Genomic DNA, 57,671 nt, shown 5'->3' with positions numbered 1-57,671 from the left:
TTGGACTAGATGAGAAGATAACGGTATCACCCGGTTGCAATTGCACTTGGCGGTGGGTTCCATTAGCGATACGAGACAGTGCCGCCATTGGCTCCCCTTGGCTTCCTGTACACATAATGAGGATTTCGTTTGCCGGGTAGTCTTTGATCTCACTTGGTTCAATAATTGTTCCAGGTGGTACCTTGATATAGCCCAGCTCAATCCCGTTGACAATGGCTTTTTCCATCGAGCGTCCAAAGACAACAATCTTACGGCCCGTTTTAACAGCGGCATCTGCAGCCTGTTGGAGACGGAAGATGTTTGAGGCAAAGGAAGCAAAGATGATGCGTCCATGAATGCCTTCAATAATCTTCATAATGGATTGGCCAACGACTTTTTCAGAGTTGGTAAAGGTTGGGACTTCCGCGTTGGTTGAGTCAGAAAGCAGACAGAGGACGCCTTCCTCTCCTAGTGCAGCCATCCGGTGAAGGTCGGCCGGCTCCCCAACAGGTGTGAAGTCAAATTTAAAGTCTCCCGTGCAGACGATTTTTCCTTGAGGCGTATGAAGAACAATCCCCAAAGGTTCTGGAATGGAGTGGGTCGTCCGGAAGAAGGTCGCTTTAATATGCTTAAAGGTCAGCTCCGTATTTTGGTTGATTTCATAGAGTTTGGCACCACGAAGGAGGCCATGCTCTTCCAATTTTCCACGAATAAGGGCTAGAGCCAAAGGTCCAGCATAGATTGGTACATTAGCTTGTTTCAAGAGGAAGGGAATTCCTCCGATATGGTCTTCGTGTCCGTGGGTAATCAAGACACCTTTGACACGGTCGATATTTTCAACGATATAGGAATAGTCAGGAATCACGTAATCAATCCCTAACAAATCATCTTCAGGGAACTTAATCCCAGCATCCACAATGATGATTTCGTCTTGGTATTCAATCCCATAGGTATTTTTACCGATTTCCCCGAGACCTCCAATGGCGAAAACACCAACTTCTTCAGGTTTTAAGGTATATGCCATGGATTAGAACTCCGTAATTTCAAATGCGCCAGACTCTTTTTCATATTCTAGGTGTTGGTCTGACAAGAGAGTGATAAATTCGATGTTGTAAGATGTATTTTCTTCAACAAGGCGACGAGCTTCAATGCGTCCTTCTAACTCATTCTTCGCATCAATATCGAGATAGAGGGCATGAGTCGTTTGACGACGAGGGTTGCGTTCTTTTGTTTCTTGGTAGAAAACTTTGTAAATCATTTCGTTTCGGTTCCTTTCACTTGTTCGGACTGTAGCAGAAAAGAAACAGCTAGTAGCTAGCTGAGACACCTATTCTTGCTTTCTTTTGTCCTGATTCGATACAATTATTATCCATTATACCATAAATAGGCTCTAAGGAAAAGATGCAAGCGGGTTCTGAGAGCAGAAGGAAGCGCTTTTTTAGAAGGGATAGAGAGCAGGTGATTTCACAGTCTGGGGGTGCTTCCTCTACCGTTTGGCGTCTATTTGTAGTATAATATGAAGCAGACAACGAGGAGAAAACATGAAAGTATTAGCATTTGACACCTCCAGTAAGGCCCTATCCGTTGCCCTTTTGGAGGAAGAAAACCGATTAGCAGAGTTAACGCTGACGATCAAGAAAAACCACAGCATTACCTTGATGCCGACCATTGAATTTTTGATGGCCAGCATTGATTGGAAACCGACGGATTTGGACCGTATCGTAGTAGCAGAAGGGCCTGGATCCTATACTGGCTTACGAATTGCGGTAGCAACGGCTAAAACCCTAGCTCAAACGCTAAAGATTGACTTAGTAGGGGTGTCGAGCTTACTAGCCTTGGTACCAGAAGAGATAGAAGGTCTGGCCATTCCAGTCATGGATGCGCGGCGCAACCATGTCTATGCGGGCTTTTACCAAGAGGATCAGTTGGTCTACCCGGAGGGGCACCTTTCTTTTGAAGCCGTATTAGAAAGAGTAAAGGGAGCTGAAAAGGTGACCTTCCTTGGGGAAGTGGAAGCCTTTCGCGAGCAGATACAAGAGGCCTTACCGAGTGCTCAGATGGTAGAAACCCTACCGGATGCGGTACGGATCGGTCGACTAGGACTTACAAAAGAAGCTGTCTCCGTTCATGGTTTTGTGCCCAACTACCTCAAGCGGGTAGAAGCTGAGGAAAACTGGCTCAAGGACCATCAAGAGTCCGGTCAGTCCTACATCAAACGCCTATGATCCGTATCGAGAAGGAAGCGGGGCGATTCGATTTAGCCCCTCAGTTGGTAGAAATCTTAGACGATGTCTATGGACAAAGTCCTTGGACCTTGGAGCAAGTCCTAGCGGATCTCGGTCAACCTCAAAATTGGTATGCCTTGGCCTACAGTGGGGAAGCATTGGTGGGCTTCTTGGCCATGCAAGAAAATCTCTATGAGCTAGAGGTCGTCCAAATTGCTGTTCGAAAAGAGTGGCAAGGGCGCGGGATTGCTCGTCAGCTACTAGAAACTGTTCCTCAGGAGAAAGAGGTCTTTTTAGAGGTGAGAGAAGGAAACACTCCGGCTCGGACTCTCTATCAGAAACAAGGATTTAAAGAAATTGGTTGCCGGAAAGGGTATTATCATGCACCTACCGAAGACGCCATTATGATGAAAAGGGAAGCAAATGAAGGATAGATATATTTTGGCATTTGAAACATCTTGTGATGAGACCAGTGTTGCCGTTTTAAAGAATGACACAGAACTCTTGTCCAATGTTATTGCCAGCCAAATTGAAAGCCATAAACGCTTCGGGGGAGTGGTTCCAGAAGTTGCCAGTCGGCACCATGTCGAAGTCATTACGGCCTGTATTGAGGAAGCCCTAGAAGAAGCGGGAATTACAGAAGAAGAAGTCACAGCGGTTGCGGTAACTTACGGACCAGGTCTGGTTGGAGCTCTTTTGGTCGGTCTTGCTGCAGCCAAGGCCTTTGCATGGGCCCATGGGATTCCTTTGATTCCTGTCAATCATATGGCTGGCCACTTGATGGCTGCTCAAAGCGTTGAGCCTTTAGAATTTCCGCTCTTGGCCTTGCTGGTCAGCGGAGGACACACCGAGTTGGTCTATGTCTCGGAGGCGGGTGATTATAAGATCGTTGGGGAAACGCGTGATGATGCAGTGGGTGAGGCCTATGATAAGGTCGGCCGCGTCATGGGCTTGACCTATCCAGCCGGTCGCGAGATTGACGAGTTGGCGCATAAGGGTCAGGATATCTACGATTTCCCACGTGCCATGATCAAGGAAGACAATCTGGAGTTCTCATTCTCAGGGCTCAAATCAGCCTTTATCAATCTCCACCACAATGCCGAGCAAAAAGGCGAGAGTCTGTCCAAGGAAGACCTATCGGCTTCCTTCCAAGCAGCGGTGATGGATATCTTGATGGCCAAGACCAAAAAAGCCCTAGAAAGATACCCTGTTAAGACCCTGGTGGTGGCGGGAGGAGTCGCGGCCAACCAAGGATTACGTGAACGCCTGGCTTCTGAGATCACAGATGTTAAGGTCATCATTCCTCCTCTGCGCCTCTGCGGGGACAATGCGGGGATGATTGCCTATGCCAGTGTCAGCGAATGGAATAAGGGAAATTTTGCTAGCTTAGACCTCAATGCTAAGCCTAGCCTTGCTTTTGCTCCGATAGAAGAGAACTTAGATTAGTTAAAAAACGAACATAAACGACGGGAGGACGATTCCCGTCCCTTTTTTTGTTATAATAGATAGCATCAAAAAAGAAAGGAAGAAGGAGTGGAAAAGAATTTTCAGCAGGGGGTCAGGGATGCCCTTCCGACGGCCTTGGGTTATATCAGTATTGGCTTAGCCTGTGGTGTGGTGGCGTCGCCCTATCTCTCCCCTTTAGAAATGGGATTGATGAGTCTCTTGGTTTACGCAGGGGCTTCTCAGTTTGCGATGATCTCTTTGATTGCCGTCCATTCGTCCCTCATGAATATTGCCTTAACCGTCTTTTTCATCAATTTGCGCAATATGCTTATGAGTCTGCATACCTCCCCTGATTTTAAGGAGGCTAGCCTGGTCCATAATATTGGAATTGGTAGTTTGTTGACAGATGAAAGTTACGGAGTCTATTTAAGTGAGAAATTAAAAAGTGACCGGATCACTGTTCCCTGGATGCATGGCAATAATGTGGTCGGTTATCTGGCCTGGGGCTCATCAACTATTTTGGGGACAGCCCTGGGGTCCCTCTTGCCCAATCCTAGTGCCTTCGGCCTGGACTTCGCCTTAGTTGCCATGTTTATTGGGATTTTTGCAGGTCAGTTTCAAGGCATGCGTTTGACGGAGAAGATGGCTACCATGCTCCTTGTTTTAGGTGCAGTAGCTCTTAGCTTTTTCCTCTTGACCTTCTTTTTGACCCAATCCTTGGCCGTTTTAGTGGCTACTTTAACAGGTTGTTTCGTGGGGGTGATGTGCGATGCGCGTGAATAGTTGGATTTTCTTGGTTATTTTGATGTCCGCAGTGGTCACCTGGATTCCGCGCATTCTTCCCTTCGTTTTGGTCAAATACCGGGGGCTGCCAGATCCAGTTCTGCGTTTTCTAAAATACCTTCCCATTGCCATTATTTTTGCCCTGATCCTTTCCAGTCTAGTAGAGGGGAAACCGGGCCAGCTCCCTCAGGTTCGGTGGGTAGATCTGGTCGCAACCATTCCGACCACGATAGTGGCCTTTCGCTACAAAAACCTAATGGGTACGGTTCTATTCGGGATTGTCTTGGTTGCCCTCTTACGTTTGCTTATCGCCTGAATCTCCTGAATTTTTAGATAGATTACTGTTTGTTACGAATGTTGCAAAAATATTTCAATAATACTTGACATTGAGTAATATTGTAATATAATAGTTTTTATCAAATGAAGTGAGGGATCATCATGATGAAAAAATGGACAAGTTTAGCACTTTTAGGATTAACTTCTGCAAGCCTACTCGTAGCCTGTGGTTCAAAAAAAGAAGAGAACAAATCTTCTACCAAAGAAGCACAAACGACGGTGAAGTCTAGTCAGAAAAAAGCAAAGGCAGCTTCTGGTAAGAAAGAGACAAAAGCTACTGAAACGGATGCGCAAGAAGGGGCACAAGCTGCTTCTCAAGATGCAGGAAACTCAGGTCAAACCGATTCAGGATCTGCTGCAGCAAGCACTAACAAGGCCACAGATTCGTCTCAAATGGTGCCGGAAGAACTGGTAGGGACTTGGACAGGAACAACTGAAATTGCCAAAGATGTCCAAATGACCGTGGCCGCGGATGGAACAGTCACTACGACAGCAAACTTTTATCAAGCTGACTTGAATCCTGTTCGTACTGCAACAACGAAAGCCAAGGCAGTTCAAGCATCTGGTAATGTCTATTACTGGGAAACAGACGAACCTGGCGCTTTTGATGCCCTTCTTCCAGGGATTGCTGGACTTGGGGGAGCCAATATGAAGGTAAAACCCGGCTTCATCTTAGAAGAGGGCCATTATACACCGATTGTATTTGTAACAGGGCTTAATGAAGACTTTGATTATAGCAAATACAATGATTTCCGTGTTTCCCTTACAAAATAAAGAAAAATCCACGAATCCCTAAAGAGTCGTGGATTTCAGATTGAAGATAAAGTAATTTTAGAAACTTTCCTTAGGTGAGTACGGACGTCAGCGAACTTCTACGAAGTTCCATGACTTAATTTTGAGCCTAAGGTCTCAAAATTCCCGAGTGCCTGAAACACAGTTGTTTCAGGCACTTTTCTCACGCCGTAAAGTTTTTCATCTTCTTAAATGATTAAAAAATGAAAGTCATTTTTTAAAAATTATCCAGCTGTTTTATAAAAAAATAATAGTTTGTCTGCATTCAAAAATCCACGAATCCTTAAGGAGTCGTGGATTTTGTTTTAGATAAATTGTGTAATAAAGACAATGAGGATGACGATTGGAATCACAAAGCGAAGTAAGAAAATCCAGAGCTTGAAGAAGAAACGCTTGGTTTTCTCTTCTCCCACCTTGAGTTCTTCCTGGGCTAAGACTTGATCAAAGATATAGCCTGTAAATAGGGAGAGGCAGAGAGCTCCAAAAGGCATGAGGAGGTTGGAAACCAAAAAGTCCATGCAATCAAAGAAGGATTTTCCAAAGAGGGTCCACTTGGAGAGCACTCCATAGGAAAGGGCAGATGGAATCCCAAAGACAAAGGTCAGAAGGCCGATGATTTGGCTCCATTTAGCCCGCTGTTTGTTGTTTTGGTTGGTGACGTTCCCGACATTAATCTCTAACATGACGACGGATGAGGTAATGGTCGCAAAGAGGAAGAGAAGAAGGAAAAGCAGGTAGAAGAGGGTACCAAAAGGCATCTTGTCAAAGACTTGTGGCAGGACTACAAAGAGGAGGCCTGGTCCACTAGTAGAAGGGATTTGAAAGGCTGACATGGCTGGGAAGATCGCCAAACCCGCCATGATAGAAACGGCGATATTCATGAAGACGACGGAAATCCCGGATTGGACCAGGTCAGTATCCTTGTCCAAATAGGAAGCATAGGTTAACATGGCTGTCACTCCTAGCGAGAGGGCGAAAAATGATTGGCCCAAAGCGTAGAGCAGACCTTGGCTAGTCATCTTGGAGAAGTCTGGCTTGAGGAAATAGCTAACTCCCTCCCAAGCGCCAGGTAAGGTCAAGGAACGACCAATCATGACTAAGAAGATAATGAAGAGAAGTGGCATCATGAATTTTGAGGCCTTTTCAATCCCTTGTTCCACCCCCTTGGAAACGATCAAGACATTGAGGAGGATGAAGATGGCCTGGGCCCCAAGAGCCAACCAGGGATTTGAAATAATCTCTCCAAAGAGCTGGGTATAGTCACTAACTGAGAGAAGTTGGAATAACTCTCCCAAGGCGACTCCCAAATAAATCAGGATCCAGCCACCGATGACACTGTAGAAGGAGAGGAGGATAAACAGGGCAAAGGCACCGATCCAACCGATCCCATCATAGAGGCGACAGCCACCGAGTTTTCCAAAGGTTTTAATGGCAGAGACACCAGCTGCACGTCCTAGAGTAAATTCAGCCAGTAAGAGGGGAAAGCCGATGAGTAAAGTTGCTATCAAAAAAACGAGAAGAAAACTTCCGCCCCCGTTAGCAGCGGTCATATAGGGGAATTTCCAAACTGCTCCAAGCCCAATTGCAGAACCTGCAGAGGCTAGGATGAAGCCAATTTTGGAACCCCATTGAGATTTTTCAGACATCTTTAAAACTCCGATCTATTTTTAAATAAGAAAAGGCTACTTGAGTTATCAAATAGCCTTCTCTCAACGGCTCTTTAGGAACCTTCTGTGTGATTGATAGACTTGATTATCCTATCATGATTTTTAAAGACTGTCAAGAAAGCGGTTTTCATGTTTTTATAGTTTTCTCAAAAAGTTAAAAAATTTTCGCAAAAACACTTGACTCTGACCTAAGGGGAGGGGGTATACTATCATTGTAAGGAGAAAATCATGTACCAAATAAAAGAAGCTGCGCAGCTTTCAGGTGTCTCTGTCAAGACCCTGCACCACTATGACAAGATAGGACTCTTGGTCCCCTTAAAGTCGGAAAACGGCTATCGAACTTACAGTCAAGAGGATTTGGAACGCCTTCAGGTCATTCTTTACTACAAATATCTAGGCTTTTCTTTAGAAACAATAGCAGAGCTGTTAAAGGAAGAAAGGAAAGATTTATTGCCCCATTTGACTAGGCAGTTGGAGTATCTAACTCGAGAAAGGCAACATCTGGATACCTTGATTTCCACCTTGCAAAAAACCATTCAAGAACAAAAAGGAGAAAGAAAAATGACCATTGAGGAAAAATTCACTGGATTTAGCTATCAAGATCATCAAAAATACCAGCAAGAAGCGGTAGAGAAGTATGGACAAGAAGTCATGGATCAAGCCCTCGAACGCCAAAAAGGTCGCGAAGATGAGTCTACGGCTGCCTTTAACCAAGTCTTTCAAACTTTGGCACAAAATCTTCAAGCTGGTTTACCTGCAACAGCAACTGAAAACCAAGAGCAAGCAGCCAAGCTCTTGCAAGCCATTCGTACTTATGGATTTGACTGCTCTATTGAAGTCTTCGGATATATCGGTAAAGGATACGTCTATAACCCTGAGTTCAAGGAAAATATTGATAAATTTGGACCTGGAACAGCCCAGTACACATCAGATGTGATTGCCCACTATGTTGAAAAACAGAGCAAATAAAATAATCGGCGGAGGACTCTCCGCCGATTATTTGCTATTTTAAATCATAAAGCCAGTCGTCACCGTCTTTATAGTAGAAGAATTCACTGAGATCATCTTCCAAAAAAACACGAAGCATATCAGACATATCATTGGTTGCAAGTTTTAGACGAGATAGATTTTCAAACTCTTCCCACCAGACCTTTCCTTCGTCTGAAGACTGGAGCTCACCAGTAAAGTGTTCGGTCTTGTAAAAAAGGACGACATAACGGTAATCCTCATCGTACCAGTCCTTGATGCCACAGAGTTGGGGTTTAGAAATGCTTAGACCCGTTTCTTCTCTCACTTCACGAATGACAGCATCGACAAAGGATTCGCCACGTTCAACATGTCCGCCAGGAAAAGTAATGCCAGGCCAGTCAGGACTAACTCGATCTTGAACCAGAACCTTGTCCCCATTTTTAATCATGCACATGTTGACAAATTCAACTGACTCTCTTCTATTCATTTTTTACAACCTTTGATATTTAATCATAATGTAGACTTCCTGCCACCCAGCCGGTACAGAGGGCAGAGGTGATGTTAAAGCCACCGGTATGGGCGTTGATGTCCAGGACTTCACCCGCAAAGTGAAGGCCAGGAACCAGTTTGCTTTCCAGTGTTTTAGGATTGATTTCCTTGAGACTGACACCTCCTTTGGTAACAAAGGATTTAGCCAAGGACATCTTCCCTGTTACAGGAATAGGAAGCTCCTTGACCTTAGTTAGTACCGCATCCACCTCTTTGGGGGAGAGTTGTTTCACCTTTTCGGGAAGATCCTGAGCAAAGAATTCCGCCAGGCGTTCTGGCAGGTAGGCCTTCAGAACATTCTTTAAGGATTTCTCACGATTTTCTTCTAGGATTTCTGTGAGTTGCTCCTTAGAATAGAGAGGAAGACTATCCAGCGTAAGGATCTCTCCACCCTTGACAAAGCTTGACATGCGAAGGGCGGCGGGGCCAGACAGTCCAAAGTGGGTAAAGAGGAGGTCGTGGGTGATATGGTGCTTGCCATAGTGGAGGGTCACATCGTCCAAGGAAATCCCTTGAAGGGCCTTGTGGGGGAAATCTGTCAATAAAGGACTCTCGGCAGCTTCAAGCTCGGTAATAGTGTGTTTGAAGTGACGAGCAATCTCATGGCCAAAGCCAGTAGAACCCGTCGAAGGGTAGGACTTTCCACCAGTTGTCACAATCAAGCGGTTTGCCGTCCAGGTCTCGTCTTTGGATTTGATGACGAATTGTCCATCGATTTTCTTCACAGAGGTTACCTCTACTTGGCAGCGGACTTGACCGCCGAGCTCGGCAATCTTATCTGTCAGAGCTTGAATAATCGTTTGGGAACGATCTGAAGCTGGAAAGACACGACCATGGTCTTCGATCTTGAGCTTGACCCCGTTTTCTGTGAAGAAGCGGATGATATCATGGTTGTCAAATTGAGAGAAGACACTGTAGAGGAAACGTCCGTTTCCTGGAATACCTGCTAGGAGATCGTCCAGGCTTCCATTGTTGGTCACATTGCACCGACCTCCACCAGTCCCAGCTAGTTTTTTCCCTAGTTTGCGGTTTTTTTCCAAGAGGAGGGTTGCTTGCCCGTAGAAGGAACTGGAGATGGTGGCCATCATGCCAGCAGGGCCTCCTCCGATGACAATGGTATCGTAGTGGTTCATAAGGTCTCCTTTTTCTCGTCTCGTTTTATTTCCAGTTCATTGTAACATAAAAAATGGACCCTGTCCCCAGGCTCCACTTGTTATGAGTTAATTGTCTTCGTCTGGATTTTGACGGAGATGGATGGAATAACGCTTAGGTGGGTAAATGCCGATTTCAGGACCCCAGCGTGGGAAGAGCTGATTGGTTTTCTTCCCAGCAGCGTACTTGGCTTCTGCCGCCATTTCCCAGAGTTCTTCGTAGAGATCGCCCAGCAAGAAGTCGAGCTCTTGATAATAGAGGTCTGGCTTTCCGTAGTCACTGAGGCTTAGTTCCATCAAACCATAGACTTGTAGCTTATGGTCCATGAGTCTACGTCCGTCCACCTTGTTAGAGTGAACGATAATGCGTCCGAAGGGATCATTTCTTCGGATGCGTTCGAGCTCTTTGTAGGCGTTGATTCCAGAATTTCCTTGACAGGAGAAGAAGTAAATGTTTTTCAAGTCATAGTCAATATAGGAGATATTTCCATTATAGACCAGCTTGACTGGTAGATTACGAACCCGTTTTTTCTCTAGATAGTTGTTAATATGTTCGACCAACATCTTAGAGGGATAATTGTATTCAATGACATAGATCATAGTTTCTTTCCTTTGCTATTGAGTAAATAACTGAGCTATCTTTCAGTTACGAATAGTATACAAGCTTTTGAAGTCAGATAGGGGGAAAAATCTATTTGGTTCATTTTTGAAGCTATTCGGTTCATTTTAGAGGATCAAAGGAGAAAAAATCGCTAAAGGAATACGAAGAAAATGGGGATGTGGGGACGAAGAAGGGCATATTATTTTGAAAATAAAAAGAAAATTTACCGAAACATTTCATTTGTGCTATAATCAAGGGGAAGTGACATCATGGAAAGAAGGATATCATGAGTTTAGAACAGTTAGAGCGGAAATCGCTCCAAGAAATCAATCAATCCGTCAAGGTTCCCAAGGGAACTTCTTTTTGGAGGACCTTGTTATTATTTTCAGGTCCAGGGAGCCTAGTAGCAGTGGGCTACATGGATCCTGGGAACTGGATCACCAGCGTTGTTGGAGGGGCTCACTATCGTTACTTGCTCTTGTCGGTGGTTCTCTTGTCTTCCTTGATTGCCATGCAATTGCAACAGATGGCTGGGAAACTAGGGATTGTCCATCGGAAAGATTTGGCCCAAACAACAGCGACGCATTTGCCCAAGTGGCTCCGCTATATTCTCTGGATAGTGATTGAATTAGCCTTGATGGCGACAGATTTAGCAGAAGTCATTGGTTCAGGGATTGCACTCCATTTGCTATTCGGATGGCCCTTGCTCTTTTCTATTTTGGTCACCATCCTGGATGTCTTCCTCCTCCTTGGACTTATGCACTTAGGTTTTCGTAAGATTGAGGCTATTGTCTCCACCTTGATTTTGACCATTCTGGGGATTTTTATCTATCTTGTGGTCTTATCAAAACCAGATATAGGTGGAATTTTTGCGGGGTTTATTCCCCAAAAGGAAATCGTAGGCATTGGTCTTCCTAAAGGATCACAAGCCTTGACGCTAGCTCTGGGGATTATTGGTGCAACCGTCATGCCTCATAATCTCTATTTACATTCTTCCATTTCACAAACACGCAAGGTCGATTATGAGGATCCTGCAGATGTTCGTCGGGCTGTGCGTTTCATGACCTGGGACTCTAATATTGAATTGACCCTGGCTTTTGTTGTCAACTCACTCTTGCTGATTCTCGGAGCGGCCCTCTTTTTTGGACACGCAGAAGAAATTGGAGCCTTCTCTAGTATGTATGATGCCTTGCAAAACAATGCCATTGCAGGAGCTATTGCAAGTCCTTTTCTGTCCACCTTGTTTGCTGTTGCTTTGTTAGCAAGTGGTCAGAATTCAACAATTACAGGAACTCTAACAGGTCAAATTGTCATGGAAGGTTTTCTTAAATTCCGCCTTCCTCAATGGCTTGTCCGCCTCTTTACACGGATGTTGGCCCTCACTCCTGTCCTGATTGTCGCCTTTCTCTTTGGAGACCAGGAAAGTGTTCTAGATGATTTGTTGGTCTATTCTCAAGTCTTCTTGTCTCTGGCTCTACCATTTTCAATTTTCCCCTTGGTTTACTTTACCTCCAATAAAAAAATCATGGGAGAATTTGTCAATGCAAAATGGAATACTTATTTAGCTTATGGAGTAGCTACTCTTCTGACTCTTTTAAACGTCCAACTCATTGTGACGACGCTCTTTAAATAAAAAATCAGCTTTGTCGGACGGGGAAAACATGCTATAATAGAAGGGAAGTTCCCATCTAGCTAGAAAATGGGCAGAAGTGGGCAGTAAAAACTAAACAAGAGGGCCTAACCCCTTGATACGAAAGGAATCTCGAAAATCTTATGATGAATATGCAAAATATGATGAAGCAAGCACAAAAGCTTCAGAAACAAATGGAACAAAGTCAGGCAGAATTGGCGGCTTCTCAATTTGTTGGCAAGTCTGCTCAGGACTTGGTCGTCGCTACCTTGACAGGTGATAAAAAGGTGGTATCCATCGAATTTAACCCGGCAGTAGTAGACCCAGAAGATACAGAAACTCTTTCTGATATGACCGTTCAAGCTATCAATGCGGCAATCGAAGAGATTGATGCGGCAACCAAGAAAAAATTGGGAGCTTTTGCTGGTAAATTACCATTCTAAGCATACAGAGAAAACCTCTATCGATGATAGAGGTTTTTTAGTCGTTAAAAAAATTGGAGAGGTCCAATCCACTAAAAGGAGAGGTAGAAAAGGATTCTTGTTCGGTTAGGAGTTGCCGGGCCCGGTCTGATTCGAGAAAGGCTTCATAAACAAGAGCAGTCATCCGGGCATCTTCTAGACTATCATGCGATTTTCCAGCTACTCCTAAAAACTGAGCAACTGTATGGAGCTGCAAGTTTTTAATCCCATGGAGGTCAGAAGGGCGGCGTTTAGAAGCTTCCTCAAAGACATCAACAGCATATTGGTCTGTGAACTCTAGCCCATTTTCCGCTAGGATAGGGAGGTCACTCTTGATGGCATTGTATCCAATGAGGGGACTATCTGCAACAAAATCTCGGAACTCCGCTAGGACTTGCTCGAGTGGGGGAGCTTGGAGGATTTTATCAGATGTGATCCCGGTGAGGCCATTGATAAAGCTCTTTAGTGGTTTATCCGTATAGGCATAGGAATCATAGTGGGCAACTTCTTGGCCATCTGCAAAGCGGACAGCAGAAACTTGGATAATGTGGTACTTTCCTTCAAATTGATTAAATTCTAAATCAAAGGAGACATAGTGGCTTAATTCTTTCAAGGGAACTCCTTCATCTATTGGGTGTTTTTGGATTTTCTAATTATTGAGGGGAGGCAAAGGCATAGAAAAAACTGACCGAAGTCAGTTTTTAGCGACCAAAGACGCGTCTCCAGAAGCCTTTACTCTCTTGTTCTTGAACCTTTTCATTGGCTTGATCTAATTCTAATTTCAATGTTTCACGGTCATTCATAGCCTGAAGGGTTAGCTGTTGTTGTTGGTCGAGCTGTTTGTCTTTTTCAGCGATCTGAACATCTTTGACACGCAACTGCTCATCCTTTTTAGCTAATTGCTCATCTTTAGATTTTAGCTGGTCGTCTTTTGATTTTAGTTGTTCGTAGAGACGAACGATTTCAGCATTCTTCTCGTCGACTAGAATCTCCATTAGTTCCCGTTGCTTGACATCATCACTGACAGGCTCGTCTTCAAAGATGGTCTTTTTGTAGATTTCTTCTAGTTTGATTAAGCCACTACGGGTTACGACGGTAACTCCCTTATCATTTTTTTCTGTATCTTCAGGATCTAGGGCCTTGACACGGTTATTGACCGCTTGGCGACTAACTCCTAGAATTTCAGCAATTTCGCTGACTGTTTTTTCGATAGCCATAATATCCTCTAAACTCTTTTTCTATGAAATACTCTCTTAGATATTATCATAAGTAGGCAAGGCTGTCAAATCAAGCAGGCGAATGAACGACTGGAGAAAAGGCTGTAATCTCTCAATCCATTTCAGGAAGGGTTAGGCTGGAGTTGGCCAGATCAATGGTGAGTTGGTAGTCCGTTTGGTCGCGGACAGTGATCTCGAAATCGGTTGTATAAAGGACAAGGCGAAGAGTAGTCCCTTTTTCCAGCTTGTAGATGGTTGGTTGGAGCTCAAAGTCGAATTCCATCCATTCCCCTGGGGTTACAGGTTCGACTTGTAAAAGATCATGACGGTTTTGAAGGTTGAGATACCCCTTTGTAATTACTCGTTGGCCGGCTTCCTTGAAGGGCAACTCGGTCAAGTTGTCTAGCATATGGTAACGACCGTTATCAAGGGTACGGACGGATAGGACGGCTGGATAAGGCTGGAGGTACTTCTTGCTTCCTAGCTCCATCAGTTGGGCTGAGAGCAAGCCCTTGTCAGTGCTAGATTGGAGCCGTAGGTGAAGGCGAGCTTTTCCGTTGAGGTGTAGGTCTTTTTCTATCGGAAGATCAATGGTCACTTGCTGGGCCTTATCTTGGTAAAGATCGGTTAAGAAGGTTGGATAGGCCTTGCCATAGCGCTCATAGTCTTCTGTAGCATAGCGGTTTTGGATAACTTTTTCACTGTCACCAAGAGAGAAGGTCCGCCGAGCTGTTTGGCTGCCAAAATCTTCTAAGCTAGTCCAGCTTTGCTCTCCTGTATTGTCCTGCCAGATGACAGTTGGCAATTCATAGCTTGAATCGTAGCCCAGTAATTTTTTAGAAAGTAGGGCATTCATGCTTTCACGGAAGTCAATGGACTGCCAGTTGTTGAGGTAAACATGGGCACCATTGTGGTAGAAGAGGTGTTTCCTGATGTTTGCTGGAAGAGCCTGGAACATATTATAGACATGAAGGGGTTTGACGTTCCAGTCTTGCGAACCATGGGTGAAGACGACTTCAGCCTTGACTTTGTCTGCCTGGAGGAGGTAGTTACGGTCGTGCCAGAACTGGTTGTAGTCCCCTGTTTTGCGATCTATTTGTTCCTTGAGCCGTCCCAAATCAGCGACATGGGCTGCATGGTGGCGGAGATAGTCTCCAGCCCGAAGGGCACGTGAATAGGTCAACTCAGCGAGCGAATCAAAATCCTCTCCAGGATAGCCACCAGGACTTGTGACAAGGCCATTTTCGCGGTAGTAGTTGTACCAAGAAGAGATACCGGCTTCTGCGATGATGACTTCTAGGCCATCAACCCCTGTGGTAGCCAGTCCATTGGACATGGTCCCTAGGTAGGATAAGCCCGTCGTAGCAACCTTGCCGTTAGACCAATCAGCCTTGATTTGGCGTTGGCGACTATGGTCTGTGAATGCACGACAGCGTCCATTGAGCCAGTCGATGACATTCTTGTAGGCCTCGATTTGGCGGTAATCCCCGTTGGTCATCAAGCCTTGGGAGTCCTTGGTCCCTAGACCAGAGACGTAGAGATTGGCAAAGCCACGGGCGAGAAGGTAGTCATTGAGAGTATAACTGCTGTTGATATGAGTGAGGGTTTCTTCAGCCTCAGAGACCAGTTGAGCTTCTCCAACTGGGTCAACGATTTCGAGCGTGGGTTGACTGACTTGGATGCTTCTTGCTTCTTTTTTCTCCAGGTCCACATTCATATTATAGAGCGCCTTGTCACTGGCCTTGTCATTGGTTCCTTGGTGATAAGGGCTGGCAGTCATAACAGCTGGAATCTGACCTTGATAGCGAGGGCGAATAATATTGACTTTGACCAGATCCGGAAGACCATCTTGATCGCTATCAATCCGACTTTCCACATAGACCACCTCACGGATCACATCATGGCAGTTAAAAGTGGCTAGACTTTTTCCGTTGAAAAAGTGGTAGCGATTGTCTTCAGGGATCAAGCTATCACTGACCAACTGCTCGATTAGTAAATTCCCTTTGACTGTTCGAGTGTTGAGGAGGTGATAGAGATTCTCTACCAAGTTTCCATATTTAATCGGAAATTGGACTTCTTTCAAAAAGCTGTCCGTATCTTCAAAGTCAATAAAATAGTGGAAACCGAGCAACTGGAGAGCTACTGTGTAAAAAATCTCCGGCGACCATTCGCGGTCAGATTGGAAATAGCTCAGGAGATCTGTTTCAGCATCCGCCACTAGGTTAGAGAGAGGATAATCTGTATTTTTGTAGGTGAAATAAACCTTGCGAACAAACCATTCAAACAGTTCTTTCTCTGTAAGATGAAGGGGAAGGTCAAACCCGATTTCTTTCAGTTCCTTTAGAATGTCTGCTTGGTCGACTGGTAGATAGCTATATTGATTGAATTTCATAGGATGCTCCTTTTATCAGCTTCACTGTTTCTTTACTTCTTATATTATACGTGATAAAATAGTATTTGTCTAAAGACCTTTGATCTCTGAAGGAGGGTGTCATGGTGAGAAAATTATCTGTTGAAGAAGTTGCAAGAAGACGGACTTTATTGTTTGGGGTTCTTGCCGTCATTTTTGGGATCCTCATTTTTCGAAACGGTGTTGGTTTCACAAAATTTTCCTTGGATCTATTAGCCATTTACTTTTTAGTTGATGGACTAGGAAGCTTTCTTCTTCGCTTTTTGTTACGTAGCAAGTCTATTTCCTATAGCCACTCTATTTGGTTTATTTTTCTTTCACTTGCGTTGATCTGGTTGAATCGACTGAGTAGTCTGCCCGTAAACTTAGTTGTGATTTGTTTAGGGGCATATCAGTTGGGGAGTGCCATTGTCTATGGGATCACATTTTGGCTTTATAAGGCCAATCGGGTAAAAGGAGGCTGGCTCTATTTATGGGATGCGCTTTTAAACGGTGGGATTGGTCTAGCAACTGTCTTGGAACCTGGTTCAGATGGGCACTTCCAATTTATCCTCTTGGGGGCTTATCTGGTCTTGTTGGGGATTTCTAATATTCGAGATGGTATTTTATTTGACAAAGACCAACAAGGCCAAGAGTTAAAACGTCGCTTTCGTATTAGCCTACCGGTTATCTTTGCAGCCTTTATCCCTGCTAAGGAGTTAAAACGGTTTAACCAGTTTCTTCAAAAAGGGAGCTCGGCGGGACACACAGGCCCTTATCGATTGGTGAAAAAAGAAGAAGAGGCAAGGGAATTAGAAATTTTGGTTCATACTTCTGACAGCAACTTATTTGGAGCGATTGGGCATGTAGATATTTGTTATCAGGGGAAGGTCATTTCTTACGGAAGTTACGATCCCTTTTCAGAGCGTCTATTTGGGACGATTGGGGATGGCGTACTGTTTAAAGTGGATAAGGAACCATACATCGAACTATGTAAAAAAGAGAGTCAAAAGACGCTGTTTGGCTACAGCCTATCCCTTACCGAAGAAGAGAATCAGGCAGTAGAGAAGCGTCTAGCTGAAATTGATCAGTTGTTAGAACCTTGGGATCCACCTAGTAGGTTACTGGAAGACGGTCAGCCGACCTACGCTTACAAATTGAAATATGATTTAGGGGCTGAGCTATATAAATTTACTTCTTCGCGTTTTAAATCTTACTTTGTTCTGTCTACGAATTGCTGCCTGTTAGCAGATTCCATTGTGGGACAGGCGGGAACGGCTGTATTAGATGTGCGTGGAGTGATTGCACCAGGGACCTATCAGGATTACTTAGAATACGAATTTGAAGCTCCAAACGGGCGGGTCCATACACGAACAGTATATTAAGTAAAGAAAGACAGATTCAAAATTTTGAGAAATCTGTCTTTTTTGCACAAGATTTCTTGTAAAAAAAAAGAAAATCTTTTAAAATATAAAAGACTTGGAGGAATTATGTGCATAAATAAGATTAGTAGTATTTCACCCGTATTAAAAACAAACAATCGAAATGTCAATCAAGAATTTTTTGAAAAGGTCTTAGGAATGAAAACCCTGTTGGAAGATGGGGCTTTATTATCCCTTGGAGATCAATCGAAGACAGACCGCCTCTATTTAGAGGAATCCCCTAGTATGAGAACCCGTAAGGTTGAGGGACCAAAACGCTTGGCTTGCTTAAAGATTCGCGTGACCAACCCGCAAGAAATTGAGTGGCTTCTGGCTCGTGGTCATCAAGTTGATCGCCTCTTCAGAGGGGAAAATGGCTATGCCTTTGAAGCTCTTTCGCCAGAAGGAGATCGTATCTTGCTCCATGCGGAAGAGCAAGTGGACAGTTTAACTGAAATTGAGGAAGTTCCAGATTTTCAAGCGAATGAAGAGTTTACAACCTTGACGGAGTTTTTCGTAGAAAAGATAGTTCTTCGTGTACCTAATGTAGAGACTTCTACAGCTTTTTATCAACAACTACCTGGCTTAGAAGAGTATTTAGACTTAGAAGCATCAGATGGTCCGGACCTCACACTAGCTAATGGACAGACTTGGGACCTTTGTCAGGTCAAGGTCATTCTAGAGCCATTTGTAGCAAGTGAAGTGGCCTCTTGCTTTGGAGATCAGGTGACTTTTGTACCAAAAAGGCAACAATTTGTCTTGGTTGAGGATCCAAGCAAGATTGAATGGTGGTTCGAAGCCTAAGCAAGTCTTTGGCTGATTGAAATGAGTGAAGAAAAATGGAAAAAATCATCCAAAAAATTCAAGAGCAAATAGGAGCAGGCATCTACCCAGGTGCCTCTCTTGCGCTCTATCAGAAAGGAAGCTGGCAGGAGTATTACTTGGGACTAGCTGATCCAGACAAGCAAGAGCCAGTTATTCCTGGCTTGACCTATGATTTGGCCAGTGTGAGTAAGGTCGTCGGAGTTGGAACGGTTCTTGCTTTTCTGGTCCGACAAGGGCAAATTGATATCGATCGTCCCTTAGCTTCTCACTATCCGGATATGGAGCAGGCAGAGGTGACCATCCGTCAGCTTTTAACCCATACTTCTGGGCTGGATCCTTTCATCCCTAGACGAGATGACTTGGATGCTGAGGGCTTAAAAGAAGCCCTGCACCGTTTGAAGCTCAAGGACAATCGCCAGTTCCACTATACAGATGTCAATTTTCTTTTGTTGGGCTTTCTTCTGGAGAAGTGGTATGGTCAGGATTTGGCCCAGATTTTTCAGGAGCAAGTCTTTGCACCTTGGCAAATGAAGGAGACTACTTTTGGCCCGGTTTCTCAAGCGGTGCCAACCCTTCGTGGCGTTCCAGCTGGTGTCGTCCATGATCCGAAAGCGCGTGTGCTGGGAGTCCATGCTGGAAGTGCAGGCCTGTTCTCGACTATTAGAGATATGGAAATTTTCCTGGAGCATTATTTACAGGATCCTTTTGCAGAGATTCTATCGCAGAACTATGCCTTAGAAGAAGGGAAGACGCGCTCTCTGGCCTGGAATCTGGAAGGAGACTGGTTGGACCATACAGGTTATACAGGAACCTTCCTTCTCTATAACCGCAAGCTCCAATTGGCGGCTATTTTTCTATCCAATCGGACCTATGAAAAAGATGAGCGGGCTCAATGGATACTAGATCGAAATCAACTGATGGAGCTCATCAAAACAGAAATGGAAGTGGCCAGTAAAAATCCTTCCTAAGACGGAGAAAGAAGCGTGGTTTAGCCATCGCTTTTTTTCTTTTTTTATATTAAAATGGAAGGAGAGAGGATTGTATTAAGCAATCTATAGCAGAAAGAACGAAGATAACTGAGAGACATATGACTAGATCGATAGGTGTCGGACAAGCACATAGCAAGATTATTTTAATAGGAGAGCATGCGGTTGTTTATGGCTATCCAGCCATTGCCTTGCCCCTCCTTAACATTCAGGTCACTTGTCAGATTGTACCTGCGGAGCGTCCGTGGGTCCTTTTTGAGAATGATAGCTTATCTATGGCCGTTTACGCTTCTTTAGAGCATTTGGGGATTGAGGAGGCGGCTATCGCTTGCCGGATTGACTCCATGATTCCGTCCCAGCGGGGGATGGGGTCCTCGGCTGCTGTCAGTATTGCGGCAATTCGAGCAGTCTTTGATTACTTTGGGCGAGATTTGAGTCAAGAGACTTTGGAAATCTTGGTTAATCGAGCGGAAATGATTGCCCATGTGAATCCAAGTGGGCTGGATGCCAAGACCTGTCTCAGCGATCAGCCGATTAAATTCATTCGAAATGTCGGCTTCAGTGAATTAGAGGTTAATTTGGGTGCCAAGCTGGTCATTGCAGATACAGGTATCCATGGCCATACCAAAGAAGCCATTCAGAAGGTCAAGGAGTTGGGAACAGCAGCCCTCGCTAGTTTCCATGAAATCGGCCTCCTCACCGAGCAGGCAGAAAAAGCTCTTGCACAAAAAGATGCTCCCACCTTGGGACGTATCTTAACAGACTGCCATCATCATTTGCAGGCAGTGGGAGTGAGTTGTCCAGAAGCGGATCAATTGGTGGAACTAGCCTTAGGGAGTGGAGCCTTGGGAGCCAAGATGAGTGGTGGTGGGCTCGGTGGCTGTATCATTGCCCTTGCTGCAGACCAGGAACAAGCAGAGATGATCGCAAAAGAACTAAGAAATAAAGGAGTGGAGGAGTTATGGATCGAAAACCTGTAAGCGTGAAATCGTATGCCAATATCGCCATTATTAAGTATTGGGGCAAGGAAAACAGTGAAGCAATGGTGCCATCAACTAGTTCCATTTCCTTGACCTTGGAAAATATGTATACGGAGACTCGACTTAGTCCTTTGGGGCCTGAAGCCAAGTCCCATGCCTTCTTTATTGATGGGGTCTTCCAGAATGAAGCGGAGCAGGCCAAGATTGGAGCAGTCATCGACCGTTTTAAACCAGAAGGGGAGACAGGCTTTGTGCGGGTTGATACCAGCAACAATATGCCGACAGCTGCAGGACTTTCTTCTAGTTCCAGTGGCTTATCTGCCTTGGTAAAAGCCTGCAATCGCTATTACCAACTGGGAATGACGCAGGCAGAACAAGCTCAAGCGGCTAAGTTTGCCTCCGGTTCGTCTTCTCGTTCCTTCTTTGGCCCCTTAGCTGCTTGGGACAAGGATACTGGGGAAATTTACCAGGTGGAAACGGACCTCAAACTGGCTATGATCATGCTAGTGTTAAACGACCAACAAAAAATTCTTTCTAGTCGGGAAGGGATGAAACGGTGCACGGAAACCTCTACCAATTTCCAAGAATGGATCCGCCAGTCAGCCCGGGATTACCAAGATATGCTGGGTTACCTGAAGGACAATGATTTTGAAAAAGTAGGGGAATTGACCGAACGGAATGCTCTTCTCATGCATTCTACAACCAAGACTGCAAGTCCAGCCTTTTCCTATTTGACGGATAAGAGCTACGAGGCCATGGAGTTCGTGCGCTCTCTTCGTGAAGAAGGGAAACGTTGCTACTTCACCATGGATGCAGGTCCGAATGTGAAGGTTCTCTGTCTAGAAGAGGATCTGGACCAATTGGTTCCACTTTTTGAACAAGACTACCGTATCATTGTCTCCAAGACCAAGGATTTATCCCATGAAGATTAAGAAAGAAGTTCGTGCAGGTGGGAAGCTGTATGTCGCTGGGGAATATTCTGTATTAACTCCTGGACAAACAGCGGTCATTCAGTTTATCCCTATTTACATGCAGGCAGAAATCCAACCAGCCCCTATGTATCGGATTCAGTCGGACATGTTTTCCTTTGTGGTTGATTTGACTCCGCAGGCAGACTATGCATTGATCCAAGAGACCGTGCATCTGATGAACGCCTATCTCCAGTCACAAGGAGTAACACCTGTTCCCTTTGATTTACATATTTGGGGGAAATTTGAGCGAGAGGGTAAGAAATTCGGGATTGGTTCTAGTGGAAGTGTCGTCTTGTTGACTCTCAAAGCCATGGCAGCTTTTTATGACTTTCTTTTGTCAGCAGACTTGCTCTTTCGCTTGGCCTGTTTGGTGTTGATTCGGCGTGGAGACAATGGCTCTATGGGAGACCTAGCCTGTATTGCCTATGAAGGCTTGGTTAGCTACCGATCCTTTGACCGACGTGCACTAGCTGAACAATTACAAGATCAGGATTTAAACCAGGTCTTAGCCCTTGATTGGGGCTATGAAATTCGGCCCCTTGCCCCTCAGTTGGCCTACACTTTTTTGGTGGGTTGGACCCAAGAACCTGCTATTTCAAGAGATTTGATTAACCAGGTTCGTTCTGCGATTGGCCCAGTCTTCTTAGAGGGGACGGAGCAGGCTGTGCAAGACCTCTTAGTTGCCTTTCAAGAAGCAGACCGAGACTTAGCCTGGTCCTCTATCCGTCGAGCTAGTGACTTACTTCTATCTCTGAGTGGGTTGATTTATACCAAAAAACTAGCCCAATTAAAGAGGGCAGAAGAGGGGCTAGAGGTCATCGCAAAATCCAGTGGTGCTGGAGGAGGAGATTGTGGGATTGCCCTCGCATTTGAGGAGGCTGATGCCCAAGAGATCGTCAGACGCTGGCAAGAAGCAGGGATTGATTTATTATATTCAGAAAGGATGGGAGAGTATGACGACCAACCGAAAGGATGAACATATTCGCTTGGCCTTGGAGCAGACTCCGGGTTACAATAGCTTTGATGAGGTTGAGTTGATTCATTCCTCTTTACCAAGTATTGATTTAGATCAGGTCGATTTGACGACTTATTTTGCGGGTCGTGATTGGCAATACCCTTTTTATATCAATGCCATGACAGGCGGTAGTGCCAAGGGGGGAGAAATCAATCGAAAGTTGGCCCAAGTGGCAGAAGCCTGTGGCATTCTCTTTGTGACGGGTTCCTATAGTGCAGCCCTAAAGGATTCCCAAGATGAGTCTTATCGAGTCAAGGACCTTTACCCGGACCTTCTCTTTGCGACCAATATCGGGATCGACAAACCGCTTGAGCTAGGTTTGCGGACCATTGAGGAGACCCAGCCTCTTTTTCTCCAACTCCATGTTAACCTCATGCAGGAGCTTCTGATGCCCGAAGGTGAACGAAGTTTTAGAAATTGGCAAGAGCATTTAGCAGACTATGCAAAGCAACTTCCGGTGCCCTTGGTGCTAAAAGAGGTCGGTTTCGGTATGGATGCCGGAACCATCCAAAAAGCCATTGAACTAGGTGTTGGGACCGTTGATATCTCCGGTAGAGGTGGTACCAGTTTCGCCTATATTGAAAACCGTCGGGGAGGCAATCGTTCCTATCTCAATGACTGGGGACAAACAACTGTCCAAGCCCTACTTGGGGCTCAACCACTGATGGATCAGGTTGAGATTCTTGCCTCTGGTGGCGTTCGTCATCCCTTGGATATGATCAAAGCGCTCGTTTTAGGAGCCAAGGGGGTCGGTCTTTCTCGGACCATCTTAGAACTGGTAGAGACAAAGCCGATTGAAGAGGTCATCGCCCAAGTCAATGGTTGGAAAGAGGATTTACGCCTGATTATGTGTGCTCTTTCTTGTCAGACAATTGCCGATTTAAGAAAGGTTCCCTATCTTCTCTATGGCCGTGTAAAAGAAGGGTACGAACAAATCTCTTCCATCCATGATTAACTTCAAGAAACTAGCAAAAATCCCTCCGTTTACACGGAAGGATTTTTTAGTTATTTTGACGAATTTTCTCTAAAACAGCTTGAGCTTTTTCTAGGTTAAAGGGTCTATCCTCTAGCAGGGCTTGCACCACGGGAGCTACCTCTGACGGAGTAGCGCCAGCAAGCAGGGCGAGTGACTTAGCATGAAGTTTCATATGCCCATGTTGAATGCCGGTGCTGACCAAGGCCTTAAGCGCAGCAAAGTTTTGCGCCAGGCCAACGGATACAATAATCCGTGCAAGAGTCTGGGCATCGGGATTTCCAAGTAGTTCATGAGCCACCTGAACACTTGGATTGAGTCCGATGGAGCCTCCCTTGGTAGCGATGGGCATAGGAAGGGTCAGCTGACCTTCTAGGACTTGCTGTTCTGGATGATGGATCCAACTAGATAGTCCTTGAGCTTGTCCTGTGAGGCTAGCATAGGTATGGCCACCTGCTTCAATCGCGCGCCAGTCATTCCCAGTTGCTAAGACGACAGCATCGATGCCATTGAAAATGCCCTTGTTGTGAGTGGCTGCTCGATAAGGATCAACAGCCGCTAATTGACTGGCCAGAGCCATTTTCTGAGCGATTTCGGCAGCTTCCTTGGGATCGCGACTGAGAAAACGGTAGTCTATCTTACACCTGGCAGTGACGAGAGCATCTGTCGCTAGGTTGGACAAAATAGCCATTAAGCCTTGACCCCCGGATAAGTCTTCTAAAGGGTCGACCAGGGCTTCTAGCATAGTATTGAGCATGTTAGCCCCCATGGCCTCTTTGGGATCAACGGACAGGTAGCAAATGAGAAAGTCCCCTTTCTCCTCAATCCAGAGGTTTCGTGCACCTCCTCCCCGTTTAACGATGGAAGGATAGGCTTGATTGGCCAGCTGGAGAAGGTCTTCTTTAGCTCCTGTAATCGCCTGAATGGCCTTTTCTTTATTGCTCACATCATAGAGAGCTACTTGCCCAATCATTTGGCGCTTGTGAACCTGGGTCTGAAAACCGCCTGAACGCTTGATTAGGCCTGCAGCGTATGAGGAAGCGGCAATGACAGAAGGTTCTTCCGTCACCATTGGAACCTGGACTTCCTTCCCATCTATCTGGAAGCCGGGAGCCAGACCAAAGGGTAAGGCCAAGGTGCCGAGGACATTTTCGACCATTTCATTGGCAAGAGAAAGGGGCAATGTTTCATTGTCCCTTAATGTTTGTAGCCCTTCTTCTGAAAGGAGTCCAGCCTGAGCCAATTTTTCGATACGCTCTGCTGGACTTGCTTTTGAAAAACCAGTTAATTTAACCATGGTGTTCTACCTTTACATAGGTTCGTTGGTGTTCGTTGATTTCTGATAAGGCATAGGTTTGATTTTGGTAACCTTGGAAGGTTTGATTGCCTTCAGCATCTAATTCAGCTTCTTCGAAGAAGATTTTTTCATATTCAGCAATGGTAAGAGCTTTTCGCTGGTCCAACTCTGCCAAACGGTTTGGATGGAGCATTTGCTCAAATCCTTCAACCAAGTGAGCGCTAAAAATCTCAGCAACTGCGCCACTTCCGTATCCATAGAGGGCAATCCGGTCGCCAGCAACCAGTTGAGGTTGATTCTCTAAGAGAGAAAGCAAACCTAGGAAGAGGGAACCCGTATAGATATTCCCAACCTTTTGGCTGTAGAGAATCGATTGTTCAAAATTGTATTGCAATTGGGCTTGTTTCTCAGGAGAAAGACTCTTGTCAAGAATCTTTTTTAAGCCCTTAAGAGCAAGCTTCGGATAAGGTAGGTGGAAGCAGACCGCCGCAAAATCATCCAAGGTCAAACCAGTCCGTTTTTGATACTCTGTCCAAGTTGTTTTCAAGCAATCCAAGTACTGTTGAGTTGAATAGATTCCATTGACAAAGGGGGTGCTTGAGTAGTTGGGGCGCCAGAAATCCATAACATCCCGGGTTTGAGCCACATTATCATCGTTGAATGCTAGGATACGTGGGTTCTGCGTCACCAACATAGCGACAGCTCCAGCTCCTTGCGTCGGCTCTCCAGGGGTGTCGATTCCATATTTTGCAATATCACTAGCAATGACCAAGACTTTGCTTTGTGGGAATTTTTCAACATGGAGTTTAGCATAGTCCAAAGCGGCCGTTGCAGCATAGCAGGCTTCCTTCATCTCAAAGCTCCGGGCAAAGGGTTGGATACCCAGAAGTCCGTGAACGAAAACAGCAGCAGCCTTACTCTGGTCAATTCCTGACTCAGTCGCCAAGATGACCATATCGATTTCTTCTTTTTCTTCTTCGGTTAAAATACTATGGCTGGCACTTGCTCCAAGTGTGACGATATCCTCTGTAATAGGGGCAATACTCAGTTCTTTCAATAAAAGCCCTTTACTGAGTTTTTCTGGATCTGTATTTCGAGCAGCCACAAGCTCACTTAAGCGCAAGACATACTGGCTGGTCGCAAATCCAATCTTATCAATACCGATTGTCATAAATAACCTCTTTTAATTTGATATCTACTAGTATATTTCGTTACTATTTTACCATATTTGAGAGCAAAACTCCCTTGAAAAAGCCAGAACAGTATGGAAATCATTCTTAGGACCGAGTTGGACAAGGGGATTGTTTGAAAAAGAGAGGAGGAAAATCAAAAAGAGGCTGGGACAAAAGTCCTAGCCTCTCAATTGTCTTTGGATTGTCGAGCAAGACGCAGTGGTCGAGTGCTCAAAGCACTGCTTTGAGGTGGCGGATAGAACTTGCGAATCAAGTATCCTAAGTCTTTGTTCGCTTTTTAAGCTTCAAAGATGCCCTATGTTGACGGAAACTATGTTTCCTTTATCTGCAACCTTCAACAGTCTCCCAGACTGTTGAAGCTGTGCGGAGGTGGGACAACGAAATCGAATTCTAACGAATGACCGATTTCTGTCCCACTCTCTTTCAACTGTTAGGCTTGCTTATCCTTCTTTGGGTTGCTCATGATTCGTATGAAGAGTTCTTTGCATTTATCTCTTAGAACTTTTTCGTAGAAGACGAGTATAGCGATGTCTGCAATCAGAAAGATTAAGGTCAGATAGAACAAGTCAAATGAATTGCGTGCATAGTTAGTCGCTTCTAGATAGGAGGAAATCGCTCCAAGAATCACCCAAGGAAGATACTTGACATACTTTTGTACCATCATGCAACACCTCGCATCCTTTAAAGAATTTGTTTTTTCACCATTATTGTACTCCTTTTAAGCGAAAATGCAAGCGATTACATAGATACTATTTGAAAAACCAATGCTAGTTGGCATTGGTCATTTTTCTTTTTTGATGGCGTTGGTAAGAATGGTAGAGTTTCAAGACGACAGACCCACTAGCCATCCCGATGGAGATGACCAAGGCCAGAATAACAACCAGGGTTACACTGGTCACTGCTTGTTGATATTGTCCACTGACAAAGAAGGAAGTCGTTCGATAGGAAATATATCCGGGAACCAAGGGGGCAAGAATAGCCAGCATAAAGACAACAACTGGTGTCTTTAGAACGATACTTAAAATCTGACTAATACAGGAGCCAACAATCGCTGCGATAAAAGTCGCGATGATGACATTGGTAGGTCCTTTCAGAATATAGTAAAGCAACCAAATGGCCATGCCTAGAATGCCTCCCGGGATGAGCATAGAACGTTGCACGTTGAGGACGATTAAAAAGGTGATGATGGCAATCAAACTAGCCACCGCTTGGATTAAAAAGTCTGTTAGGTTCATTATTTTATTTCATAAGGACTAGGGCGACGGTCGTTCCGGCACCAAGGGCAAGAGTAATGAGGAGAGTCTCAAAGAGTTTACTCATTCCAGAATTGAGGTGGTTGTTCATCAGATCTCGCACCGCATTGGTCATGGCGATTCCAGGAACGAAGGGCATGACACAGCCAGCAATGATGAGATCGGTATTGGAAGGAAAACCACTATAACGCGCCCAAATATGGGCTAAAAAGCCAAAGACAAAGGCTGCCGCAAAGGCTGTCGCAAAAGGAATACGAACATATTTCTCAACCACTATAGAAAACGCAAAGGCAAAGACGGTCGCAATACCTGCTCCAATCGCATCATAAAAATTCCCGCCAAACATAATGGAGAAAAAAGGAGCACTAAGAGTTGCCGCGATGGTTAACTGCAGATTGGTGTAAGGGACTGACTTTTGTTTCAATTGGATCAAGGCTTGGTAGGCTTGTTCTAGATTGATGTGGCCAGAGACTAATTGGCGAGAAATCTGATTGACATCACAGACCTTCTCGATATTATAATTGGTTCGCAGGATCCGCTTCATCCGTGTGATATTGGCATTTTCGATTGAAAAGAAAATAGCGACTGGCATCGCTAAGGCATTGCAATCATCGATTCCTTGAGAATGAGCAATCCGGATCATGGTATCCTCCACCCGATGGATTTCAGAGCCACTCTCTAAAAGGAGGGTTCCTGCCAACATGAGGACGTCAATCACGCGGTCCATATCTTTAGACGCTTCCATTGTTCTTCCTGTTCTGTTAATAGATTGCTTCCATTATATCAAAAATTCGCTGATTTGTACTAGAGTTGCCACAGATTTAGTCAAGATAGGACAAGAAAAAACCAGCCGTTTCCGACTGGTTTGAAAGATCTATTTGAATCTTAGCTCAATGCATCATCCATTGAAAGAACTTCGTGGAAGACACGTTGTGTCAATTCAGTTTTTTGTTCTGGAGTAAGGTATTTGGTGTTTACACAGTATCCAGAGATACGTACGATAACATCTTCACCACTCATGATCTTTTCGTAAACGTCTGACAAGTCCATAACGTTCAAGTTAACGTGTTGTCCACCGTTTTCAAAGTATCCATCAAGGATGGTTACCAAGTTGTCTACTTGTTCGTCACGAGTTTTACCAAGCGCACGAGGTGATACTTGAGTTGTCAATGAGATACCGTCAGCTGCATAACCAAAGTCAAGGCTAGCAAGTGAGTTTAAGTTTTGCAACCAACCACCTTTCGCTTTGTTAGATGGGTTAGCACCTGGCGAGAAGAATTCCAATTTAGACAAGTTCACAGAACCATCTTCGTTGAGGTATACCCCTTTGTGGACTGGAGAGTTACCAGTTTGTTTAGAGTAAGCAACGTTAGAAGTGATAGTAAGAAGTGAAACTGTCGCTTCAGCGTTCTTGTAAAGTTTGTGGCTGCGAAGACGAGTAGTGTAAGCTTCGATCAACCATTCTGCCAATTCGTTAGAACGTGGGTCATCTTCACCCCAACGTGGGTATTCACCGATTGTTTCGTAATCGTAGATGTAGCCATTTTCGTCACGGATTGGTTTAACTGTAGCGTACTTGATAGCTGACAATGTATCAACAGTGTTAGCAAATCCACAGATACCGAATCCCATGTTAGCGCGTTGGTGAGTTGGCAAGAAGGCCATTTGAACTGCTTCGTAGTTGTACTTATCAGTCATGTAGTGGATGATGTTCAAAGCATCTACATAAGTGTCAGTCAACCAGTCAAGTGATTTTTCGAAGTTTGCTTTAACTGATTCGAATTCAAGAACTTCGTCGCGGATTGGTTCGATGTCAAATACTTTGTAGTCTTTATGAACATCGTCGTAACCACCGTTCAAACCAGTAAGAAGAGCTTTAAGAACGTTTACACGAGCACCGAAGTACTGGATGTTGTGACGTTGTTCTTCGTTTTCTGGGTCAAGTGGAGATACACAACATGAGATACAGCTCATTTCACCGTATCCGTCTTTAGCCATTGTTGTAACACCTTCGTATTGGATAGAAGAGTGTTTGTGGCTCATGTGCATACAGTAGCGACGGAAGCTATATGGCAATTTATCAGTCCAAAGAACGGTCAAGTTTGGTTCTGGAGAGTTACCGATGTTGTCCAAAGTGTTCAAGAAACGGAAGTCCATCTTAGTAACACGGTGACGTCCGTCGTTACCCATACCAGCCATTGAAGTTGTGATGAAGGTTGGGTCACCTGAGTACAATTGGTCGTAAGCTTTTGTACGAGCAAATTTAACAGTACGCAATTTCATAACGAAATCGTCAACGAATTCTTGGATTTCAGACTCAGTGTAAGTACCACGAGCCAAGTCACGTTCAGCGTAGATATCCAAAACGATTGGCACACGTCCAAGAGAAGTAGCAGCACCGTTGATCACACGGCAGACAGCCATGAAGGCGATGTTTGTCCATTGGATTGCTTCTTTTGTATCGAAGGCAGGACGACGTACGTCTACACCATAAAGGTCACCCAATTTAACAACTTCTTGAAGTGCTTGGTATTGAAGGTTTACTTCTTCACGAAGACGGATTGATTCTTCATCGATTTCAGTGATTGCGTTCCAGTCGTTTGCTTTTTCAGCCATCAAGTAGTCAGCTCCGTAAAGGGCCAAACGAGCATAAACCCCGATGATACGTCCACGTGAGTAAGCATCTGGAAGACCAGTTACTGTGTGAGCGTGACGTGCACGACGGATGTTTGTAGTATAAGCACGGAAGATACCATCGTTAACAGTTGTTACATATTTAGTGAAGATTTCATGCACAGCTGGATCTGGCTCAAATCCATTTTCTTTCAAAGTAGTTTCCGCCATACGGATACCACCACGAGGCATGAAGTTCAATTTGAACAACTCATCGTTTTGGATACCGAAGATGACTTCGTTTTCTTTGTCAATGTATCCAGCTGCGATATCAGCGATAGAAGTTGGACGAGTATCGTATGGGAAACGAGTTTCTTCGTAGTGTGCTTTTGTTTCTTCAACAATCTTCTTGATGTGAAGAGAACGTTCAGTTGGTCCAGCTAGGAAGCTTTCGTCTCCATCATATGGAGTGTAGTTAGCTTGTACAAAGCGTGAGACGCTGGCTCTTTCTTTCCAGTCTTCCCCTTGGAAGCCTTCCCAGGCTTTGTCAAAAATATCTTGTGCTTCAACAACTGTTTTAACAACCATGTTTAAATCCTCTTATATCTTTCTAGCAACAAATCTGTTGCACTTACAATAGTAGTATACCACATAGAAATCGGTTTCACAAAGGGAATAACAAAAAGATTTTGGATTCTTTTATAATACAGAGCAGGAGTTTTGAATAAACTGTATTATATTTTTGCCTTGGGAAAAGTGGAAATTAGTAGGAAAAAATCCTTAATAGAGATATAATGAAAAAGGAGGTTGCCTATGCTCATATTTCCTTTAGTAAATGATACGAGCCGTAAGATCATTCATATAGATATGGATGCCTTTTTTGCGTCCGTTGAAGAACGCGACAATCCCCAATTAAAGGGAAAGCCGGTCATCATCGGACATGATCCCCGTTTATCTGGCGGACGAGGAGTGGTATCGACCTGCAATTATGAGGCTAGAAAATATGGCGTCCATTCGGCGATGAGTTCCAAAGAAGCCTATGAACGGTGTCCTCAGGCCGTTTTCGTCCCTGGCAACTACGAGAAGTATCAGGCAGTCGGTCTCCAAGTCAGAGAGATTTTTAAACGCTATACAGACTTAATTGAGCCCATGAGCATCGACGAAGCCTATCTGGATGTGACCAACAATAAGCTTGGTATTCATTCTGCTGTCAAAATAGCCCGCTTGATTCAGCATGACATTTGGAACGAATTGCACTTAACCGCTTCTGCTGGAGTTTCCTACAATAAGTTTCTAGCAAAAATCGCCAGTGATTACCAGAAGCCTCGGGGACTGACCGTCATCTTACCCGAGCAGGCTCAAGAGTTTTTGAGTCAGCTGGACGTAGCTAAGTTTCATGGTGTGGGGAAACGGACGGTAGAGCGACTACATGATTTGGGAATTTATACGGGAGCAGATCTCTTAGAAGTTCCAGAAATGACTCTCATCGATCACTTTGGTCGCTTTGGTTTTGACCTCTATCGAAAGGCCAGGGGGATCCATAACAGTCCTGTCAAGAGTAATCGCATTCGCAAGTCTATTGGAAAAGAACGCACCTATCGAAAATTGCTGGTGGCAGAAGATGATGTGCTAAAAGAACTAGCCAACCTATCTGAAAAGGTGGCGAACAGTTTGACCAAGCATCAGAAAATTGGTAAGACCTTGGTTCTCAAGATTCGTTATGCAGATTTTACAACCTTGACTAAAAGACGAAGTTTAGAAGAAGCAACCAGAGATCCAGAAGTTATTCAAAGAGTGGCCCAGAAGCTCTATCAGAGTCTGGAGGCCAACCCATCAGGTATTCGCCTCTTAGGTTTGACCCTCACTAATTTTTCTTCTGAGTCTCAGGAATCGTTTGAAGGATCTTTAATAGAAGAAACCCCGTAGGTATACTTGCCCTACGGGGAATTTTTAACTAGTTTTTGAAGAAATGTTGAATCTCTTCCTCTGTGAGTCCGATCATGGGATCAATGCTTAAGTAATTGTCCTTTGTTAATCGGTAGCCTTGTTGAGAATGTTGGGAATCAGATGAGTCAGAGTGGTTTTCAACTGAGACGAGCTCGCTCTGGGGCTCTGTTTTCTTATCAAGCTCTTCCAGATGGACAGGGCTCTGTGAGGAGGAGTCTGTACGCTGAGGAAGCACATCAGAAAAGCGTTCAATCAGATAGGTTTTGCGTGCAGTTCCAGTATTCTGTGTCGCAAAGTGAAATGCAGTGTATTCGCCCAGGAGGATGAGCTTGCTCTTGGAACGGGTGATGGCCGTGTAGATCAGATTGCGTTGAAGCATCCGTCGACTCTGATTGGTCAAGGGAAGAATGACCACAGGGAATTCGCTCCCCTGAGACTTATGGATACTCATGGCATAGGCCAGGCGAATCTTGTACCATTCATTGCGTGGGTAGACCAATTCATTGCCGTCGAATTGAATGGTGAGTTCATCTTGCTTGGATTCAGTATATTTAGCCGGTAAGAGGTCGGTGATGTAACCAATATCTCCGTTAAAGACATTGCTCTCGGCATCGTTGACTAAGTGGATGACCTTGTCACCATTTCGATACTGGCAATCCAGCGCTTGAAAGAATAGAGCATCTGTTTCTAGAGGATTGAGAAGCTCTTGCATGAGGCTGTTTATTTGATCAATACCTGCGGAACCGCGATACATAGGAGCAAGGACTTGGATGTCCCGGGCCGGGATGCTGTTGCGAAGGGCAGCGCTGGTGATTTTTTCAATCATGGGAGCGACGAGCTCGCTCGGCGCTTCAAAGTAGGAACGATCAGGCTTTTTCTCCGTGAAGTCAGGAGGCAGGTGACCTTTTCGAATCTGACTGGCCAAAGTGACGATGGTCGAGTCCTCGCTTTGACGGAAGATGTGTTCCAGTTTGACTTGAGGGATGCTTGGGATCTGTAGGAGATCAGACAAGACTTGTCCAGGACTCACAGAAGGAAGTTGATCGGCATCACCAACAATTAAGAGTTTAGTATTGGAGGAGATATTGCTGAGAAGCTGATTGGCTAACCAAGTATCCACCATAGAAAATTCATCGACAATGATGAAGTCAGCATCTAAATAATCGTCCAGGTGACTCGTGTCGTCGTCTCCCGTCATTCCCAAATGGCGATGGATGGTTGCACTAGGAAGACCAGTTAGTTCACTCATCCGGCGGGCTGCTCGACCGGTTGGAGCAGCTAAGAGAATTGGTAATTGAGATTTCTTCCCAAGGTCCAATTGGTGCAGGCGAGCGTAGGTTCCGATAATCCCATTGATAACGGTTGTCTTTCCTGTTCCTGGTCCACCTGTTAGTACAAAGACTTTCTGCTGGATCGCTTCCTGGATGGCCTTCCGTTGTATGGGATCGTAGTGGATAGCAAGCTCTTTTTCAATCTGTTTGATCGTTTCCTCGATTTTTTCTAGCTCGAAAGATTCTTGCTTTCCTTTTTCTAGTAGGCGACCGATATGGCTTCGGATCCCTTCTTCTGCAAAGAAGAGGCTGTTGTTGAAAATCTTAGTGTCAATGTTTTGCACCTTGTCTTCTTCGATGAGGCCGGCCAATTCTTGGGCAATGCTGGCTGGATCTAGCTCGACGGGCCGGGATGCTTCTAAGAGTTGGATGGTGGCCTGGAGCAATTCTTTGGCTTCAACGTAGGTGTCCCCTGTTTCTAATGAGAGGGTCAAAAGACTATGGACAAGCCCAGCTCGGAAACGTTCAGGTGCATCACTGGCAATCCCTAATTCTTCTGCTAGTTGGTCGGCAATCTTAAAGCCCATTCCTTGAATATCTTCGACCAGTTGATAGGGAGCCGATTCGACGATTTGCAAGGTTTCTTCCTTGTAGAAATCTTGGATTTGGAAGGCTAGTTTATTGGGGATGCCATAGTTAGCAAGTTGGGCGAGGACCCGTTCCGTACCATAGTTGAGCTGTAGTTTTTCGACAAAGGCCTCGCGATTCTTTCTAGAAAGTCCGGAGATAGAGGCCAGCTTTTCAGGTGCTTGAAGGATTTTATCAATGGTATCCTCACCATAGAGATCCACGATCTTTTGGGCGGTTTTGAGTCCAATTCCTTTAAAATGGTCGCTAGAAAAGTATTTAACCAAGCCTTTGCTAGTGGGTTTGGCTCGTTCATAGCGAGTCATTTGCAACTGTTGGCCATATTTCGGATGATGGACCAGTTCTCCCCAGAAGGTATAATCTTCTCCTTCGACGATATCCGCCATTGTTCCAGTGACGATAATTTCAAAGTCATCGTAGTCCTCTGCATCTGTATCGTTGATATCCAACAATAAGATACGGAAAAAACTACTTTGATTTTCAAAAATGACCCGCTCAATGGTTCCTGAGAAATAGTATTCCATGCAGAGTTTCCTTTTAAGTAGTAATCAGAGAGAGATTATCTCTCACGAAGATATTGAAAGAGGCTGGGACAAAATCCTAGCCTCTCAATTGTCTTTGGATTGTCGAGCAAGACGCAGTGGTTGATTGGGCTCTACTACGCTGATTTCATCAGCTTTTACAGCCCTACTCAACTGTGCGGAGGTGGGACGACGAAATCGAATTCTAACGAATGACCGATTTCTGTCCCACTCTCATCATGGGTTAATAAGTCTGGAATGGAAGGAGTGGCCAGAGGCGAAGAACGGCTTCTCCTTTGATTTGATCCTTCTTGAAAGCCCCAACCTGTCGGCTATCTTTTGAAACGATGCGATCATCACCAAGGAGTAGATACTCGTCATCCAAGAGCTTTTTCGTGAAGGTCGCACTTCCGTCTTTATCAACGGTGAAAGCTTCGGCTATCTGTGCCATTTGGCGGAAGAGTTCTCCATTTTCTTCGAACCCTTTTCCAGAATAGGTTGACTGTAATTTATCCTCTTTGAATTTTTGAATGTATTCTTTCAAGTAGGGCTCGTCAGTTTCTTTGCCGTTGATATAGAGGACATCGTTTTTGTACTCAATTGTATCGCCAGGGAGTCCAATGACCCGTTTAACGATTTCTTTGGTTTTTCCATTTTCTGTTTCACTAGCGACCACGATATCAAAACGGTCGATAGGTAGTTTATTGATAACGAGAAGGTATTCACTGTCTGCCAAGGTTGGATCCATAGAATGGCCATCGACACGGACAGGCGTCCACAGATAAATACGCGAGAGAATAATGCCTCCAATAATGAGGCCAAAGAGCGCCCATTCTTTCAGGAAAGAACGGACTGGATTATTTGATTTTTTTGAACGTTTCATGCTTTATCTTTCTATCAATTTTTTTGCTTTTTCTGTATTTTTAAAGTGAAGTTTGGCACTGTAGTCAAGGGCTTGAATGCCATAGGCCTGTAATAGTTGAGCAGCAACCTTATCTGAGGGAGTACCAGCCCCACTAGGAAGGGTATAGCCTAGTTCTTGACTCAAGTCTTCCAGATTTTGGAGGAAGAGGTCACGAGCAATAATGGAACTCACAGCGACCGCCAGGTATTTTCCTTCGGCCTTCTCTTCTAGGGTGACGACTTGTGGGACCTGATTCGCTTCTTCTTGAACATAGCGATCATAGTTTTTCTTGGTCGTAAAGGCATCGACCACAATTTTTTGAGCTTTTGCCCCTTGTTGCAAGAGCAAAAAAATAGCCTGATTGTGGAGGGCGACCTTGACAGAAACCGCATTGTAGCCAGAGGCGATGACCTGATTGTATTTTTTAGGTGTCAGCAGTAAGGCCTGATGTGGGATTTCTTTTTTGAGAATCGGTGCGAGAGCTCGAATTTTTCGATCATCCAGGGTCTTAGAATCCCCAACTCCTAGACTTTTTAAGCGGGCATGTTGGTCCGGGTTGACCAGTGAAGCTACTACAGCAAGCCCTCCAAAGTAAGAGCCGTTTCCGACTTCATCTGTTCCGATTAAGGGGAAGTCTTGTCCGGCCTGTGCTTGGTCTATCGGATCTTGTTGGTAACCGAAGAACTCTGCATAGCGCGTCGCCTGACTACCTTGTAGGACAACTTTTCCTGATGTGTAAATCGAAATTGTTGCACCAGGTGCCTTAAAAAAATAACGGATATATGGATTTTTTGAAGGTGCCAGATGGTCTTGGTACTGACCAACAAATGCTTGGATATCCTCATTTTGAGGGGACAATGTAATTGTTTCCATAGTCCTTATTGTATCATAAAAGCTAGATGAAAGGCCAGAAAAAGACCAGCTGAGTTTAGTCTGAAAGAACTTCTTTTAGGCTTGCTTCAATTGCTTGAGGATCGGTTTTTGAAGAGAAGCGGTGGACGACCTGGCCTTGGCGATTAATCAAGAATTTGGCGAAATTCCATTCAATGCGGGAGCCCAAAGGACCGCTAGCCTGTTCTTTTAACCATTGGTAGAGGGGGCTGGCTTCTTTCCCATTGACTTTTATTTTGGCGAAGCGAGGGAAGCTGGTTTGATAATGGAGGCTACAAAATTGATTAATTTCTTCTGCGCTCCCCGGCGCTTGGCCCATAAACTGATTGCATGGAAAGTCCAGGATTTCAAATCCTTGGTCATGGTAGCGCTCATAGAGCTCTTGCAATCCCTGGTATTGAGGGGTCAGGCCACAACCTGTTGCTGTATTGACGATGAGGAGTACTTGGCCTCGATAAGCTTCTAGGGAGAAGGGGCTCCCATCTTGGGCGATTACAGTGAAATCATAGATAGTCATTTTATACGTCCTTTCCTACTTTCTCTATTGTATCACGCTTGGGTCGAAAAAAGTTAAACCGTGGCCCTAGTACCTCCAGTATTTCCTATGGGAAGGGGATTTTCCTACTGACAAGCGGGCTAGATTTTGATATAATATCGTGAGGTGATTTTTTATGTCCAGCTTAAATAGATACAAATTTACTTTCGGTAATAAATCGCTGACTCTCACAACCAATCATGATAATCTCTTCATGGAAGAAGTTGAACGGGTCGCGAAGGAAAAATATGAAGCGATTAAAGAACAAATGCCAGCTGCTGATGATGAGACCCTGGCTATTTTACTAGCAATCAATAGTTTATCAACACAATTGAGTCGTGAGATTGAGTTTGACGATAAGGAAAAAGAATTGGAAGATTTTCGTCGCAAGGCCCTAGATGGCCTGGTCGGTAGATCATCTAATTAAGGGGAGTTGCATGTTTTCAATCCTGATTTTATTCATCCTAGCTTGGAGTTTTTATATTGGGTATTCACGAGGATTTTTGCTTCAAGGATATTATTTTTTAACCATGATTGTGGCCATGTTGGTCGCAGGCTCAGGCTATCAGTCCTTGGCAAAAACCATTAGTCTATGGATTCCATTTTCGAGTGCAACACAAGCTTCAAAATCCTATTTTTATGGTGCAGACCAACTCTTTCACTTAGACAAAGTTTTTTACGCTGGTTTAGCTTATTTCATCTTGTTTGTTTTGGTCTATGCGATTGGTCGAGTGATTGGACTCTTTATTCCCTTGATTCCAACGCCTGAAAAATGGGAGGAGTTTCCGTTTCAGATCGCCAGTGGTGTATTAGCTGTCCTGGTGAGCTACTTTGTTCTGCAAATGGGATTCACGATTTTATCAACAATCCCTATGGCAGCCATTCAAGATCGACTCCATGGAAGTTTCCTCATTCGTTTTATGGTGCAGTATAGCCCCCTTACAGCAGGCCTCTTGAAACAACTTTGGGTTGTAAAAATCTTAGGTGCGTAATCGCTTCTCATCATGTGTAAAGTTCATGAGAGATATTATAGAAAGGAAGGGGAGGCTCAGACCAAAATCAGCCTCCTTTTCTGTTGTGGAGAAACATGAATCAAAAAATTCTCGAAACCTTAGAGTTTCAAAAAGTCAAAAACTTAGTAGAGCCCTATTTGCAAACGGAGCAGGGTGAAGTAGAGTTGCAGGAATTAGCCCCGCTTACAAAAAAAGAAGCAATTGAAACCGCCTTTCTTGAGATGGCGGATATGGCTCAGATATTTGTGGAGCATCCGCACTTTAGTGTGCCCACCATCCAAGAAATTCGTCCAGTGACCAAACGTTTAGAACTAGAAACATCGCTCAATATTGATGAATTATTAGCGGTGAAGAAAGTCTTGCGTGTGACCCATGAATTGCGAAATTTTTATGATGAATTAGAAAATGTCCGCTTGGAAAAACTGGATCGAATTTTTGAAAATCTAGTCGATCTTCCACAGTTGCAGGGAAGTCTACATGCCATTAATGAGGCTGGATTTATTGAAAACTTTGCCAGTGAAACCTTGGCCAAAATTCGTCGGCGTATTCAAGAGAATGAACACCAAGTAAGAGACATTCTCCAAGAATTGCTGAAGACCAAGTCAGAAATGCTGGCTGATCAGATCATTGCTAGCAGAAATGGGCGAAATGTTTTGCCGGTTAAAAACACTTACCGTAATCGGATTGCCGGTGTGGTGCATGATATTTCAGCTAGTGGAAATACCGTCTATATCGAACCTCGAGCGGTCGTCAATCTCAATGAAGAAATTGCTAACCATCGTGCGGATGAACGCTTCGAGATGCTTCGGATATTGGAAGAAATTTCAAACCTTCTTCGTCCTCATGCGGGGGAAATCCGGAACAATGCTTGGCTAATTGGTCATATTGACCTCGTTCGTGCCAAACATCGCTTTTTACAGGATCGAAAAGGGACCATTCCAGCCTTGTCAGATCAAGGTGAAATTCAGCTCTTGCAGGTTCGCCATCCCTTGATTGAGAAGGCTGTACCCAATGATGTCCACTTTGGCAAAGACCTTACAGAGATTGTGATTACGGGACCTAATACGGGTGGGAAGACCATCATGCTGAAAACCTTGGGACTAGCCCAACTAATGGCCCAGTCAGGGCTGCCTATCCTAGCGGAGTCTGGGAGCAAGGTGGCTGTCTTTACAGAAATCTTCTCAGATATTGGGGATGAGCAGTCGATTGAGCAAAGCCTTTCCACCTTCTCCAGTCACATGACCAATATTGTTTCTATTTTAGAGCAGGTTGATGAGGAATCCTTGGTCTTGCTAGATGAGTTGGGGGCCGGAACCGATCCTCAGGAAGGGGCCTCGCTAGCCATCGCTATTCTAGAAGATCTCCGTTTGCGGGGGATCAAGACCATGGCGACCACCCACTATCCAGAACTTAAGGCCTATGGGATTGAAACCCTTGGTGTCCAAAATGCCAGCATGGAATTTGATACTGATACCTTACGACCAACTTATCGCTTTATGCAGGGGGTTCCGGGGCGATCCAATGCCTTTGAAATCGCGCGTCGCCTAGGCTTGTCAGAAGTGATCGTGAATCAGGCACAAGGAATGACCGATCAGGATCGGGATGTCAACCGCATCATTGAAAAGTTGGAAGCCCAGACCCTGGAAAGTCGCAAACGCCTCGAGTCCATTCGAGATGTCGAACAGGAAAATCTGAAATTCAACCGCGTCCTCAAGAAATTGTACAATGAATTGACCCGAGAGCGGGAGATAGAGCTCAACAAGGCGCGCAAAGAGGCGCAAGAAATTGTAGATTTGGCTCTAGCAGAAAGCGACCAGATTTTACAAGGTCTCCATGCCAAATCGCAACTGAAGCCCCATGAAATTATTGAAGCCAAGTCTCAGTTGAAGAAATTGGCTCCAGAAACGGTCGACCTATCGAAAAACAAGGTCTTGAAACAGGCTAAAAAAGCCCGTGCTCCAAAAGTAGGAGATGAGATCTTGGTGATCAGCTATGGGCAAAGAGGAAGTCTTACCAAGCAGCTCAAGGATGGCCGTTGGGAAGCCCAAGTGGGACTAATCAAAATGACCTTGGAAGAAAAAGAATTTAATCTCCTGAAAGCTGAAAAGGACAGTTCTCAACCGAAAAAACGTCAGGTCCACGTGGTCAAACGTTCCAACACGAATGGGCCTCGGGCTCGCTTGGACCTTCGTGGTAAACGATATGAGGAAGCTATGGAAGAATTAGACAGCTTTATCGACCAAGCCCTTCTCAACAATATGGCCCAAGTCGATATCATCCACGGAATTGGAACGGGGGTCATCCGGGAAGGGGTCACCAAGTACCTTCGTCGCAATAAGCATGTGAAAAGCTTTGAATACGCTCCTCAAAATGCAGGAGGAAGCGGAGCAACAATTGTGACCTTTAAATAAGCAAAGAGTCAGTCGTGCCTTTCCATCAGGCACGCTTTTTGCTATAATACAGTCAGTTTAAACGGAAAGTAGGAAAGCTTATGATCCCTAATCGTTCGTCAGATTCTTGCACCACCATTCTAGTCGGAAAAGATGCCAGTTATGATGGTTCAACAATTGTAGCTCGCACGGAAGACTCTCAAAATGGAGTGTTTACCCCTAAGAAATTTATCGTCGTTCAACCGGAGGATCAACCCCGTCATTATCGGTCAGTCTTATCTCGTTTTGAGATAGACCTGCCCGACAATCCTGTTCGTTACACAGCAGTTCCGGATGCCATTCCAAAAGATGGTATCTGGGGAGAAGCGGGGATTAATCGTTACAATGTAGCCATGAGTGAGACAGAGACCATTACGACCAATAGCCGAGTCTTGGGGGCGGACCCTCTGGTGGAAAGCGGCATTGGAGAGGAAGATATGCTGACCTTGGTGCTTCCTTATGTCCAGACTGCTCGTGAGGGCGTACTACGCTTGGGGAAACTCCTAGAGGAATACGGGACTTATGAGTCTAATGGAGTGGCTATCAGCGATGTCAATGAAATCTGGTGGTTGGAAACCATCGGAGGTCATCACTGGATGGCCCGCCGTGTACCTGACGATGCCTATGTGACCAATCCCAATCAATTGGGAAGTGATCGCTTTGAGTTTGATCGTCCGGAAGAGTTTTTATGTGATCCAGACTTGAAAGATTTCGTGGAACGTCACCACTTGGCCTTGGATTTCGATGGTTCGTCCTTTAACCCTCGTTATGCTTTTGGTAGCCAACGAGACAAGGATCGTCATTACAACACACCACGTGCTTGGGATATTCAACGTTTCCTCAACCCAGAAGTAGAGCAAGATCCTCGTTCCTTCTTCCTTCCTTGGTGTCAAAAACCTTATCGCAAGATTACGATTGAAGATGTCAAATATGTCCTTAGCAGTCACTATCAGGATTCAGCTTATGATCCCTATGGTTCAGAAGGGGATGCTCATAGTCGTCGGACCTTCCGTACCATTGGCATCAACCGGACTAGCCAGACGGCGATTCTCCAATTGCGGCCAAATCGTCCACAAGAAACAACCGGCATTCAATGGCTTTGCTATGGATCTATGCCTTTCAATACGGCCGTTCCTTTCTTTACGCAGGTAGATACGACACCGGATTATTTTGCCAACACAACAGAAAAAGTGACGACGAATTCCTTCTATTGGACCAATCGAATTATTGCTGGTCTGGCAGATGCCCACTATAGTCATCATGTTGGAGATTTAGAAGATTACCAAGAAAGCACTATGGCCCTTGGACATGCCCGGATTGGACGAGTGGATCAAGCCTTGGCAGCAGGGGATATCGTTGACTTTGAAAAAGAAAATCAAGCCATGAGTGATCAGATTCAAGAAGCGACGGATCGCTTGTTGGATAAGGTCTTATTAGATGCAAGCAACTTGATGACCAACCGTTTCTCTTTGAGTGACTAGTTGGGGATTGCTGGGGAATTTTCATGGAAACTTCTGAAAACGTAAATATCATCTAATTGCTTTATTCGCTCTTTCGCCTCCGATGTTTAGGGAAAGCAAAAGCTACTTTATGAAAAAAGAAAAAGACCAGATCGTGTGATCTGGTTTTTCTGAATTAATAGCGTTTTTCTTTGGGCCAATCTTTCATTTCAGAAATAGCTGTAAAGAGGACGTCTGTTGATGAGTTGAGGGCTGTTTCACAAGAATCTTGGATGACACCAATAATGAAGCCCACGCTGACTACTTGCATAGCAATATCATTGTCGATACCAAAGAGGCTGCAGGCGACAGGAATCAAGAGGAGGGAACCACCAGCTACTCCAGAAGCCCCACAGGCTGAGACGGCTGCAACGATACTGAGGACCAGGGCAGTCCCAAAGTCGACCTGAATGCCTAAGGTATTGACAGCAGCTAGGGTCAAGGTGTTAATAGTGACGGCAGCTCCAGCCATATTAATAGTAGATCCCAGAGGGATAGAAACTGAATAAGTATCGGGGTTGAGACCTAGCTCTTTACAAAGTTTCATGTTGACAGGGATGTTAGCAGCGGAACTTCTAGTAAAGAAGGCAGTTAATCCACTCACTCGTAGACATTTAAAGACTAGTGGATAAGGATTTTTGCGAATCATGATGTAGACAAAAATCGGGTTGATGACGAGAGCAACGAAGGACATGGTGCCAACTAAGAGAAGTAAGAGGAGCCCATAGCTCTTGAGTCCATCAAAGCCTTGTCCAGCAATCGTTGTATAGACCAAGCCTAGAATTCCAAATGGAGCTAGGTTAATAATCCATTCTACGATCTTGGAAGTAATATCTGCTAGGGTTTGCAGGAGATCCTTGCTGTGCTCGCTAGCTTCTCTCATAGCAACACCAAAGACTACGGCCCAGGATAAAATCCCGATATAATTAGCCTGGATAAGGGCATTGAGGGGATTGTCTACGATTTTTAAGAGAAGGTTGCTAATGACTTCCCCTAGTCCATCAGGAGAAGTTCCTTCAGCACTAGTTCCCGATAAAGAAATGGTAATAGGGAAGAGATAGTTAACCTAGACCGCTACCAGGGCTGCCGCAAAAGTTCCCAGGAGGTAGAGGACAATGACTGACTTCATATTGGTTTGGGTTCCCCTTTGGTGTTGGGAGAGGGCGTTAGCGACAAGGGCGAAGACTAAAAGAGGAGCAATTGCCCGCAAGCCGCCTACAAAGATTTCCCCTAATAGACCAATTGCAGATGCTTGAGGAAGAAGCAAAGCTAAGAGAGCTCCAACGAAGATTCCGATTGCAATCCGCTTCATAAGGTTGGTTTTGTTCCAAGTTTGAATGAATCGTTTGACCATAAGGACCTCCTTTTTTGAAAGTTTGCCGTCCATTATACGATAGAAAAGGCGCAAAATCAATGGTTATTTAAATAAGGGTGCTGGTTCTATAGCCTAAAATCTGATATAATCAAACCATTAGAAAAAGAGAGAAGGAGATTGATAGAAGGTATGAAGAATATTTTTTCTCGCTATGTCAGTCAGTTTGATTGGACCAAAATCATGGATGAATTGGTTTCGAAATTGATTTCCTTAGCTATTTTATTTATCTTATTTTTACTTGCAAAAAAACTACTTCGTAGCTTGGTGAAACGGATTTTAAAACCGTCATTGAATTATGTGGGCCAAGATGAAGCGCGTAAGAATACTATCTTGCGCTTGGTAGAGAGTCTGTTGAATTACTGCCTCTATTTTATTTTGATCTACTGGATTCTTTCCATCCTCGGCTTACCTGTTTCTAGTCTCTTAGCTGGAGCGGGAATTGCAGGAGTTGCCATTGGGATGGGAGCTCAAGGCTTCTTATCGGATTTGGTCAATGGTTTCTTTATTCTCCTTGAGCGCCAATTGGATGTTGGAGATACTGTTCGAGTGACTAATGGTCCGATTACCATCGCTGGGACAGTGTCGAGTGTCGGCATTCGGACAACCCAGGTGAGAGATGCAGATGGGACCTTGCATTTTATCCCCAATCGCAATATTATGGTTGTCAGCAATCTCTCTCGGGGCAACCAGCGCGTCTTAATTGATATGCCGATTTCTGCTCAAACGGATCTCGATAAGATTTATCAAATATTCCAGCAAGTCAACGATGAACAGGCACAGAAACATCCAGAAATCTTAGATGGTCCAACGATTTTAGGACCTCAAATCGAAAAGGGAACGGGTCGCTATTCCTTCCGCGTCGCTATGATGGTCCAGTCGGGGAGCCAAGTGGCCATTTACCATCTTTATTATAAACTCTATCATGATGCCCTCTTACAAAATGGGATTGAGATTCCAACAACTTTTTCTGTCACACCCTAATAAAAAAAGACCCATCGGTCTTTTTTTTTATTCTAAAATGAGCATACCCTCTTTAACAGCAAAAGGATCTTTTGGATTAATCCGATCGTAGAACATGACCCCATTGATGTGGTCAATCTCATGTTGAACGACGATGGAGTTGTAGCCTTTGAGTTTGATGCGGTGTTTTTCTCCTGTTTTGTCAAAGTAGTCCACCGTCACGCGCGCGTGGCGGACCACATAACCGGGAACATTACGGTCTACAGAGAGACAACCTTCTCCGTCTCCGAGAGCCGCATCTTGGACTGAGTGGGAGACAATTTTAGGATTGTACATGACTTCTTGGATGGAGTATGCTTCTTTTGGAGGATTTCCTTCTTCATCCTCTGGGTTTGGGACGAGGACAGCAATGATGCGTTTAGAAATGTCTAATTGAGGGGCAGCGAGTCCAACTCCTCCTCGAAGACCCAATTTTTCCGCCATGACAGGATCCTGTGAATGGTGTAAGAACTGCATCATTTTTTCCCCAAGAATGATCTCTTGATCTGACAGTGGGAAAGTGACCTCTTCTGCGATAGCTCTTAAAGTCGGATGGCCTTCGCGGATAATATCATTCATATCAATTAGATGGGCAGCTTTTGTAATGGTTTCAATTGCAGACATGTTCTCATTCACTCCTTTTTTCTAGAAACCATCATATCATAATTCCTTCTAGAATGAAAGTTTCCCAATTGATTGAGGGGTGCTGATGGACTAGACGGGCTGTAAACTAGGAAAGGAAAGAATCTTAGGCCAGTTCATGGTATAATGATAAGAAGAATGAAGGAGATAAGCATGCGTTTAGATAAATATTTAGTGGACTGTGGAGTGGGAAGCCGAACAGAAGTCAAGCAAGTCCTCAAGCAGAAAAAAATTCAAGTCAATGGGAAGGTGGAGACATCTGCCAAGGTTCACATTGATCCAGATAAAGACCAAGTGAGCTATCTGGGAGAAAGTTTATTCCATGAAGAGTTTGTTTACTATCTGCTCAATAAACCCAAGGGGGTCATTTCAGCAACGGAAGACGACCACCATCAAACAGTCTTAGATTTGCTAGATGATACAGCGAGACGCAAGGAAGTCTTTCCTGTCGGACGGCTGGATATCGATACTCATGGCTTACTCCTCTTGACCAATAATGGTAAGCTGGCTCATGCCATGCTATCGCCCAAGAAGCATGTGGACAAGGTCTACCGTGCTCAAGTGGCTGGAATCATGACCCAGGAAGATGTCGTCCGCTTCAAAGAAGGAATAGAATTGAAGGATTTCACTACCCTGCCAGCTGATTTGGAAATTCTGGAAGTTGATCGAGAAGCCGATAGTTGCTTGGTTCAGATTCGCATCGCTGAAGGAAAATTCCACCAGGTCAAGCGCATGGTCGCAGCTTGTGGCAAGGAAGTCACCGATCTCGAGCGGATTTCCATGGGGCCATTGAGTCTAGATCCCGCTCTCAATTTGGGGCAGTGGCGTAGGCTCCAACTCTCTGAATTGGCTTCTTTAGAGGTCTTTGGAATCCCATTATAAACAAAGGGAAAGCTAGCAAACTGAGGATACAGGGAGCTAGTTTTTTGTTTGTGTCAAAAAAATGAACGTTACAGACAAAAAATATATAAAATTGCTTGTACTATCAAAGCAAATCAACTATAATGAGAAAAGATAGGTTTTGTGAAAATCTGTAATAGGGCATCATCTTCGTTACTGGCTGGACTTATCTACTAAACGTAAAAAGGAGAAAAATCGTTTATGAAAAAGTGGCTCTATGCTGTTGTGACAACAGTTGCCTTGTTTTTATTAGCAGCTTTAGGATTTGCTAAACCCAATGGGGTTACTAAAGCACATGCCGATACGATCAATGATGTTGTAAGCTCTGTGAACATCTCTAAAGCGACTGGCGGTGACTTAACAGAACCACTCGGTGTTTGGGAAAGTTTCAATGTTGAAGCAAACTTTGTTTTACCGAATGGTCGTGTAAAAGCAGGCGATCAAACAGTCATCCAACTTGGAGATGGTTTTAAGGTTTTTGAAACAGATACCATTGACCTATTGGATCCAACTGGCCAAAAAGTTGCAACTGCGACAGTAGATGATCAACGAAAAGTCATCACGGTGACCTATACAGACTATCCTGAAAAAATGGCCAATGTAACAGGGAAGTTGCGTTTCTTTGCTCGTGTGGACCACTCCGTGATTAAGGGAAATACAACACTTGATTTTACGCTTTCAGTTGATAAAACAGTCATTTCAGGTGGAAAGGTTGATTATAAAGGAGTCAATCCAGGTGAGTATCCTCCAACTCCAGAGGTCTTTAGCAAATGGGGCTGGACAAACTCAGGCGATAAATTGAAATTGACTTATACCTTGAACATCAATCAAGGTCACACTGCCCTCCATAATATTGATATTAAGGACCAATTAGCCTTTACAGATGGTAAAATCAAGGTAGATTCAGTTAATATCCATACAGGAACTTGGAAGATCAGTGACGAAGATGGTGCCTATCATTTGCGGGATACCACAAATGTAACCAGCCATTATTCTCCGGTTGTCAGTGAGGACGGTCGTTCTTTAACTGTTCATATCGGGGATCTAGCTCCTGAGCAAGGGATGACCATTCGCTATGATGTCTATTTGGACAAGGTCCCAGCCATCAATACAGAATATAAAAACAATGCGACGATGACTGCCACAGAAGTCAAAGAGCAACACAAAGAAGCAGATATTCTATACCAATTCTTTGAAGGAGCCTTCAATGGTGAGAAATATTCCTTCACAATCCATAAAAAAGGAGAAAATGGTCAAGCACTTGCAGGTGCTGTCTTTACTGTGACAGCAGATGACACTGGTGAGCAAGTCGGAACCATTACCACAGATGAGAAGGGTACAGGAACCGTTGCTGGCTTGATCAAGCAAGCTTATACTGTTCAAGAGATTCAAGCTCCGACAGGATACGTCCTCTCAGAAGAGCCAATTAAGATCAGCAAAGAAGATTTTGGGAATGACCTTGCGATTTCGCGTGAAGTCATCAACAAAAAAGAAAAAACCAGCATTTCTGGTCAGAAAACCTGGAATGACAATGACAATCATGATGGTAAACGCCCATCAGCCATCACCATCAATCTTTTAGCGAACGGTGTAAAAGTAGCTTCTAAAGAAGTGAAACCAGATGCGGAAGGCAATTGGCTCTATCAGTTCGACAATCTTGATGTTGTTGACGATGCTGGTAATCTCATTGCCTACACAGTTTCAGAAGAACCTGTTGCAGGGTATGAAACAAGTGTTGAAGGAACGAATATTACCAATAGCCGTACACCAGAAGTGACAGAAGTAGCTGTCAAGAAAGTCTGGGATGATAAGGAAAATAAAGATGGCCTTCGACCAGATAAGGTAACAGTCCGTCTGCTTGCGGATGGTCAAGAAGTGGCCGTAAAAGAAATCACCGCTACTGACAATTGGCAGGCAAGCTTTACGGATCTACCAGTATACAAGGAAGGCAAGAAGATTGTCTACACGATTACAGAGGATCCAGTAGCAGGGTATACAGCAACTATCGATGGTTTTACGGTAACCAACCGTCATACACCACCTACAACCCCTCCAGGTACGCCTCCACCCCCACCATCTACGACAACCCCGCCACCGTCTACGACTACACCTCCACCAGCATCTACGACTCCATCGACCACCACACCAAGCACATCGGAGAAACCAGAAACTCCAACTACACCAACAGAAGGAAAGAGAAAAATTCTTCCATCAACTGGTGAAGCTACTTCTTATGGCTTGTTTGGAGCAAGTGTACTGTTAGCTTTTGTTGCTGCAGCGATGCTGTTAAGTGGTAAACGGAAAGCTGACTAACAATTACAATGTAAATAAGACAATGATCTGAAAAGATAATTGTCTCAGATTGAAGATAAAGTCTTCTGAAAAATTTTCCTTAGGTGAGTACAGACGTCAGCGAACTTCATCAAAGTTCCATGTCTAATTATTGAGCCTAAGGTCTCAATAATTCCGAATGCCTGAAACAATTATGTTTCAGGCATTTTTCTCACAGCGGAAAATTTTGATCTTCTTAAATGGCTAAAAATAAAAGTCATTTTCGGGTAATTATCTAACTTTTTTATGTAAAAAATAGCATAAAAATCTAGTTATCCGCATAAAAACTGGACTTATCACACTTTATCAAGGTCAAAACCACTCAATTTACTACTAATTTACTACTTATGAATGAGCTTTGATACGACGATTTATCCTTGAAAAGTGAAGATATAAAGATACTTCCAATAAAATTTGAATATTTAATAGGTAGACACTTCAAAAAATGAGGTGTCTATTTTTTTACCCGATTTTGAAAGGAAGTGAACTTATGAAAACAAAAAATCAAGAATCAAAAGGTCGTTCCCCACTCTTTAAGACCATCAAACATTCATTCAGCCAATAAAAAAGAAAGGATAGGTAAAAATATGGAACTTAAATTTGTGATTCCCAACATGGAAAAAACATTCGGCAATTTAGAATTTGCTGGCGAGGATAAAGTCGTTCAGCGAAGAATCAACGGACGGCTAACTGTCTTATCAAGAAGCTATAATCTCTATTCTGATGTTCAAAGAGCAGATGATATTGTGGTGGTGCTTCCTGCTGAAGCTGGCGAAAAACATTTCGGCTTTGAGGAACGTGTGAAGTTAGTCAATCCACGTATTACCGCAGAGGGCTACAAAATCGGCACTCGTGGTTTTACAAATTACCTTTTACATGCTGACGACATGATAAAAGAATAAAGAAAGAGAGGAAAAATGATGAGATTAGCAAATGGCATTGTATTAGATAAAGACACGACTTTTGGAGAATTGAAATTCTCTGCTCTACGTCGTGAAGTGAGAATCCAAAATGAAGACGGGTCGGTTTCAGATGAAATCAAGGAACGTACCTATGACTTAAAATCCAAAGGACAAGGACGCATGATTCAAGTAAGTATTCCTGCCAGCGTGCCTTTGAAAGAGTTTGATTATAACGCACGGGTGGAACTTATCAATCCCATTGCGGACACCGTTGCTACTGCCACCTATCAAGGAGCAGATGTTGACTGGTATATCAAGGCAGACGATATTGTGCTGACAAAGGATTCTAGTTCATTCAAAGCTCAACCACAAGCAAAGAAAGAACCGACACAAGACAAATAGTCGCTAGGTAGAAAGGAGACTTTTTCGCATGAAACAGCGTGGTAAAAGGATTCGCCCATCTGGTAAAGATTTAGTCTTTCATTTTACGATAGCGTCACTCCTGCCTGTTTTCCTGCTGGTTGTCGGACTGTTTCATGTGAAGACAATCCAGCAGGTCAACTGGCAGGACTTTAACCTATCACAAGCAGATAAGATTGACATTCCGTATTTAAGTATCAGTTTCAGTGTCGCAATTCTTGTCTGCTTGCTGGTGGCGTTTCTATTCAAACGGTATCGCTATGATACGATTAAACAACTCTACCACCGTCAAAAGCTGGCGAAGATGGTTCTTGAAAATAAGTGGTATGAATCAGAACAGGTCAAAACAGATGGCTTCTTCAAGGATTCCCCCAGTCGTACCAAAGAAAAGATAACCTACTTCCCTAAAATCTATTATCGCCTTAAAAATGGCTTAATACAGATACAAGTGGAAATCACGCTGGGAAAATATCAAGACCAACTCTTACACTTGGAAAAGAAATTAGAGAGTGGCTTGTACTGTGAGCTGACGGATAAAGAGTTAAAGGATTCCTATGTGGAATATACTTTGCTCTATGACACCATAGCCAGTCGTATTTCTATTGATGAAGTAGAAGCTAAAGATGGTAAACTTCGCTTAATGAAAAACGTATGGTGGGAATATGATAAGCTCCCTCATATGTTGATTGCTGGTGGTACAGGTGGCGGTAAAACTTACTTTATACTGACACTGATTGAAGCCTTGCTTCATACAGATTCAAAACTGTATATTCTTGACCCGAAAAATGCTGATCTTGCGGACTTAGGTTCTGTGATGGCAAATGTCTACTATAGAAAAGAAGACTTGCTTTCTTGCATTGAAACATTCTATGAAGAAATGATGAAACGTAGTGAGGAAATGAAGCAGATGAAGAACTATAAGACTGGCAAAAATTATGCTTACTTAGGTCTCCCGGCACACTTCTTAATCTTTGATGAATACGTCGCTTTCATGGAAATGCTGGGAACAAAAGAAAACACCGCAGTTATGAATAAGCTGAAACAGATTGTCATGTTAGGTCGTCAAGCTGGCTTCTTTCTAATACTGGCTTGTCAACGTCCAGACGCAAAATATTTAGGCGACGGAATCCGTGATCAGTTTAATTTCAGAGTGGCTTTAGGTCGTATGTCTGAAATGGGCTATGGCATGATGTTTGGCAGTGACGTACAAAAGGATTTCTTCTTAAAGCGAATCAAAGGTCGTGGCTATGTTGATGTAGGAACAAGTGTCATATCAGAGTTTTATACTCCCCTTGTACCAAAAGGATATGATTTCTTGGAGGAAATTAAAAAGTTATCCAACAGCAGACAGTCCACGCAGGCGACGTGCGAAGCGGAAGTCGCAGGTGTGGACTGATCTTGCTGGCTGGTGTGGCAATAGCCACGCCAGCACTTACCCCCCCGTATCTAACAGGGGGGTACAAATCGACAGGAAACAGTCAAAAAAACATTAGAAAATCCTTTGGTTACAAGGGATTTACAAAATTTCAGCGTATGTCAAATGGGCTTTAAAAGTTGACATACGCCTTTTTGATTGGAGGGATTTTTACTGAATGAACAAACTTGGTTACAGCATTTAAAAGAAAAACGCTTGGCTTATGGACTATCTCAAAACCGTTTAGCTGTTGCGACTGGTATTACAAGGCAGTATCTAAGCGATATTGAAACAGGAAAAGTCAAGCCATCAGAGGATTTACAGCAGTCCCTTTGGGAAGCTCTGGAACGCTTCAATCCCGACGCTCCCCTTGAAATGCTGTTTGATTATGTAAGAATTCGCTTTCCGACAACAGACGTACAGCAGGTGGTCGAAAACATCTTACAACTGAAACTGTCCTATTTTCTTCATGAGGACTATGGTTTCTATTCTTATTCAGAGCATTATGCTTTAGGCGACATATTCGTCCTTTGCTCCCATGAACTGGACAAAGGAGTTCTGGTGGAATTGAAAGGTCGTGGGTGCAGACAATTTGAAAGCTATCTTCTGGCACAACAAAGAAGCTGGTATGAGTTCTTTATGGACGTTTTGGTGGCTGGCGGTGTGATGAAACGCCTTGACCTTGCCATTAACGATAAGACAGGGATTTTAAATATCCCTGTACTCACTGAAAAGTGCCAACAGGAAGAATGTATCTCCGTCTTCCGCAGTTTTAAAAGCTATCGCAGTGGCGAACTGGTACGCAAAGAGGAAAAGGAATGTATGGGAAACACCCTCTATATCGGTTCATTACAAAGTGAAGTTTATTTCTGTATCTATGAAAAGGACTACGAGCAGTACAAGAAAAATGATATTCCCATTGAAGACGCAGAAGTAAAAAACCGTTTTGAGATTCGATTGAAAAATGAGCGTGCCTATTATGCAGTCCGTGATTTACTCGTCTATGACAATCCAGAGCATACCGCCTTTAAAATTATCAATCGGTATATCCGTTTTGTAGATAAAGACGATTCCAAACCTCGTTCTGATTGGAAACTGAATGAAGAATGGGCTTGGTTTATTGGGAACAATCGTGAACGATTAAAACTAACCACAAAACCAGAGCCTTACTCCTTCCAAAGGACGCTGAACTGGCTATCTCATCAAGTTGCCCCGACCTTAAAGGTTGCGATTAAACTTGATGAAATCAACCAGACGCAGGTTGTAAAAGACATTCTCGACCATGCGAAACTGACAGACCGACACAAGCAGATTTTGAAGCAACAGTCAGTAAAAGAACAGGACGTGATAACAACAAAAAAAGGATATCTGTCAACCATACCAGTTGACAGATATCCAAAAAAAGATGTAATGGGAGATAAGACGGTTCGTGTTCGTGCTGACTTGCACCATATCATAAAAATCGAAACAGCAAAGAATGGCGGAAACGTAAAAGAAGTTATGGAAATAAGACTTAGAAGCAAACTTAAGAGTGTGTTGATAGTGCATTATCTTAAAATTTTGTATAATAGGAATTGAAGTTAAATTAGATGCTAAAAATTTGTAATTAAGAAGGAGGGATTCGTCATGTTGGTATTCCAAATGCGTAATGTAGATAAAACATCTACTGCTTTGAAACAGACTAAAAACAGTGATTACGCAGATAAATAAATACGTTAGATTAATTCCTACCAGTGACTAATCTTATGACTTTTTAAACAGATAACTAAAATTACAAACAAATCGTTTAACTTCTGTATTTGTTTATAGATGTAATCACTTCAGGAGAGATTACATGAACAAAAATATAAAATATTCTCAAAACTTTTTAACGAGTGAAAAAGTACTCAACCAAATAATAAAACAATTGAATTTAAAAGAAACCGATACCGTTTACGAAATTGGAACAGGTAAAGGGCATTTAACGACGAAACTGGCTAAAATAAGTAAACAGGTAACGTCTATTGAATTAGACAGTCATCTATTCAACTTATCGTCAGAAAAATTAAAACTGAATACTCGTGTCACTTTAATTCACCAAGATATTCTACAGTTTCAATTCCCTAACAAACAGAGGTATAAAATTGTTGGGAATATTCCTTACCATTTAAGCACACAAATTATTAAAAAAGTGGTTTTTGAAAGCCGTGCGTCTGACATCTATCTGATTGTTGAAGAAGGATTCTACAAGCGTACCTTGGATATTCACCGAACACTAGGGTTGCTCTTGCACACTCAAGTCTCGATTCAGCAATTGCTTAAGCTGCCAGCGGAATGCTTTCATCCTAAACCAAAAGTAAACAGTGTCTTAATAAAACTTACCCGCCATACCACAGATGTTCCAGATAAATATTGGAAGCTATATACGTACTTTGTTTCAAAATGGGTCAATCGAGAATATCGTCAACTGTTTACTAAAAATCAGTTTCATCAAGCAATGAAACACGCCAAAGTAAACAATTTAAGTACCATTACTTATGAGCAAGTATTGTCTATTTTTAATAGTTATCTATTATTTAACGGGAGGAAATAATTCTATGAGTCGCTTTTGTAAATTTGGAAAGTTACACGTTACTAAAGGGAATGTAGATAAATTATTAGGTATACTACTGACAGCTTCCAAGGAGCTAAAGAGGTCCCTAGCGCCTACGGGGAATTTGTATCGATAAGGAATAGATTTAAAAATTTCGCTGTTATTTTGTACAATAAGGATAAATTTGAATGGTACCATAAACGACCGTTTATGGTACCTTTTCATTTTCCTGCTTTTTCTAAATGTTTTTTAAGTAAATCAAGTACCAAAATCCGTTCCTTTTTCATAGTTCCTATATAGTTATACTTAATGAGTTATGGTACATTTAAATTATAAAATTAAGGAGGTTTTTTTATGATTTTTGGCTATGCTCGAGTGAGTACGGATGATCAAAATCTTAGTTTACAAATTGATGCACTTACTCATTATGGAATTGATAAATTATTTCAAGAAAAAGTAACTGGTGCGAAAAAAGACCGACCGCAATTAGAAGAAATGATCAACCTACTACGTGAAGGAGATTCTGTTGTCATTTACAAGTTAGATCGAATTTCACGATCAACTAAACATTTGATTGAACTTTCTGAATTATTTGAAGAACTTAGTGTCAATTTTATATCTATTCAAGATAACGTAGATACTTCAACGTCTATGGGAAGATTCTTTTTCCGAGTTATGGCTAGTTTAGCAGAACTGGAACGGGATATTATTATTGAACGAACTAACTCTGGTCTTAAGGCAGCCAGAGTCCGAGGAAAAAAAGGGGGCCGTCCAAGTAAAGGTAAGCTATCAATTGATTTAGCTTTAAAAATGTATGACAGCAAAGAGTATTCTATTCGTCAAATTCTTGATGCCTCTAAATTAAGCAAAACAACCTTTTACCGTTACCTCAATAAAAGGAATGCTTAAGATATGGCTATGAAAAGAATTTTAACTACTTCACAGCGTGAACAACTTCTTTCTGTAGACCACTTATCAGAAGAGGATTTTAAAGCGTATTTTAGTTTTTCTGATTATGATCTGGAGGTTATTAATCAACACCGTGGAAAGGTCAATAAACTAGGATTTGCGATACAACTTTGTTTGGCCCGGTATCCTGGGTGTTCTTTAAGTAATTGGCCGATTAAATCAACCAGACTAACTTCTTATGTGAGTCGACAGCTCCATCTTGATGCAATTGATTTAAATTCATATGATCATAGAAATACACGTGCAAATCACTTCAACGAGATCTTAGAAGTATTCAACTATCATCGATTCGGTAGTGCTAATACACAAAAACAGTTAATAGAATATTTAATTGAACTAGCTTTAGAAAATGATGACTCTATCTATCTAATGAAAAAAACAATTGATTTCTTAACTCGAAAAAGAATTATTTTTCCATCTATAGCTACACTTGAAGACATTATAAGCCGCTGTCGAGATAAAGCAGAAAACAACTTATTTTCAATATTACTCTGTTCATTAACAGATATACAAATTGAAAAACTAGAGAGTTTGTTTCAAATTTATGAAGAGACGAAAATAACTAAACTCGCTTGGCTAAAAGACATTCCAGGTAAGGCAAATCCAGAAAGCTTTATGAGTATTTGTAAAAAAGTGGAAGTGATTGCTTCCATGGGACTCGGGACAATTAATGTCTCCCATATTAATCGGAACAGGTTTCTTCAGCTAGCTAGACTAGGGGAAAATTATGATGCATATGACTTCTCCCGTTTTGAGCTTGAAAAAAGATACTCTTTACTTATTGCTTTTTTAGTCAATCATCATCAATATCTGATCGATCAACTGATTGAGATTAATGACCGCATTTTAGCAAGTATTAAACGCAAAGGGACACGTGATTCACAAGAACAGTTAAAAGAAAAAGGAAAATTGGCTACTAAAAAATTGGAACATTATGCTTCTTTAATTGATGCTCTTCACTTTGCAAAAGATAATGATAGTAATCCTTTTGACGAAATTGAACGAATCATGCCTTGGGAAGATTTAGTACAAGATGGAGAAGAAGCTAAAAAAATTACAGGTAATAAAAATCATGGCTATTTAGAAATGGTTCGAAATAAAGCTAATTACCTCCGAAGATACACGCCAATGTTATTGAGGACCCTTTCGTTCAAAGCAACTCCGGCAGCAAATCCAGTCCTCATGGCCCTAACTCAACTAACTGATTTACACAATAGTGGTAAAAGAAAAATACCGGCAGATACTTCTACTGATTTTGTGAGTAAAAAATGGAAAAGCCTTGTTCGGCCAGAAGAGGGGAAAATAGATCGGTCTTACTATGAGTTAGTAGCTTTCACCGAGCTAAAGAACAATATTCGATCAGGAGATATTTCAGTTGAAGGAAGTATGATCCATCGAAATATTGATGATTACTTAGTTGATTTATCTGCTTGTATTGATTCAGAAACTATTCCAGACACGTTTGAGGACTATTTAAAGGATCGGGAAATAATTTTAGATTTACAGCTTCAATTTTATTCGACAGTTGATAAGAGAATTTCAAGAGCAAACCTTAAAAAGTTGGAAAAAGTTACACCTAGCGAAGCAGAAATATATAGAAAAAAACTTTATTCAATAATTCCTAAGATAAGGCTTAGTGATCTTTTAATTGAGGTGGACAGTTGGACCAACTTTTCACAAGAATTTAGTCATGATTCTACAGGGAAACCGCCGAGTGAACAAGAAAGAAAAATTATTTTTGCTGCTTTGCTGGGTTTAGGGATGAATATTGGTCTTGAAAAAATGGCCCAATCAACTCCTGGAATTTCTTATTCTCAGTTAGCCAATGCCAAACAATGGCGCTTTTATAAAGAAGCTCTGACTCGTGCTCAATCTGTTTTGGTTAATTATCAGTTAAAGCTTCCTGTTGCAGACTTTTGGGGTGAAGGAAAAACCACTGCTTCAGACGGAATGCGCGTCCCAGTGGGCGTCTCAGCTCTAAAATCCGATGTTAATCCACATTACAAAAGTATGGAAAAAGGAGCTACAATGATTCGATCAATAAATGATAGGCATACGACTCATCATATCGAGGTTGCTTCAACTAATACAAGGGAAGCTACTCATACCCTTGATGGCCTACTTTATCATGAAACAGATCTAGATATTGAGGAACATTTTACTGATACAAATGGGTATTCTGATCAGGTGTTTGGAATGACCGCATTACTAGGCTTTGATTTTGAACCTCGCATCAGAAATATAAAAAAATCACAATTATTTTCTATCAAATCACCTTCCTACTACCCTAACTTATCAGAAGATATAAGCGGAAAAATCAATGTAAAAATTATTGAAGAAAACTATGATGAAATTAAACGAATCGCCTATTCGATTCAAACAGGAAAAGTATCTAGTTCTTTACTATTAGGAAAGCTAGGCTCATACGCACGTAAGAATAGAGTAGCTCTTGCACTGAGAGAACTAGGTCGCATTGAAAAGAGCATTTTTATGATAGATTATATTACAGATAGTGAGCTACGGCGAAGGATCACTCATGGACTAAATAAGACAGAAGCGATTAATGCTTTAGCTAGAGAACTATTTTTTGGGCGACGCGGAAAATTTATGGAGCGCGATATTCGCCGACAACTTCAAAGTGCTAGTGCGCTTAATGTGTTAATAAATGCAATAAGTATATGGAACGCCGTCTACTTACAAGCAGCTTATAATTATCTCGTCAAAATAGATCCCGAAGTAACTAAGTATATGAAGCATGTATCTCCTATTAATTGGGAGCATATCACTTTTCTTGGAGAGTATAAATTTGACTTGTTATCTATTCCTAAACACTTAAGAGAATTGAATATAAAAAATAAATAGGCCTTGAAACATTGGTTTAGTGGGAATTTGTACCCCTTATCGATACAAATTCCCACTAAGCGCTCGGGACCCCAGGTAAGAAAAATTCATCAACGGAAACATGAAGTAACGATACAAGGTCATAAAGAACTTGTATGCTGGGGTGTTGCCCTTTATTTTCAATATTAGTTAAGTACCGTGGGTCAATTTCAATCAATGCTCCCACTTGTTCACGAGTTAAACCTCGTTTCAATCGAGCTTCTTTAATGGCTAAACCAAAGGCTCTAAAATCATATTTATCTTCTTTTTTACGCATAGTAGACCACCTCTATACATTTTATTGTTCCTACTGAATTAAAAACAGGTATAGAAAAACGTGTTATATGGTTTATAGGTTTATATTTAATAAAAAGCACTACTAAACGCCAATAAAAAAAACCGTTATATGGTAGTGCTATTTACGCTGTTAAAATATTGTATATTACTTCCAAATGGCGGTTTGTTGGAGGTCAACGTCGCCATGAAGTACATCATATACAATAAATTTCCTTACATTGGGTTCTTGTCAAAAAAAGTCGTCTATCTGCAATAGATAAGTACGTCCACCAATGTGGTTTTATAAATCATATAGATAGAATAACAGAAGCATGTAAACAGAGAAATAAATCTGTTTATATGCTTTTTTGGCTATTCAGAACTTTTTTACAAAGTTTATTTATCAGTAATGCAACAAATCCCCCTTTCACATTGGGACTAAGAGTGAAAGGAGATAAACGAGCAAGGCTCACTTCCTTTCCTAGACAGAAAGGGGGTGAGAAACATGAAACCATCTTCTTTTCAGACCACAATAGAAAATCAGTTTGACTATATCTGTAAACGTGCTATGGAAGACGAGCGAAAGAATTATATGCTTTATCTTTCAAGGA

General features: G+C 43.2%; 54 protein-coding genes and 3 pseudogenes (2 of these 57 running past the window's edge). 35 read left to right on the top strand and 22 right to left on the bottom strand.

The features are described 5' to 3' along the window. On the bottom strand, positions 1-1,003 hold the 5' portion of the coding sequence (locus DW930_RS06340) for a ribonuclease J (protein ID WP_023027298.1). The gene continues 680 nt to the left of window position 1, outside the view; only the first 1,003 of its 1,683 coding nucleotides appear in the window; it begins with the start codon at positions 1,001-1,003; its stop codon lies beyond the left edge, outside the window. A 3-nt stretch (positions 1,004-1,006) separates the two neighbouring features. After that, positions 1,007-1,237, bottom strand: a complete 231-nt coding sequence (locus DW930_RS06335) for a DNA-dependent RNA polymerase subunit epsilon (protein WP_023027297.1) — start codon at positions 1,235-1,237, stop codon at positions 1,007-1,009. 283 nt (positions 1,238-1,520) lie between these two features. Here DW930_RS06335 and tsaB point away from each other — a divergent pair, with 283 nt between their 5' ends. The 6 genes from tsaB (at position 1,521) to DW930_RS06305 (ending at position 5,543) form a co-directional block, all read left to right on the top strand. Then, complete coding sequence (gene tsaB / locus DW930_RS06330; protein ID WP_023027296.1) at positions 1,521-2,204, top strand: tRNA (adenosine(37)-N6)-threonylcarbamoyltransferase complex dimerization subunit type 1 TsaB; 684 nt, start codon at positions 1,521-1,523, stop codon at positions 2,202-2,204. Next, positions 2,201-2,638, top strand: coding sequence for a ribosomal protein S18-alanine N-acetyltransferase (rimI, locus tag DW930_RS06325; protein WP_123159589.1), 438 nt, complete (start codon positions 2,201-2,203; stop codon positions 2,636-2,638). Before tsaB ends, rimI begins: the two co-directional genes overlap by 4 nt. Continuing rightward, a complete protein-coding gene (gene tsaD / locus DW930_RS06320) occupies positions 2,628-3,650 on the top strand; it encodes a tRNA (adenosine(37)-N6)-threonylcarbamoyltransferase complex transferase subunit TsaD (protein ID WP_023027294.1) in 1,023 nt (340 codons plus the stop codon). The genes rimI and tsaD overlap by 11 nt, the downstream gene beginning before the upstream one ends. Before the next feature lie 87 nt (positions 3,651-3,737). Beyond that, positions 3,738-4,433 carry an AzlC family ABC transporter permease gene (locus DW930_RS06315; protein WP_006595541.1) on the top strand — a complete coding sequence of 232 codons (696 nt, stop codon included), beginning with the start codon at positions 3,738-3,740 and terminating at the stop codon, positions 4,431-4,433. Then, positions 4,420-4,749 (top strand): AzlD domain-containing protein, encoded by a 330-nt coding sequence (locus DW930_RS06310; RefSeq protein ID WP_023024476.1) that lies wholly within the window; start codon positions 4,420-4,422, stop codon positions 4,747-4,749. Before DW930_RS06315 ends, DW930_RS06310 begins: the two co-directional genes overlap by 14 nt. A gap of 125 nt (positions 4,750-4,874) precedes the next feature. Beyond that, complete coding sequence (locus DW930_RS06305; protein ID WP_023024474.1) at positions 4,875-5,543, top strand: hypothetical protein; 669 nt, start codon at positions 4,875-4,877, stop codon at positions 5,541-5,543. 323 nt (positions 5,544-5,866) lie between these two features. Here DW930_RS06305 and DW930_RS06300 read toward each other — a convergent pair whose 3' ends face one another. Further along, a complete protein-coding gene (locus DW930_RS06300; RefSeq protein WP_023027292.1) occupies positions 5,867-7,207 on the bottom strand; it encodes a sodium-dependent transporter in 1,341 nt (446 codons plus the stop codon). A 249-nt stretch (positions 7,208-7,456) separates the two neighbouring features. Here DW930_RS06300 and DW930_RS06295 point away from each other — a divergent pair, with 249 nt between their 5' ends. Next, positions 7,457-8,197, top strand: a complete 741-nt coding sequence (locus DW930_RS06295) for a MerR family transcriptional regulator (protein WP_123159588.1) — start codon at positions 7,457-7,459, stop codon at positions 8,195-8,197. 34 nt (positions 8,198-8,231) lie between these two features. Here the strand turns inward: DW930_RS06295 and DW930_RS06290 are convergent, their stop codons facing one another. The 3 genes from DW930_RS06290 to DW930_RS06280 all read right to left on the bottom strand — a co-directional run bounded on the left by DW930_RS06290 (position 8,232) and on the right by DW930_RS06280 (position 10,497). Continuing rightward, positions 8,232-8,684: an 8-oxo-dGTP diphosphatase gene (locus tag DW930_RS06290; RefSeq protein ID WP_123159587.1), complete on the bottom strand. Its 453-nt coding sequence runs from the start codon at positions 8,682-8,684 to the stop codon at positions 8,232-8,234. A 19-nt stretch (positions 8,685-8,703) separates the two neighbouring features. Then, positions 8,704-9,879, bottom strand: coding sequence for an NAD(P)/FAD-dependent oxidoreductase (locus DW930_RS06285; protein WP_123159586.1), 1,176 nt, complete (start codon positions 9,877-9,879; stop codon positions 8,704-8,706). 87 nt (positions 9,880-9,966) lie between these two features. Continuing rightward, positions 9,967-10,497 (bottom strand): hypothetical protein, encoded by a 531-nt coding sequence (locus DW930_RS06280; RefSeq protein ID WP_006595548.1) that lies wholly within the window; start codon positions 10,495-10,497, stop codon positions 9,967-9,969. A 287-nt stretch (positions 10,498-10,784) separates the two neighbouring features. Here DW930_RS06280 and DW930_RS06275 point away from each other — a divergent pair, with 287 nt between their 5' ends. Both DW930_RS06275 and DW930_RS06270 read left to right on the top strand, forming a co-directional pair. Next, positions 10,785-12,131 (top strand): Nramp family divalent metal transporter, encoded by a 1,347-nt coding sequence (locus DW930_RS06275; protein WP_123159585.1) that lies wholly within the window; start codon positions 10,785-10,787, stop codon positions 12,129-12,131. Between the two features lie 140 nt (positions 12,132-12,271). Further along, positions 12,272-12,571 carry a YbaB/EbfC family nucleoid-associated protein gene (locus DW930_RS06270; protein WP_048690824.1) on the top strand — a complete coding sequence of 100 codons (300 nt, stop codon included), beginning with the start codon at positions 12,272-12,274 and terminating at the stop codon, positions 12,569-12,571. Positions 12,572-12,608: 37 nt separating this feature from the next. Here DW930_RS06270 and DW930_RS06265 read toward each other — a convergent pair whose 3' ends face one another. The 3 genes from DW930_RS06265 to DW930_RS06255 form a co-directional block, all read right to left on the bottom strand. Then, complete coding sequence (locus DW930_RS06265; protein ID WP_123159584.1) at positions 12,609-13,202, bottom strand: 3'-5' exonuclease; 594 nt, start codon at positions 13,200-13,202, stop codon at positions 12,609-12,611. An 88-nt stretch (positions 13,203-13,290) separates the two neighbouring features. Then, positions 13,291-13,806 carry a DUF536 domain-containing protein gene (locus DW930_RS06260; protein WP_120701585.1) on the bottom strand — a complete coding sequence of 172 codons (516 nt, stop codon included), beginning with the start codon at positions 13,804-13,806 and terminating at the stop codon, positions 13,291-13,293. A 112-nt stretch (positions 13,807-13,918) separates the two neighbouring features. Then, positions 13,919-16,198 carry a Xaa-Pro dipeptidyl-peptidase gene (locus DW930_RS06255; protein ID WP_120701586.1) on the bottom strand — a complete coding sequence of 760 codons (2,280 nt, stop codon included), beginning with the start codon at positions 16,196-16,198 and terminating at the stop codon, positions 13,919-13,921. A gap of 101 nt (positions 16,199-16,299) precedes the next feature. Between DW930_RS06255 and DW930_RS06250 the strand changes: the two genes are divergently transcribed. The 7 genes from DW930_RS06250 to fni all read left to right on the top strand — a co-directional run bounded on the left by DW930_RS06250 (position 16,300) and on the right by fni (position 23,348). Continuing rightward, positions 16,300-17,580: a DUF308 domain-containing protein gene (locus tag DW930_RS06250; protein WP_023024458.1), complete on the top strand. Its 1,281-nt coding sequence runs from the start codon at positions 16,300-16,302 to the stop codon at positions 17,578-17,580. Positions 17,581-17,685: 105 nt separating this feature from the next. Then, the gene (locus tag DW930_RS06245) at positions 17,686-18,420 is read left to right on the top strand and encodes a CppA N-terminal domain-containing protein (protein ID WP_023024457.1); all 735 of its coding nucleotides are present in this window, start codon (positions 17,686-17,688) and stop codon (positions 18,418-18,420) included. Positions 18,421-18,455: 35 nt separating this feature from the next. Continuing rightward, complete coding sequence (locus DW930_RS06240) at positions 18,456-19,409, top strand: serine hydrolase domain-containing protein (RefSeq protein WP_023024456.1); 954 nt, start codon at positions 18,456-18,458, stop codon at positions 19,407-19,409. A 119-nt stretch (positions 19,410-19,528) separates the two neighbouring features. Beyond that, entirely contained in the window at positions 19,529-20,407 is an 879-nt protein-coding gene (gene mvk / locus DW930_RS06235) for a mevalonate kinase (protein ID WP_123159583.1), read from the top strand. Beyond that, positions 20,389-21,339, top strand: a complete 951-nt coding sequence (gene mvaD, locus DW930_RS06230) for a diphosphomevalonate decarboxylase (protein WP_123159582.1) — start codon at positions 20,389-20,391, stop codon at positions 21,337-21,339. Before mvk ends, mvaD begins: the two co-directional genes overlap by 19 nt. Next, positions 21,329-22,354: a phosphomevalonate kinase gene (locus DW930_RS06225; protein WP_123159581.1), complete on the top strand. Its 1,026-nt coding sequence runs from the start codon at positions 21,329-21,331 to the stop codon at positions 22,352-22,354. The genes mvaD and DW930_RS06225 overlap by 11 nt, the downstream gene beginning before the upstream one ends. Next, positions 22,332-23,348, top strand: coding sequence for a type 2 isopentenyl-diphosphate Delta-isomerase (gene fni, locus DW930_RS06220; RefSeq protein WP_123159580.1), 1,017 nt, complete (start codon positions 22,332-22,334; stop codon positions 23,346-23,348). The genes DW930_RS06225 and fni overlap by 23 nt, the downstream gene beginning before the upstream one ends. A 46-nt stretch (positions 23,349-23,394) precedes the next feature. Here fni and DW930_RS06215 read toward each other — a convergent pair whose 3' ends face one another. The 6 genes from DW930_RS06215 to pflB form a co-directional block, all read right to left on the bottom strand. Continuing rightward, the gene (locus DW930_RS06215; RefSeq protein WP_123159579.1) at positions 23,395-24,663 is read right to left on the bottom strand and encodes a hydroxymethylglutaryl-CoA reductase, degradative; all 1,269 of its coding nucleotides are present in this window, start codon (positions 24,661-24,663) and stop codon (positions 23,395-23,397) included. Further along, entirely contained in the window at positions 24,656-25,834 is a 1,179-nt protein-coding gene (locus DW930_RS06210) for a hydroxymethylglutaryl-CoA synthase (RefSeq protein WP_123159578.1), read from the bottom strand. Before DW930_RS06210 ends, DW930_RS06215 begins: the two co-directional genes overlap by 8 nt. Before the next feature lie 452 nt (positions 25,835-26,286). Then, positions 26,287-26,517: a hypothetical protein gene (locus DW930_RS06205; RefSeq protein WP_042507528.1), complete on the bottom strand. Its 231-nt coding sequence runs from the start codon at positions 26,515-26,517 to the stop codon at positions 26,287-26,289. A gap of 106 nt (positions 26,518-26,623) precedes the next feature. Next, the gene (locus tag DW930_RS06200; RefSeq protein WP_123159577.1) at positions 26,624-27,091 is read right to left on the bottom strand and encodes a threonine/serine exporter family protein; all 468 of its coding nucleotides are present in this window, start codon (positions 27,089-27,091) and stop codon (positions 26,624-26,626) included. A gap of 4 nt (positions 27,092-27,095) precedes the next feature. Then, positions 27,096-27,854, bottom strand: coding sequence for a threonine/serine exporter family protein (locus DW930_RS06195; protein WP_123159576.1), 759 nt, complete (start codon positions 27,852-27,854; stop codon positions 27,096-27,098). Positions 27,855-27,994: 140 nt separating this feature from the next. Next, the gene (gene pflB, locus DW930_RS06190; RefSeq protein ID WP_123159575.1) at positions 27,995-30,310 is read right to left on the bottom strand and encodes a formate C-acetyltransferase; all 2,316 of its coding nucleotides are present in this window, start codon (positions 30,308-30,310) and stop codon (positions 27,995-27,997) included. A gap of 225 nt (positions 30,311-30,535) precedes the next feature. Here pflB and dinB point away from each other — a divergent pair, with 225 nt between their 5' ends. Continuing rightward, complete coding sequence (dinB, locus tag DW930_RS06185; RefSeq protein ID WP_123159574.1) at positions 30,536-31,648, top strand: DNA polymerase IV; 1,113 nt, start codon at positions 30,536-30,538, stop codon at positions 31,646-31,648. Between the two features lie 28 nt (positions 31,649-31,676). On the opposite strand, the gene DW930_RS06180 is transcribed toward dinB, so the two are convergent. From DW930_RS06180 to DW930_RS06160, 4 genes are all read right to left on the bottom strand, one after another. After that, positions 31,677-34,112, bottom strand: coding sequence for an ATP-dependent RecD-like DNA helicase (locus DW930_RS06180; protein WP_123159573.1), 2,436 nt, complete (start codon positions 34,110-34,112; stop codon positions 31,677-31,679). A 241-nt stretch (positions 34,113-34,353) separates the two neighbouring features. Next, a complete protein-coding gene (lepB, locus tag DW930_RS06170) occupies positions 34,354-34,992 on the bottom strand; it encodes a signal peptidase I (protein WP_023024433.1) in 639 nt (212 codons plus the stop codon). 3 nt (positions 34,993-34,995) lie between these two features. Then, on the bottom strand, positions 34,996-35,886 hold the full coding sequence (gene rnhC / locus DW930_RS06165; RefSeq protein WP_123159572.1) for a ribonuclease HIII: 891 nt from the start codon (positions 35,884-35,886) through the stop codon (positions 34,996-34,998). 55 nt (positions 35,887-35,941) lie between these two features. Next, positions 35,942-36,421 (bottom strand): glutathione peroxidase, encoded by a 480-nt coding sequence (locus tag DW930_RS06160; protein ID WP_023024430.1) that lies wholly within the window; start codon positions 36,419-36,421, stop codon positions 35,942-35,944. 154 nt (positions 36,422-36,575) lie between these two features. Between DW930_RS06160 and DW930_RS06155 the strand changes: the two genes are divergently transcribed. The 4 genes from DW930_RS06155 to DW930_RS06140 all read left to right on the top strand — a co-directional run bounded on the left by DW930_RS06155 (position 36,576) and on the right by DW930_RS06140 (position 41,362). Then, complete coding sequence (locus DW930_RS06155) at positions 36,576-36,866, top strand: hypothetical protein (protein ID WP_023024429.1); 291 nt, start codon at positions 36,576-36,578, stop codon at positions 36,864-36,866. A gap of 10 nt (positions 36,867-36,876) precedes the next feature. Beyond that, complete coding sequence (locus DW930_RS06150; RefSeq protein ID WP_023024428.1) at positions 36,877-37,431, top strand: CvpA family protein; 555 nt, start codon at positions 36,877-36,879, stop codon at positions 37,429-37,431. Positions 37,432-37,526: 95 nt separating this feature from the next. Then, the gene (locus DW930_RS06145; RefSeq protein ID WP_023024427.1) at positions 37,527-39,863 is read left to right on the top strand and encodes an endonuclease MutS2; all 2,337 of its coding nucleotides are present in this window, start codon (positions 37,527-37,529) and stop codon (positions 39,861-39,863) included. Between the two features lie 80 nt (positions 39,864-39,943). Further along, complete coding sequence (locus tag DW930_RS06140; protein WP_123159571.1) at positions 39,944-41,362, top strand: C69 family dipeptidase; 1,419 nt, start codon at positions 39,944-39,946, stop codon at positions 41,360-41,362. A gap of 154 nt (positions 41,363-41,516) precedes the next feature. Here the strand turns inward: DW930_RS06140 and sstT are convergent. Beyond that, positions 41,517-42,734 (bottom strand): annotated as a pseudogene (sstT, locus tag DW930_RS06135) (serine/threonine transporter SstT). Positions 42,735-42,884: 150 nt separating this feature from the next. Here sstT and DW930_RS06130 point away from each other — a divergent pair. After that, positions 42,885-43,736: a mechanosensitive ion channel family protein gene (locus tag DW930_RS06130; RefSeq protein ID WP_023024424.1), complete on the top strand. Its 852-nt coding sequence runs from the start codon at positions 42,885-42,887 to the stop codon at positions 43,734-43,736. Positions 43,737-43,763: 27 nt separating this feature from the next. Here DW930_RS06130 and def read toward each other — a convergent pair whose 3' ends face one another. Further along, positions 43,764-44,378, bottom strand: coding sequence for a peptide deformylase (def, locus tag DW930_RS06125; protein ID WP_120701606.1), 615 nt, complete (start codon positions 44,376-44,378; stop codon positions 43,764-43,766). A 171-nt stretch (positions 44,379-44,549) separates the two neighbouring features. Here def and DW930_RS06120 point away from each other — a divergent pair, with 171 nt between their 5' ends. The 12 genes and pseudogenes from DW930_RS06120 to DW930_RS06060 all read left to right on the top strand — a co-directional run bounded on the left by DW930_RS06120 (position 44,550) and on the right by DW930_RS06060 (position 56,766). Next, a complete protein-coding gene (locus DW930_RS06120) occupies positions 44,550-45,278 on the top strand; it encodes a pseudouridine synthase (RefSeq protein ID WP_123159570.1) in 729 nt (242 codons plus the stop codon). A gap of 219 nt (positions 45,279-45,497) precedes the next feature. After that, the gene (locus tag DW930_RS06115) at positions 45,498-47,609 is read left to right on the top strand and encodes a Cna B-type domain-containing protein (RefSeq protein ID WP_123159569.1); all 2,112 of its coding nucleotides are present in this window, start codon (positions 45,498-45,500) and stop codon (positions 47,607-47,609) included. Between the two features lie 605 nt (positions 47,610-48,214). Continuing rightward, positions 48,215-48,529 (top strand): YdcP family protein, encoded by a 315-nt coding sequence (locus tag DW930_RS06105; protein WP_000420682.1) that lies wholly within the window; start codon positions 48,215-48,217, stop codon positions 48,527-48,529. A gap of 15 nt (positions 48,530-48,544) precedes the next feature. After that, entirely contained in the window at positions 48,545-48,931 is a 387-nt protein-coding gene (locus DW930_RS06100; protein ID WP_000985015.1) for a YdcP family protein, read from the top strand. 28 nt (positions 48,932-48,959) lie between these two features. Further along, positions 48,960-50,345 (top strand): FtsK/SpoIIIE domain-containing protein, encoded by a 1,386-nt coding sequence (locus DW930_RS06095; protein WP_123159568.1) that lies wholly within the window; start codon positions 48,960-48,962, stop codon positions 50,343-50,345. A gap of 2 nt (positions 50,346-50,347) precedes the next feature. Then, positions 50,348-50,500: a hypothetical protein gene (locus DW930_RS06090; RefSeq protein ID WP_031764745.1), complete on the top strand. Its 153-nt coding sequence runs from the start codon at positions 50,348-50,350 to the stop codon at positions 50,498-50,500. Between the two features lie 22 nt (positions 50,501-50,522). Next, positions 50,523-51,725: pseudogene (gene mobT, locus DW930_RS06085) on the top strand (MobT family relaxase); the annotation flags it as partial. A gap of 48 nt (positions 51,726-51,773) precedes the next feature. Beyond that, on the top strand, positions 51,774-51,941 hold the full coding sequence (locus DW930_RS10600; RefSeq protein ID WP_000502600.1) for an MLS leader peptide: 168 nt from the start codon (positions 51,774-51,776) through the stop codon (positions 51,939-51,941). A 48-nt stretch (positions 51,942-51,989) separates the two neighbouring features. After that, complete coding sequence (locus DW930_RS06080; protein WP_117844860.1) at positions 51,990-52,073, top strand: 23S rRNA methyltransferase attenuation leader peptide; 84 nt, start codon at positions 51,990-51,992, stop codon at positions 52,071-52,073. Between the two features lie 124 nt (positions 52,074-52,197). Continuing rightward, positions 52,198-52,935, top strand: a complete 738-nt coding sequence (gene erm(B) / locus DW930_RS06075) for a 23S rRNA (adenine(2058)-N(6))-methyltransferase Erm(B) (RefSeq protein ID WP_001038795.1) — start codon at positions 52,198-52,200, stop codon at positions 52,933-52,935. Between the two features lie 354 nt (positions 52,936-53,289). Further along, positions 53,290-53,844 carry a recombinase family protein gene (locus DW930_RS06065; RefSeq protein ID WP_000576156.1) on the top strand — a complete coding sequence of 185 codons (555 nt, stop codon included), beginning with the start codon at positions 53,290-53,292 and terminating at the stop codon, positions 53,842-53,844. 3 nt (positions 53,845-53,847) lie between these two features. Further along, a complete protein-coding gene (locus DW930_RS06060) occupies positions 53,848-56,766 on the top strand; it encodes a Tn3 family transposase (protein WP_001240982.1) in 2,919 nt (972 codons plus the stop codon). Between the two features lie 73 nt (positions 56,767-56,839). On the opposite strand, the pseudogene DW930_RS06055 reads toward DW930_RS06060, so the two are convergent. Next, positions 56,840-57,061 (bottom strand): annotated as a pseudogene (locus tag DW930_RS06055) (helix-turn-helix transcriptional regulator); the annotation flags it as partial. 504 nt (positions 57,062-57,565) lie between these two features. Between DW930_RS06055 and DW930_RS06045 the strand changes: the two are divergent. Further along, a protein-coding gene (locus tag DW930_RS06045; RefSeq protein WP_000804885.1) for a sigma-70 family RNA polymerase sigma factor crosses the window boundary here: on the top strand, positions 57,566-57,671 show its 5' end (the start). It continues 317 nt past the right edge of the window; the window shows 106 of its 423 coding nt (coding positions 1-106); the start codon lies at positions 57,566-57,568; the stop codon falls past the right edge of the window.

Source organism: Streptococcus sp. AM43-2AT (genome assembly GCF_003603405.1).
In the GTDB taxonomy this organism is placed as follows: Bacteria; Bacillota; Bacilli; order Lactobacillales; family Streptococcaceae; genus Streptococcus; species Streptococcus ilei.
Note: the sequence above shows the minus strand (reverse complement) of the source record. Positions and strands in the feature narration are given on the sequence as shown.

Excerpts from the sequence above, each read along its gene's own strand:
- DW930_RS06335 (WP_023027297.1), bottom strand. The coding sequence starts at position 1,237 with ATGATTTACAAAGTTTTCTACCAAGAAACAAAAGAACGCAACCCTCGT.
- tsaB (WP_023027296.1), top strand. The coding sequence starts at position 1,521 with ATGAAAGTATTAGCATTTGACACCTCCAGTAAGGCCCTATCCGTTGCC.
- rimI (WP_123159589.1), top strand. The coding sequence starts at position 2,201 with ATGATCCGTATCGAGAAGGAAGCGGGGCGATTCGATTTAGCCCCTCAG.
- tsaD (WP_023027294.1), top strand. The coding sequence starts at position 2,628 with ATGAAGGATAGATATATTTTGGCATTTGAAACATCTTGTGATGAGACC.
- DW930_RS06310 (WP_023024476.1), top strand. The coding sequence starts at position 4,420 with ATGCGCGTGAATAGTTGGATTTTCTTGGTTATTTTGATGTCCGCAGTG.
- DW930_RS06305 (WP_023024474.1), top strand. The coding sequence starts at position 4,875 with ATGAAAAAATGGACAAGTTTAGCACTTTTAGGATTAACTTCTGCAAGC.
- DW930_RS06300 (WP_023027292.1), bottom strand. The coding sequence starts at position 7,207 with ATGTCTGAAAAATCTCAATGGGGTTCCAAAATTGGCTTCATCCTAGCC.
- DW930_RS06295 (WP_123159588.1), top strand. The coding sequence starts at position 7,457 with ATGTACCAAATAAAAGAAGCTGCGCAGCTTTCAGGTGTCTCTGTCAAG.
- DW930_RS06290 (WP_123159587.1), bottom strand. The coding sequence starts at position 8,684 with ATGAATAGAAGAGAGTCAGTTGAATTTGTCAACATGTGCATGATTAAA.
- DW930_RS06285 (WP_123159586.1), bottom strand. The coding sequence starts at position 9,879 with ATGAACCACTACGATACCATTGTCATCGGAGGAGGCCCTGCTGGCATG.
- DW930_RS06280 (WP_006595548.1), bottom strand. The coding sequence starts at position 10,497 with ATGATCTATGTCATTGAATACAATTATCCCTCTAAGATGTTGGTCGAA.
- DW930_RS06275 (WP_123159585.1), top strand. The coding sequence starts at position 10,785 with ATGAGTTTAGAACAGTTAGAGCGGAAATCGCTCCAAGAAATCAATCAA.
- DW930_RS06270 (WP_048690824.1), top strand. The coding sequence starts at position 12,272 with ATGATGAATATGCAAAATATGATGAAGCAAGCACAAAAGCTTCAGAAA.
- DW930_RS06260 (WP_120701585.1), bottom strand. The coding sequence starts at position 13,806 with ATGGCTATCGAAAAAACAGTCAGCGAAATTGCTGAAATTCTAGGAGTT.
- DW930_RS06255 (WP_120701586.1), bottom strand. The coding sequence starts at position 16,198 with ATGAAATTCAATCAATATAGCTATCTACCAGTCGACCAAGCAGACATT.
- DW930_RS06250 (WP_023024458.1), top strand. The coding sequence starts at position 16,300 with ATGGTGAGAAAATTATCTGTTGAAGAAGTTGCAAGAAGACGGACTTTA.
- DW930_RS06245 (WP_023024457.1), top strand. The coding sequence starts at position 17,686 with ATGTGCATAAATAAGATTAGTAGTATTTCACCCGTATTAAAAACAAAC.
- DW930_RS06240 (WP_023024456.1), top strand. The coding sequence starts at position 18,456 with ATGGAAAAAATCATCCAAAAAATTCAAGAGCAAATAGGAGCAGGCATC.
- mvk (WP_123159583.1), top strand. The coding sequence starts at position 19,529 with ATGACTAGATCGATAGGTGTCGGACAAGCACATAGCAAGATTATTTTA.
- mvaD (WP_123159582.1), top strand. The coding sequence starts at position 20,389 with ATGGATCGAAAACCTGTAAGCGTGAAATCGTATGCCAATATCGCCATT.
- DW930_RS06225 (WP_123159581.1), top strand. The coding sequence starts at position 21,329 with ATGAAGATTAAGAAAGAAGTTCGTGCAGGTGGGAAGCTGTATGTCGCT.
- fni (WP_123159580.1), top strand. The coding sequence starts at position 22,332 with ATGACGACCAACCGAAAGGATGAACATATTCGCTTGGCCTTGGAGCAG.
- DW930_RS06215 (WP_123159579.1), bottom strand. The coding sequence starts at position 24,663 with ATGGTTAAATTAACTGGTTTTTCAAAAGCAAGTCCAGCAGAGCGTATC.
- DW930_RS06210 (WP_123159578.1), bottom strand. The coding sequence starts at position 25,834 with ATGACAATCGGTATTGATAAGATTGGATTTGCGACCAGCCAGTATGTC.
- DW930_RS06205 (WP_042507528.1), bottom strand. The coding sequence starts at position 26,517 with ATGGTACAAAAGTATGTCAAGTATCTTCCTTGGGTGATTCTTGGAGCG.
- DW930_RS06200 (WP_123159577.1), bottom strand. The coding sequence starts at position 27,091 with ATGAACCTAACAGACTTTTTAATCCAAGCGGTGGCTAGTTTGATTGCC.
- DW930_RS06195 (WP_123159576.1), bottom strand. The coding sequence starts at position 27,854 with ATGGAAGCGTCTAAAGATATGGACCGCGTGATTGACGTCCTCATGTTG.
- pflB (WP_123159575.1), bottom strand. The coding sequence starts at position 30,310 with ATGGTTGTTAAAACAGTTGTTGAAGCACAAGATATTTTTGACAAAGCC.
- dinB (WP_123159574.1), top strand. The coding sequence starts at position 30,536 with ATGCTCATATTTCCTTTAGTAAATGATACGAGCCGTAAGATCATTCAT.
- DW930_RS06180 (WP_123159573.1), bottom strand. The coding sequence starts at position 34,112 with ATGGAATACTATTTCTCAGGAACCATTGAGCGGGTCATTTTTGAAAAT.
- lepB (WP_023024433.1), bottom strand. The coding sequence starts at position 34,992 with ATGAAACGTTCAAAAAAATCAAATAATCCAGTCCGTTCTTTCCTGAAA.
- rnhC (WP_123159572.1), bottom strand. The coding sequence starts at position 35,886 with ATGGAAACAATTACATTGTCCCCTCAAAATGAGGATATCCAAGCATTT.
- DW930_RS06160 (WP_023024430.1), bottom strand. The coding sequence starts at position 36,421 with ATGACTATCTATGATTTCACTGTAATCGCCCAAGATGGGAGCCCCTTC.
- DW930_RS06155 (WP_023024429.1), top strand. The coding sequence starts at position 36,576 with ATGTCCAGCTTAAATAGATACAAATTTACTTTCGGTAATAAATCGCTG.
- DW930_RS06150 (WP_023024428.1), top strand. The coding sequence starts at position 36,877 with ATGTTTTCAATCCTGATTTTATTCATCCTAGCTTGGAGTTTTTATATT.
- DW930_RS06145 (WP_023024427.1), top strand. The coding sequence starts at position 37,527 with ATGAATCAAAAAATTCTCGAAACCTTAGAGTTTCAAAAAGTCAAAAAC.
- DW930_RS06140 (WP_123159571.1), top strand. The coding sequence starts at position 39,944 with ATGATCCCTAATCGTTCGTCAGATTCTTGCACCACCATTCTAGTCGGA.
- DW930_RS06130 (WP_023024424.1), top strand. The coding sequence starts at position 42,885 with ATGAAGAATATTTTTTCTCGCTATGTCAGTCAGTTTGATTGGACCAAA.
- def (WP_120701606.1), bottom strand. The coding sequence starts at position 44,378 with ATGTCTGCAATTGAAACCATTACAAAAGCTGCCCATCTAATTGATATG.
- DW930_RS06120 (WP_123159570.1), top strand. The coding sequence starts at position 44,550 with ATGCGTTTAGATAAATATTTAGTGGACTGTGGAGTGGGAAGCCGAACA.
- DW930_RS06115 (WP_123159569.1), top strand. The coding sequence starts at position 45,498 with ATGAAAAAGTGGCTCTATGCTGTTGTGACAACAGTTGCCTTGTTTTTA.
- DW930_RS06105 (WP_000420682.1), top strand. The coding sequence starts at position 48,215 with ATGGAACTTAAATTTGTGATTCCCAACATGGAAAAAACATTCGGCAAT.
- DW930_RS06100 (WP_000985015.1), top strand. The coding sequence starts at position 48,545 with ATGATGAGATTAGCAAATGGCATTGTATTAGATAAAGACACGACTTTT.
- DW930_RS06095 (WP_123159568.1), top strand. The coding sequence starts at position 48,960 with ATGAAACAGCGTGGTAAAAGGATTCGCCCATCTGGTAAAGATTTAGTC.
- DW930_RS10600 (WP_000502600.1), top strand. The coding sequence starts at position 51,774 with ATGGGAGATAAGACGGTTCGTGTTCGTGCTGACTTGCACCATATCATA.
- DW930_RS06080 (WP_117844860.1), top strand. The coding sequence starts at position 51,990 with ATGTTGGTATTCCAAATGCGTAATGTAGATAAAACATCTACTGCTTTG.
- DW930_RS06065 (WP_000576156.1), top strand. The coding sequence starts at position 53,290 with ATGATTTTTGGCTATGCTCGAGTGAGTACGGATGATCAAAATCTTAGT.
- DW930_RS06060 (WP_001240982.1), top strand. The coding sequence starts at position 53,848 with ATGGCTATGAAAAGAATTTTAACTACTTCACAGCGTGAACAACTTCTT.